The following is a 56,292-nucleotide window of genomic DNA, read 5'->3' on the forward strand; positions in this document are numbered from 1 at the left end:
GAGCGCGGCGCTCGCTGAGCGTTTCAATCTGGCCGAGGGCGACATCCCCATCTCGCTGATCCTCGACCTCGCGCGCGACGTGGCGAACGGCGTCGCGCGCCCCGCCGCGCCTCTGAGCGCATTCGTCGCCGGGCTCGTCGCCGGTCGCGCCGGGGGGACGCCCGCCGAGACCGAGGCCGCGGTCGCGGCGGTGGTCGAGATGGCGAAGGGGTGGGAGAACCGCTGACGCTCGTCGAGGTCGGCTGGGCCGGCTCCGCGACGACGTCGACGGCCCGCCCGCCCGATGCGGCCGAGAGGCGGGGTGCACCCGGCCTGCCGGGCGACCGCGAGGTGCGGGGCGTCCGTCGTCTGTAGGCCTCGGGACCGCGCGCGGAGCAGCAAGGCATCGACGGAGGCGTCAGGCTCCGGCAGCACCTCGAAGGAGTCGAGAGCGCTCCATGAACCTGGCTAGCTGGGTGCTACCGCCCGACGTATTCACCTCGCGGCCGCAGCCGCATCGCCTGTTCGCCGTACTCCGCGTCGATGTGCGCGATCCAGCCCGCGAGGCGCCCCACGACGAAGATCGTGCTGGCCGCGTCATCGGGCAGCCGGGCGCCCGACACCAGGGCGGCCAGAGCGAGATCGACGTTGGGCTGCAGACCTGTTCGGGCGGCGACGGTTTCCTTGAGCCGGCGCACGGCATCCATCGTCGCTTCTCCGTCCGGGAGGGCCGGAAGCAGGGGGAACAGGGCGTCGGCGCGGTCGTCGACGCCGGCGTAGAGAGGGTGACCGAAGCCCGGGATGCCGTTGCCGTCCTGCAGCACCTCGGCCAGCGCCCGTTCCGGCTCGAGTCCTCGGCGAACGCGTGTGAGCAGGCGGGCGGTCCGCGTCGCCGCGGAGATGTGCAGCGGAGAATCGGCTGCACCGAGGGCGGCGCTCACGGCGGCGTATCCGTCGGCCCGCGCCGACGCGGCCACCCGTGCGGCGAAGGTCGACACGGCGAGGTCGTGGTCGATGAGCAGCACGAGGGCGGCGTTGACAGCGGCGTCGACGGAGGCCGGTGCACGCCAGGCGCTCGCGAGTGAGCGGGCGATGTCGGCGTGCGGATCGCCGCCGAGGGCGATGGGCAGGCCCGTGAGCAGCGTCCAGCCGATGCGGTGCAGGGTCGCCGCGGACGTGTCGTGCCGCAGCGGATCGTCGGCGGCGAAGCCGGTCAGGGCGGCGCGGAGGCGATCCATGGCGCCGGCGTGCGGCGGAAGGGCCGCCACCATCTCGCGCGCGCTGCCGATGGCGGGGTCGGGGGCGTCGAGTCGCTGGGCATCCCACAGCCACGCGACGACGTCGGAGAACGGCCGGTCGATGAGGTCGCGGGCCCGGCGGCCGCGGAACAGGAGCTCGCCGTCTTCGATGTCGGCGATGTCGGTCTGCACGACGCCGAGCGGCGAACCGGTGGTGGGATGCGCCGACGACCGCACCGGGGCACGACGACGCCCCGCCGCGAACGTCTCGACGTCGAGCGCGTCGAACGTCGAGCCGCGGGCGTCGCGCTCTCGGTGCAGGAGTCCGCGCGAGACGTAGGCGTAGAGCGTCTCGGGCTTGACCCCGAGCCGGGCGGCGGCTTGGGCGGCCGTGAGGCGGGGGAGAGGGGATACCATCTTGATCCGATCAACGTTGACGCTGTTGCGGTCATGTTCGCACACTGAGCGCATGAGCGACCTAATCGATGTGCCCCGCGGCCTCAACGACGTCGTGGTGGCCGAGACCACCATCAGCGACGTCGACGGCGACGCCGGTTTCTACCACTACCGCGGCCACTCGGCCACTGCCCTGGCCCGCACGCGGACCTTCGAAGACGTGTGGCACCTGCTCGTCGTCGGCGACCTCCCCGACGTCGACCGCGCGGCCGCCTTCGACGAGCGCATCGCCGCCGCGCGATCCGATCCCCGGATGCCGGAGCTCATCGCCGCGGTCACGGCCCGCACCGACCAGCCGCTCGCCCGCCTCCGCGCGGTGTGGACGCTCGCGGCATCCGTCCGCCGTTCGCGCGCGCTGTACGACCTCGACGAAGCCGGCCGGCTCGACGAGGCGATCGCGTTCGCGGCGATGGTGCCGCTCTCGCTCGCGCCGGTGGGCGGTCCGGCCGTCGGCGCCGCCGCGGCCGACGGCCGAGGGAGCTTCCCGTCCGCCACGAGCGCGCCTTCCGGCCTCGTCGCCGACTACCTCCGCCGTGTTACGGGCCACGTGCCCGACGACGTCCACGTTCGCGCGCTGTCGGCCTACCTGATCGCGGCGATGGACCACGGTTTCAACGCCTCGACGTTCACGGCACGGGTCATCGCCTCGACGGGGGCCGACATGGCATCCTGTCTCTCCGGCGCTCTCGGAGCCCTGTCGGGACCGCTGCACGGAGGCGCCCCCGCCCGCGCGCTCGACAGCCTCGACGCCGCCGGTGACGACCCCGGTGCCTGGATCGCGAACGAGCTCTCGGCGGGGCGGCGGCTGATGGGATTCGGTCACGCGGTGTACCGCACCGCTGACCCGCGATCCGAGCTGCTGCGCGAGGTCGCGCAGCGGCTCGGGGGAGCGCGGGTGGCGCAGGCGCTGGCGTTCCAGCGCGAGGCCGAGCGTCAGCTCGCGCAGCGTCGACCTGAGCGGCCCCTGCACGCCAACGTCGAGTTCTACGCGGCGGTGGTGATGGAGCAGTGCGGCATCCCGTCCGCGATGTTCACACCCACCTTCGCGCTCGCCCGCACGATCGGCTGGACGGCGCACGTGCTCGAGCAGGCGCGCGATCCCAAGATCATCCGGCCCTCGGCACGTTACGTCGGGCAGCCCTTCGAGGGGTGAGCGGGACTCGCTCGCGAGATCGAGCGGGGATGCGCCGGGTCGCGAGCACCGCGGACGAACGGTCGGATGCCGCGGACGAACGGCCCGGCGCCGCGCGGCTCGAACGGCCAGCATCGAAGCATGACCGCCACCGCTCCTGTTCCCACGTCCGTCGCCGGGCTGCCGACGATGCGCTACGGCGGACTCGTCGTCGTGATGCTGCTGAGCTTCCTGCTCGTCACCGCGGAGTTCCTCCCCAACGGTGTTCTCACCGAGATGGCCGCCTCGCTCGGCGTGACCCCCGGTCAGGCGGGGCAGACGGTCACCGTCACCGCCCTGGCGGGGCTCCTCTTCGCCCCCACGGTGGGCCTGCTGCTCCCGCGCCTCGACCGCCGCACGCTGCTGGTGGGCGCGGCCGCCGCGGCAACGGTGTCGAGCCTCGTGGTGGCCATCGCCCCCAGCCTTCCCGCGATCCTCGTCGCCCACTTCCTGCTCGGGGCGGCGATCAGCGGGTTCTGGTCGATGTCGATCACGGTGGCGGCGCGCCTGTCGAGCCCCGACCGCATCGGACGCGCCATGATGTTCGGCTCGGCGGGCGTGTCTCTCGCGACCGTCGCGGGCGTGCCGATCGGCGTGGCGCTCAGCGAGGTGCTCGACTGGCGCCTGGCGTTCCTGTCCATCGCCGTGGTCACCGCCGCGGTGGGTGTCGCCGTGCGGTTCGCCCTGCCGCCCGTGCCGCCGGCTGCGACGTCGAGCCTCGGCATCCTGTTCGACACGCTTCGCCGTCCTGGAGTGGGCGGAGGCATGATCGGACACGTCCTCGTCGTGCTCGGGCACTTCGTCGCCTACACCTACGTGCGTCTGTCGCTGGAGCGCATCCCCGATGTCGACGCGGGCACGATCGTGCTGCTGCTCGCCCTGTTCGGCGTCGGTGGAGTCGTGGGCAATCTCGCGGTCGGTGTCGTGGTCGACCGCGCCTTCGCCCGCCTCGCCGTGGTCGGGCCCCTGGTGATCGCGCTGGCGATCGCGGCGGTCATGCTGCTGCCCGGAGCGATCGTGGTGGTCGCGATCGCGGTGATCGTGTGGGGCTTCTTCTTCTCGTCGTGGCTGATCATCGTGAACACCTGGGTCGGCCACCGCATGCCCGACCGCCTCGAGGCCGGCGGCAGCCTCGTGGTCACGGGATTCCAGCTCGCCATCATGATCGCGGCGGGCGTGGGCGGCATCCTCGTCGACGCGACGAGCGTCTTGACGGTGGATGCCATCGGCATCGCCCTCCTGATCATCGGCGCCGTGCTCTTCGGGCTGTCGGTGCGCGAGCGGCGCGGCTCCGCCTGACGGGCGCGGGAGCGGCGCAGATGCCGCCCGTCGGTCAGACCGCGAGTTCGCGCCGCCCGGCTCGCCATTCCGACGGCGCGACGCCCGTGTGACGGCGGAACGCCCGCCGGAAGCCCTCGTCTGAGGCATAGCCGAGCGCCCGCGAGGTCTGCGACACCGGGGTGCCGGCCTCCAGCAGTTCCTTGGCCCGCCGCATGCGCACCTCGGTCACGTACGACGCGGGCGAGCTGCCGAACACCCGGCGGAACCGGGCCGCGAAGACCGACCGCGACATCGCCCCGAGGGCGGCGAGCTGGTCGATGGTCCACTCGTGCCCGGGGTCGGCGGAGACCGCCGCGACCACGCGCGAGAGGAACGGATCGTCGCTCCGCGGCGGCCATGCCGACGCGCGTTCGGTCGACGCCCACGCCCGCAGCGCCGACAGCAGCACCGTCATCACCATGAGTTTGCAGATGGTCTCGTCACCCTCCCGATCGGAGGGCGCTCCCGGAGCGGGGATGCCGAGGTGCGCGGCCAACGAGGCGGCGGCGGGTTCCGCGTGGGCGAAGCCGCTGACGAACACGACGGGTGGGAGGGCGCGGGTGTCGGCGGTCGGCGTGACCTCCAGCGGCACGACGGTCACCTCGGCACCGGACTGCGACGTCAGCGTGAGGGCGTGGCATCCGAGGGAGACGAAGGCATCGCCCGCGAGCAGTGTGCGCTCGCCCTCGATCGCCGCGGCAGCGCCCGACGGCGCGTCCACCGTGCACGCGGGTCGCTCGGGTGCCCGACCGGTCAGCTCACCGCGCCGGACGTAGACGAGCGCCGCGGCGCCGCGGGGCAGCGGCAGTCGCTCCCTCTCGGACAGGGTGCGCTGCCAGGCGCGGCCGGGCCGCACGTCGATGCTCGACAGGGCACGTTCGAGGGTGGGCTCCGGCGTCATGCCTGCGGCAACCGGTCGGGCGGGCTCCGTATTCCGTCGCCGGTGCGGCGGGCGGATCCGCTCGTCAGGTCAGCAGCTCCACCCCGCTGAAGAACCCGATCGAGATCGACAGCAGACCCGCGGCGACTCCCGCGATGAACCCCGCCGCGGCGAGTTCGCGTGCCATGCGGGCGTTGAGGCTCACGATGCCGCACACGAACGACACGCCCGCGAGCACCCACATGCCGATCTGGATCCACGGCAGGTTGTCGATCTCCGAGATCGCGCTGGCGGTGACGACGAAGATGTACCACGCGATCACCACGACGCCCGAGATGATCGCGACGACCGACGGCACACGCATGTCGCCCTTGGGCGTGGGCGGCGGGGGCGGCTCGTCGCGCGGCGGGACGTCGGTGGCCGGTTCGAGCGAATCGGGGAGGTCGTCGTCTGCCATGGCCCGATCCTCGCAGGTCCTCCGGCGATCCGGGGTTGCCTTGACGCTGCGGCTCAGGCGCGGACGACCCGGATACCGGCCGCCGTGATCGCCTGCGCGGCCATCTCGGGCAGGGCTCCGTCGGTGATGACCTCGGCGAGCTCCGCGAGACGCAGAGCGCGGTACTTGGCGAAGCGGCCGTACTTCGAGCTGTCGGCGATGAGCACCGCGCGCTCCGCGGCGTCGACGGCGGCCCGCTTGGCCTCGACCTTCGCCTCGACCGGTGTGGTGACGCCATGGCCGAGGTCCCAGGAGCTCGACGAGATGAAGGCCAGATCGAGTGACAGCTCGGCGAGGGTGAGTCGGGTGAGACGCCCGATGGTGGAGAGATTCGTTCGGTCCACCCGACCGCCGACCGAGATGAGGTCGGCACTCGGGTGGTCGAGGAAGGCCTGCACCGTCGCGATGTCGTTCGTGACGACGGTCAGGTCGTGGATGTGCTCGAGGAACGGCCGCATCGCCTGGGCGGTGGTGCCGGCGTCGAGGTAGATGGTCATGGTGTCGCGCACGAGGCGCGACGCGGCGCGTGCGATCGCCGTCTTCTCCGCGATCTCGCTGGTCGCCTTCTCGGCGCGCGAGGGCTCGAGCACGAGACGGGTGGCGAGCTTGGCGCCGCCGGTGGTGGCCTGCACGAGGCCCTGCTCCTCGAGGACGGCGACGTCTCGGCGCACCGTCATCTGGCTGACTCCGACGAGGTCGCTCAGCTGACGAAAGCTCAGGACGCGCTCGCGGTGCAACGCCTGGACGATGCTTTCCCGGCGCTGATCGGGGATCATCGGGGCGGCTTCGCTCATCGTCGTCCTTCGGTCCCGCTCAGCTTACTGAAACGGTCGCGGTCCACGGGGTGCCCCAGTGGGCGGTGATCTCGGCCACTCGCTCGGGGGCGATGAGCCGTCGCCGGTGACCGTCCGTGAGCAGGGTGATGCGGCACGCCTCTTCGAGCTCCACCGTGCTGTCGACGGTCGACGCGGCATCCGGTCCGCTCACGACCGCGCCGTGGTTCGCCAGCAGTGCCCCGTGGAACGGGAACGGGCAGTCGGTGATGAGGTCGCCCATGGCGGGGTCTCCCGGCGGAACGAAGTCCAGCAGCGGTACCTGCCCCACGCGCATGAGGGAGTAGGGCGTCAACGGCGGCACGGCGGTGTGCGCGGCCCACGGTTCGAGACACGACACCGCGACGGTCGACGGGGAGTGCACGTGGACGACGGCGCTGTGCTGCGGGTTCCGGGCGTACATCGCGAGATGCAGCGGCACCTCCTTGGAGGGGCGGATGCCGTTGACGAGGTCGCCATCGAGGGTCAGGACGGAGATGTCCTCGGGCGTGAGGGCGCCGAGGCGCGTACCGGTGCCCGACATCAGCACGTGATCGCCCTCACGCACGCTCACGTTGCCCGAGGTGCCTGGGCTCAGTCCCGCCTCGACGAGGGTCCGGCCGGCCGCGATGAGATCGTCGACGGCGCTCATGCGAGGGCTCCCCACGCAGCGGTGAACAGGTCGGTGGCGCCGAAGTTGCCGCTCTTCAGCACGAGCGCGACGGTGTCTCCGGATGCCGTCTCCCCGGCGCTCCAGCACACCCCCGGCGCGAGCTGCGGGCCGATCTCGAGGGCCGAGATGCCGAGCGCCTGGACCACGGCTCCGCTCGTCTCGCCTCCCGCGACCACGACCCGGTGGACGTCACCGCCCGCGACGAGGCCGGCGACGACGGCGGAGAGCACGTGCTCGACGGCATCCGCCGTCGCGGACGCGTCACGGCGGATGTCCGACAGTTCGGTGACCGACGAGATGAGGGGCAACGCGGTCGCGGGCACGCTCCGCACCCAGGCGGTGAGGGCGGCGATCTCGGCGTCGGGGTCGGAGACAGCGGCATCCAGGTCCACCCCTCTCGCGATGGCGCCGCGGGCGGTCGCGTCGGCGATCTGCGCACGGGTCGCCGCCGACGCGGAACCGCACACCACGAGCCGACCGGGACCGACCGCGGGGAAGGGTACGTGAGCGTCGACGGCGGGGGCGTCGAGGTGCGCCGCGAGCGCGGCTCCTCCGGAGACCACCCGCAGGTGGCGAGACGCGTCGGCGATCACTGCGAGGTCGGCATCGGTTTCGGCATCCACGATGAGATATCCGGGAGTGGCACGGTCGATCGCCGCGCGCAGGGCCTCCTCGCCGCCGCGCACGGTGTCGAGTCCGATCTCGGTCAGCTCGGCGCTGGTCTGCGGGGCCAGGATTCCGCTGAGCCGCGAGATCGTCATGGGCGTCAGCGGGTGGTGGCGCATGGGGGAGTCCTCGAGCGGCACGCCGTCCACGAACAGAACGCCGTCGCGCACCGTGCGTCCGTTCGCGGGGAACGAGGGCACGACGATGGTGCGGTCGGTGTCCGCTCGTCCGACGATCGCGTCGAGCACCGGGCCGATGTTGCCCTCGTCGGTCGAGTCGAATGTCGAGCAGTACTTCACGTACAGGCGATCCGCCCCCGCCGCGAGAAGGCGGTCGGTGGCGGCGAGCGAGGCCGAGACCGCCTCGTCTACCGGCGCCGTCCGCGACTTCAGGGCGACAACCACCGCGTCGTGGTCGGTGGGGATGTCGTGCTCGCCGATGACGACGGCGGTGCGCAGGCCGCGCTCCCGCAACGCGGTGGCGAGGTCGGTCGCGCCGGTGAAGTCGTCAGCGATGGCGCCGAAGTGCATGGAAGACCTTTTCGTCGGGTGCGGACCGCGGAGGCGGCCCTCGTCCAGTGTATGTGAATATTTGAGAAGATAGTTTGACAATTTGTGAGTCGGCGTTACAGTTGCCGAGCACCCGATGCGCTCCCCCCGGCATCCCACGACTTTCGACGACGTAAGAGGAACAACGGTGATCCACAGCTCGGCACAGCGCCGTCAGGCCCCCATCCGCATCGCCGTGACCGGCGCGAACGGGGGGTACGGACGCACGCTGCTCGACCAGCTCCGTCGCCTTCCCGACATGACGGCCGCCCAGCTCGTCGACCCGGACGTGGAGGGTGTCCGTCGCATGCTGGCAGACCTCGGCGTCGAGGGCGACGACGTCGTCGCGGTCACGGATGCCGCCGATGCGGCCGCCGCGGTCGAGGCGGGGCGCACGGCCGTGATCGCCGACGCCGCGCACGTCGCCTGGTCGCACGTCGACGTGCTCGTCGAGGCCACCGGTCGCATCGACGCCGGGTTCGCCTACGCCGACACCGCCCTCGACCATGACGTGCACGTCGTGATGGTGAGCAAAGAGGTCGAGACGATCGCCGGCGTCGCGCTCGGTGCCAAGGCGCGCGAACGGGGCCTGCGCTACCTGCCCGGCGACGGCGACCAGCCCGCCAATCTGCTGCGTCTGGTCGACTGGGTGCTCGCGACCGGTTTCGACATCGTCGCGCTCGGCAAGTCGGGCGAGTACGACCTCGTCTTCGACCCCGAGACCGGTGTGGTGGACCAGAACGGCGTCGAGCAGCATGCGCCCGCGCTGGCGGACCTGCTCGGTCACGGTGACGATCTGCATGCCACGCTCGCCGCCCGCCGTGAGGCGGTGTCTGGCCTGAAGCGCGCCGCGGCCGCCGACTCGTGCGAGATGAACGTCGTCTCGCTGTACACCGGGGCGACCGCCGACGTCGAAACGATGCACTACCCGGTCGTGCGTCCCGACGAACTCGCCGACGTCTACGCCGAACGCTCGGACGGGGGCATCCTCGACACGACGGGCGTGATCGACGTGTTCTCGATGCTGCGACTGCCGGGCGAGGCGAGCTTCGCCGGCGGCGTCTTCGCGATCGTGCGTACCGGCGATGACGTCACGTGGGAGATCCTGCGCGGCAAAGGACACGTCGTCAGCCGCAACGGCCGGTACGCGTGCATCTACTGGCCCTACCACTTCATGGGGGTCGAGACTCCTCTGACGATCGCTGCCGCGTTCGACGGCACCTCGACCACGGCCGAGTCCCGACAGCACACGGTGCTCGCCGCCCGGGCGTCCATCGCCCTCGCCGCCGGCACGCCGTTCCGCGTCGAGGGTCACCACCACGAGATCTCGGGCGTCGCGCCGGTCATCGTCGCCCCCGACGCGGGCGACATCGCCCCCTACTACCTGCTGTCGGGTGCGCGCCTGCGCCACGACGTCGCCGCGGGCGAGCTCGTGCGCTTGGCCGACCTCGACGGCGTGCACGAGCCCGCGGCATCCGCTTACCGTTCCGGGTTCGCGCTCGGAGCCTGACCTCACCCTCGACCACCCAGGAGATCGACGACGATGCACCGTTGCCCCCACCACCCCCTGCCCGCGCGCGAGGCGACCCCGTGAGCGTGGAGATCATCGCCCTCATCGTGCTCGTCGCGGTGTTCGCCGTCTCGGCGATCCGCAACGTCCACATGGGCGCGCTCGCGCTCGTCGCGGCCTGCGTCATCGGCGTGCTGCTGGTGGGCGAGTCGCTCGACGACGTGCTCGGCGGCTTCCCCGTCGACGCTCTGCTCATCCTGCTCGGCATCACCTACCTCTTCGGCATTGCACGGGCCGTCGGCACGATCGACTGGCTCGTCGACAAATCGGTGCGCCTGATCGGCGACCGGGTCGCACTCATCCCCTGGGCGATGTTCGCCGTGGGAACGCTCGTGGCCTGCCTCGGCACCTCGCACGCTGCCTTCACGCTCGTGCCGATCGCGATGAGCCTCGCGCACAAGCACCGCATCCACTCCACGATGATGGGCATCGCGATGAGCTCGGCCATCGTGGGTGGCGCGCTCGCCCCGACGAGCATCGTGGGCATCACGGTGCTCACCGTCGCCACCTCGGCCGGAATCCCCTACAACGCGGCACTCATGTTCGGCCTCTCGGTCGGCATCAACACCGTGATCGTCGCGGTCGCCTTCTTCCTGTTCGGCGGACGCGAGCTCATGGCCCGCGGTCGCGCGGCGAAAGTGGCATCCGAAGGGCTCAGCGCCGGAGGCTCCGGCGGCGTCGCCGGCACCGGCTTCAGCACGCGCCCCCGCGGCGGTGGCACGGCGGTGCTCGAGCAGACCGTGACGCAGAAGCTCACCGGCTACCAGCTGATGACGCTGATCTCGATCCCCGTGCTCGTGATCGCCTTCTTCACACTCACGCTGAACGACGTCGACCTCAACCTCGGCGCCGTCGCCCTGACCCTGGCCGTGCTGCTCGCTTTCATCAACCCGAAGGCGGGTCGCGAGGGCCTGGCGAAGGTCGACTGGAACACGATCCTGCTCCTCGGCGGCATCATCACCTATGTCGGCGTACTGACCCGCTTGGGCGCGATCGACCAGCTGGGCGAGTTCGCGCGGTCGGTGAACGAGCCGCTCATCGCGGCGTTGGTGTTGTGCATCATCGCCGGTCTCGTGTCGGCCTTCGCCTCGACGATCGGCATCATCGGCGCGCTGGTGCCGCTCGCCGTCCCGCTCCTCCTGCCCGGCGGGGGTCTCGAGATGACCGGCTTCATCTACGCGCTGGCGATCTCCGCGTCGCTCGTCGACTGCGCACCGTTCGGCACCACCGGTGCCACCATCGTCGCGTCGGCGCACGAGAGCGAACGCCCTCGGCTGTACAGGCACCTCACGATCTGGGGATTGTCGATGGTCGTGATCGGACCCGTCATCACGATCGCACTCTTCGTGGTTCCCTTCCTGGGTGGGTGACCCCTCGCATCCCCTCGCAAACGGCCCGGATCGCCTCACGGTGGTCCGGGCCGTTCCCGTTCGGTCCGGCCTAGGCTCGAACGGATGAGAACCATCGGAGTCGATCTCGCCGCGTCAGCGCCCGGCACCGCTCTCGCCGAGGTCGTCTGGACCGGTGGTCGGGCTCGCCTGACGCGGCTCGAGACCGGGATCGTGGATGCCGACATCGTGGCATCCGTCACCTCCGGCGAGGCGTGGCTCGGCGTGGACTGCCCGCTCGGCTGGCCCGACGCGTTCGCCGATTTCGTCCAGGCGCACCACGCCGGTGTCGAGCCGTCGCTCGGACCCGTCGAGGGCGGCGCCGACTGGCGGCGGCTGCTCGTGTACCGCCACACCGACCACGTCGTGAAAGACCGCATCGGCCGCTGGCCGCTGAGCGTGTCGACCGACCGGCTCGGGGTCACGGCCCTCCGCGGCGCGGGCCTCCTGCGCCGTCTCGCCGACGCCGGGTTCGCGGTCGACCGCGCGGCGGAGGGGCGCCTGTTCGAGGTCTACCCCGGTGGCTCGCTGCGCCTGTGGGGCTTCGACACGACGGGGTATCGAGTGGATGCCGCCCGCCGCGCCGTCCTGCTCGACACGCTGCGGGAGCGGGCGCCGTGGTTCGACGTCGGACCCTTCGCGCCGCTCGCCGTCGCGAACGCCGATGCCTTCGATGCCGTGATCGCCGCTCTCGCGACCCGCGCCGGAGCGCTCGGGCTGTTCGAGCGTCCGGCATCCGAGATCCTGCCGGTCGCCCGTCGCGAAGGCTGGGTGGTGCTGCCCGACGGGCCGCTCGAGGACGTGATCGCGGGGTTCTGACGGGTGGGGGCTCGCGGGAGATCCTCATCTGACCGAAAAATGAGTATCCAGGCTTCGGTCAGACGAGGGTCGACCGACGTATCGGCGGTCGCCCGCTTCCGTTCGCCGTGCTGTGGCGGCAAGCCGGATACCGTGCCGACGAGTCGGCCTCTTGTGCGGGCGGCGGCGATGGCCTGTCATGGTCGATATGACCGAGAGCGCGCACACGATCACCTCGAAGCAGTTCCACCGTGAGGCCGGAGTGGGCGATTGGCGCGTGGTCAGCTCCGGCGCGCAAGCGGTCTTCCGCGCGTCTTCCCTGCGGCATGCGGGCAGCCTCGTCGACCCCATCTCCGCGGCGGCCGAGGAGCACGGCATCCTCCCCGACATCGACGTGCGGCCCGAGGCCGTCGTCGTGCGGGTGCCCCCGTGGGCCGCGGGCGGGATTCCTGCGGCGGCGCCCCGGTTCGCCGCCGCGGTGTCCGAGGCGGCCGGTCGCCTCGGACTGAGGGCCGACCCCGCGGCGATCCAATCGGTGAGCGTCTACATCGCGCAGCACTCGAAGGCCGATGTGCGCCCCTTCTTCCTCGCCGCTCTCGGGTACGCGCCGGTCGGCGAGACGGACGCGATCGATGCCCTGCGCATCGCGCCCGACCTCGCGTTCAACCCGCTCACCCCCGATGAGCCGAAGCGTGGACGCACTCATTTCGACGTATTCGTCCCCGCGTCGGAGGCGCAGGCGAGAGTGGATGCCGCGCTCGCCGCGGGCGGGCGACTCGTCGACGACTCGCAGGCGCCCGCCTACTGGACGCTCGCCTCCCCCGACAACCACGGCGTCGACATCGCGTCCTGGATCGATACGGACGGCTGACGGGGCCCGTGCCCGCGGGTGCTCCGAGCGGTCGGGCCAGGGCTCCGACGCGTCTGTCGGGAACGCGGTGAGGTGACACCAGGTGTCGCGTGAATCGGGCTGATTCGGGACCGGCAGGTCATCTTCGCCGGGACACTGTCCGCCGTCAGAGCGGATGCCCTGTCACGACCTGAGGGGAGACCGCTGCGGCGCGCGGGAGAGCGGTGTAGGACTCGAACACCACCCGGTCGACGGTCTCCTCGCTGACCATCCCGGCGAACTGATGCGCGAGGCGCTCGGCGGCGCGGTGCAGCACCGAATCCGGAGAGAGCAGCCCGTCCTGGCCGCGCTGCGCGTTCATGCCGCCGTTCCTTCGGGCAGCAGCTCGGCGATCAGGCCCTCGACACGGCCGCGGATCTCGTCGCGGATGGGGCGGACGGCGTCGATACCTTGACCGGCGGGGTCGTCGAGCTGCCAGTCCTCGTAGCGTTTTCCCGGGAAGATCGGGCAGGCATCGCCGCAGCCCATCGTGATCACGACGTCCGACTCGCGAACGGCGTCGACGGTCAACAGCTTCGGGGTACCGCCGGCGATGTCGATGCCTTCTTCGGCCATCACGGTCACGGCGACCGGGTTGATCTGATCCTTCGGCTCGGACCCGGCGGACAGCACCTCGACCCGGTCGCCCGCGAGGGCTTGCAGGTAGCCGGCGGCCATCTGGGAACGGCCGGCATTGTGGACGCAGACGAACAGAACAGTGGGCTTGTCGGTCATAACGGGGTCTCGCTTCCTCTTGGTGGAAAGCATAGACCATCATCTATGATTCAGGTGGCGGTGATCGCGATCACTTCGGCGAGGAGAGCACGGACGCGATGGTCGATGTCGTCGCGGATCGACCGGATCACGCTCAGCGGCTGGCCGACCGGGTCAGCGAGGTCCCAGTCCAGGTAACGGCGACCGGGATAGATCGGGCAGGCGTCCCCGCAGCCCATCGTGACCACGACGTCCGCTGCCCTCACGGCTTCGTCGGTGAGCGGCTTGGGGAATTCCCCGCCGATCGTGATGCCGATCTCGTCCAGCGCGGTCACGATCGCGGACCGGACCTCCGCTGCGGGAGCCGACCCGGCCGTCCGGACGATCACCTTGTCGCCGGCAAGCTGGCGGAGAATCCCCGCTGCCAGCTGGGAGCGGCCGGCGTTCTGGATGCAGACGAACAACACCGACGGCGTCCCCACGGATTCCTCTGTGCGATGAAGGTCGTCGAGGCGGGATGCGGTGAACGTCGCCGCGCGGGAGGCGAGCAGAGGAGCGGTGCCGCGGGCGGCGAGCAGTGCGCGGGAGTCGATGAGGTAGCGGGCGACCGTTTCCCGGCTGAAGACCCCCTGGTAGCGGGCCGCGAGATCGTCGACCACTCGCTCCCAGTCCGGTTCATCCGTCGCGAGGGCTGGCGCGCCGAGGAGGGCGGTGACGCGGTCGGCTTCGTCGGGGTTGATCGAGTACCAGACCCGCCGCCCCTCCGGTTCGCGGACCACGAGGCCCTCGGCGCGCAGCGCGGCCATGTGGTGGCTGACGGTGGGCTGCCGCAGCCCGAGCTGCTCCGCGAGCCGGCTGACCATCGCGCGACCGCCCGCGGCATCGCGGATCAGCTGGACGATGCGGGCGCGGGTGGGGTCGGCGAGCACGGCCAGCGCGGGAGCATCCACCGAATCCATAGACCACAGTCTATCCGCGGCTGCTGATCAGGTGCCGTTGCGGGTGGAGCGCCGCTCGATGAGGACCGTGTCGCGCCATTCGCCGGCGTGCGGACCCAGCTGCGAGCGGGCGATCCGCTCCCGCCGTCCGACGACGCGGAATCCGGCCTGCTCGTGCAGGCGCAGGCTCGCGGTGTTCTCCGGGAAGATGCTGGACTGGATCATCCAGTAGCCGGCGTCTTCGGCCACGGCGACGAACGCATCGAGCAGCTGTTGCCCGATGCCGCGGCCGTGGTGGTCGGGGTGGATGTAGACGGAGTGCTCGATCACGCCACGGTAGACCTCCCGCGACGACACCAGGGAGGCCGCCGCCCAGCCGACCACCGCGCCGGTGTCGTCGGCGGCGATTAGACGGGCGTCGGGGATCTTTTCGGCGTCGAAGTGCTCCCAGGATGGGGTGGTGGTCTCGAAGGTGGCTTCCCCGGCGTGGACGCCGGCGGCGAAGATCCGCTCGACCTGCGGCCAGTCCGCCGCCGTCAGTGCCCGGATCGTCGTCACGAGCAGCACGAGCCCCCACCGGAGCCGAGGTCGGTGGAGCAGACCCCCGTGGTCGGCAACGTCAGCTGGACGTCGGTGGCGGCGGGCATGTCCCCGTCCAGCCACGCGGCGATCGAGCGGACCTGCTCGTAACCGGTGGCGAGCAGGAACGTCGGGGCGCGACCGTAGGACTTCATTCCAGCCAGGAAGAACCCGGGCTCCGGGTGGCGCAGCTCGGCGAAGCCGTGCGGGGAGACGGTGCCGCAGGAGTGCACGTTCGGGTCGATCAACGGCGCCAGCCTGCGCGGCGCTTCGATGATGTCGTCCAACTCGAGGCGAACCTCGCGCAGGATGTTCAGGTCGGGGCGGAACCCGGTCGCGTTCACCACGACCTCGGCAGACAGGAAACCGTCCTCACCGCGGCTCCGCCCGAGCAGCCGAACCCCACCCTCGTGAGGCCGCAGACGGGAGATCTCGAACGAGTCGAGCAGGGTGATCTGGCCGGTGTGGACGAGCTGGTCGACGCGGGAACCGAGACGGGCGCGGTCGGCGAGTTCGTCGTCCGGTGAGGAGGAGACGCGGATCGCGGAGGGGTTGCGGATCAGCCAGGTCACGCGCGTCCCCGGCTCCGTCTTGGCGAGCTCGCTGAGGGCGATCAGGGTGTTCGCGGCCGAGTGCCCGGCGCCGACCACGACAGTGTGCTTGCCCGCGAACGACGCGCGGTCGGCGCCCAGGACGTCCGGGAGGGCGTGCAGGACGAGGCCGCCGACGTCGACGGCGCCGATCGGGTCCAGTCCGGTCGAGGCCAGGGGGTTCGGGGTGGTGTAAGTGCCGGACGCATCGATCACCGCCCGCCCGGTGAGCTCCTCGACGGTCCCGTCGGGCGTCTGAAGGCGCAGCAGGAACGGCGTCTTCTCGCGGCCGGCGCTGCGGGTGCGATCCATGCCCTCCCGCGTCACCGCGACCACGCGGGTGCCGAGCCGGACCCGCGACCCGATCTCCGGCAGCGCCGCGAGCGGCTCGAGGTAGGCGTCGACGAGCTCTCGCCCGGTGGGTGCCCGGCCCTCGTCCGCCGGCGCGGTCCAGCCGGCGGCGTCGAGCAGGCGACGGGAGGCCGGGTCGATCACGTGCCGCCACGGGGAGAACAGTCTCGTGTGACCCCACAGCCGGATCGAAGAGGCGACCCGATCGCCAGCCTCGAGGATCGTGAAGTCGATACCCCGCTCGACGAGGTTCGCCGCTGCCGCGAGCCCGATCGGGCCGGCGCCGATGATCACTACCGGCAGCGTCGCCAGCCGGTCGCTCGTTGCGGTGCGCGGGGTGAGGTCGAGCAGGGTCATGAGAGCGCCTCCGGAGAATATCGATGAACGTCGATGCTCAGTATCTCGACATGTATCGAAACCTGTCAATATCGACTACTGTCGATGCATGCTTACGACGGTCGAGATCACCGACGTCACCCCGGCGGTCGCGTGCTGCGCCTCGCTGATGAAAGAACCCCTCCGCCAGACCGACGCCGAGCAGCTGGCCAAGACCCTCAAAGCCCTCGCCGACCCTGCGCGGTTACGGCTGCTGTCGATCGTCGCCTCCTCAGAGGGGCGGGAGGCATGCGTGTGCGACCTGATCGACCCGATTGGACTGTCCCAGCCGACCGTGTCCCACCACCTCAGGGTGCTCACCGAGGCCGGGTTCCTCAGCCGCTCCAAGCGCGGAACGTGGGCGTACTACCGACTCATCCCCGAGGCGCTCGAGCAGGTCTCCCGGCTCCTGGTGTCCGCTCGATAGCGGTCGTCGTTCCAGAAGGTGTATTCCTGATCGTCCTCGGTGGGACCCGCTCGACGCCGATCGACCGCAGCCGGTCTCCGACAGCGTCCCTTGCGGACGACGTGGCGGAGCGCTAACGTGCAACCAAATGGTTGAACAACAGAGCGACGCCGACATCGACCGGGTCTTCCATGCCCTGGCCGATGCCACGCGACGCGACATCGTGCGGCGCACGCTGGTCTCCGAGCAGTCGGTGACCCAGCTGGCGGCGGCGTACGCGATGTCGTTCGCGGCGGTGTCGAAGCACATCGCCGTGCTCGCCGAGGCTCGGCTCATCACCAAGCGTGCGGAGGGGAGGGTGCGACTCGTGCGTGCCGACCCTGCCGCGCTCGCTCGGGCGCAGCACCTGCTGCGTTCGTACGAAGACCTCTGGCGCGGACGCGTCGACCGACTCGATGCGCTGCTGGCCGAGCCGGAAGCCGCGGCATCCATCCCGCCGACCGAACCCACCCACCCCTGACCCGACGAAGGAGTCGTCATGCCCGTCACATCCGTCGAGAGCGACGCCGAAACGCTCACCATGACCCTTGTCGCCGACTTCGCGGTCGGCCCGGAGCGGTTGTGGGCGGTGTTCACCGACCCGCGTCAGCTCGAGCGCTTCTGGGGCCCTCCGGGCTGGCCGGCGACGTTCGACGCGTTCGACTTCCGCGTCGGTGGGCATGCGAAGTACCACATGACCTCCCCGCAGGGAGAGCGGGCCGGCGGGGCGTGGGAGTTCACCGCGATCGACGAGCCCCGCGGATTCGAGGTCATCGACTCCTTCGCCGACGACAACGGAGACCCCATCGAGGGGATGCCGTCGATGCGCATGGTCTTCACCTTCGAGGCGACGCCCGAGGGCTCACGGCTCTCGAACGTCAGTCACTTCGCTTCGGCCGACGCCCTCGAGCAGGTCGTCGCGATGGGCGCGGTCGAGGGCTCGACCATGGCGATGAACCAGCTGGATGCCGTGCTGCAGGGCCTTCGGGAGTTCGCCCAGGGCAAGGGGACGCAGCTCGAGGTCCTGAGCGACCAGCACGTGCGCATCACACGCCTGATCGACGGCCCGCGCGAGCTGGTGTGGCGCGCGCACGTCGACCCCGACCTGATGCGGCAGTGGATGCTCGGCCCCGACGGCTGGCGCATGAGCGTCAGCGAGGTCGACGTCTCGGTGGGCGGGCGCTACCGCATCGCGTGGGAGCCCGAAGCGGGAACCGAGGGCGAGGGTTTCGGCTTCGACGGCGAGACCCTGCTCGTCGACGAGCCGCGTCGCATCGTGCAGACCGAGCACATGACCGGCACCGACTGGCCCTCCACCACGAACGACCTGTCGCTCTACGAGGAAGACGGCGCGACCCTGGTCACGCTGCTGATCGAGTATCCGGATGCCACCACCCGCGACGCCGTCCTGTCCACCGGCATGGTCGACGGCATGGAGAAGAGCTTCGAGCGGATGGAGCGCGTCGTCCTGGCGTAGCCGGTGCACAACTCTCGAGATCGGCTGTCGCTCGGCGGAAGAGGCCGTGGCGCGTGGGATCTGCAGGAGTTGTGCTGTCCGGGCGGATGGAGCGCGTCGTCCTGGCGTAGCCGAGAGGATGCCGCGGCCTCGGGGCTGCGGCATCCTCTCGCGAACGGGCTCTCGCGGAACCGCGCGCCGAAGCTTGCAGATGTACGCGAACCTCGCAGATTCCGCGGGGAAGTCTGCGAGGAAGGCGCCGTTCTGCGAGCTCCGGCTTCGCGTCAGCTCTTGATGTACCCGTTCGGGTTCAGCACGTACTTGCGCGGGGCGCCCTTGTCGAAGTCGGCGTAGCCCTGGGGCGCGTCGTCGAGGCTGATGGGCGTGGCGTTGACGGCCTTCGCGATCTGCACCTTGTCGTGCAGGATCGCCATCATCAGCTGCCGGTTGTACTTCATCACCGGGCACTGGCCGGTCGTGAACGTCAACGACTTGGCCCAGCCGAGGCCGAGTCGCAGCGAGAGCGAACCGACCTTCGCCGCGTCGTCGACGCCGCCCGGGTCGCCCGTCACATACAAGCCCGGGATGCCGAGGGCGCCACCGGCCGCAGTGACCTCGAACAGCGAGTTGAGCACCGCCGCCGGTGCCTCGTGCGACGAGTCGGAGCCGTGTCCGCGCGCCTCGAAGCCGACCGCGTCGACCGCGGCATCCACTTCGGGGGTGCCGAGGATCTGGTCGATCTGATCGCGAGGATCGCCCTTCGACACGTCGACGCTCTCGAAGCCCAGCGACCGCACCTGTGCGAGGCGCTCCGGGTTGAGGTCGCCCACGAGCACCGCTGCCGCGCCCAGCAGCTGCGCGCCGACGGCCGCGGCGATGCCGACCGGACCCGCGCCCGCGATGTACACGGTCGATCCCGGACGGACCCCGGCGGTGTAGGCGCCGTGGAACCCGGTGGGGAAGATGTCGGACAGCATGGTCAGGTCGAGGATCTTCTGGAGCGCCTGCTCGCGGTCGGGGAAGACCAGCAGGTTCCAGTCGGCGTAGGGGACGAGCACGTACTCGGCCTGCCCGCCGACCCACCCGCCCATGTCGACGTATCCGTAGGCGCTGCCGGGGCGGTCGGGGTTCACGTTCAGACAGATCCCGGTCTTGCCCTCCTTGCAGTTGCGGCAGCGGCCGCACGCGATGTTGAAGGGCACCGAGACGATGTCGCCGACCTTGACGAACTCGACATCGGGACCGACCTCGATCACCTCGCCGGTGATCTCGTGGCCCAGCACGAGACCCGCGGGGGCGGTGGTGCGACCGCGGACCATGTGCTGGTCGGAGCCGCAGATGTTCGTGGAGACGGTGCGCAGGATCGCGCCGTGGGGGACCTTCCGGCCGACGTTCGCCGGGTTCACGCCCGGGCCGTCCTTGAGCTCGAACTCGGGGTAGGGGGTGTCGATGACCTCCACCACTCCGGGTTCTTTGTACGCCACTGCCTTGTTACCGGACATCGTCGTCCTCTCCGGCCGGTCGACCCGACCTGGTCGCGTCGCGCGGGCGGACCCGCAGCGACACCCGACGCGACGTGCGACCGGATTCGGCCGTGAGCGCTGCGGGGGTGCCCTCAGCCAAGACGCCGATGACCGGAACGTCAAGGGATGGCGCGAGACGCCACTCGATGCGTCATCCGCGCGACCCGTCTACTCCGAGGGAGAGGCCCGGCGGACGGCGTCGCGAACGGCCCTCTCGACCTCGGCCGTCACCTCGACCACCGCGAACGACACCGGCCACATCGGACCGTCGTCGAGGTGCGCGGTGTCGTCGAAGCTGACCGTGCCGTAGCGCGTCTTGAACTTCGACGCCGGCTGATAGAAGACGACGACCTTGCCGTCTTTCGCGTAGGCCGGGAAGCCGTAGAAGGTCTTCGGGTGCAGGTGCGGCGCCTCCTCCAGCACGATGACGTGGAGGCGTTCGGCCATCGCCCGGTCGACGCCCTCGAGCTTGTCGATGGCCTCGAGGCAGGCCTCGTTCTCCTTCTCGAGCTTCGCCGCGCCCTTGAGCCCCTTCGTCGCCTTGAGCTCGTCGGCGCGCTGTTTCATGGCCGTACGTTCTTCGTCGCTGAATCCTGCTCCGCCTGCTGCCATGGCATCCACCTCTCGTCGGTCTGCGAGCAGGCTAGCGCCGCTGGCGGCGCGGACACAGGGCCGTGGGCGACGGCGCGCTCGGCGCGTTCGGTCGGGGATCTGCGCAAGGTCAGTGCGATGGGGTGGATGCCACGGAGGTTGTGCGGATTGCCGAGGTTGTGTCGGGGTGGGGTGGCGGCGGCCGGGGGTGGTGGCGCGAGGCGTGTTCGCTCAGGGATTTGCGCAAGGTCAGTGCGATGGGGTGGATGCCACGGAGGTTGTGCGGATCGCGGAGGTTACGCCGCGCCCCACGCCGCGCCCCGCGCCGCGCCGGACGGGCCGGCGCCGCGGAGCGCGTCCACAACGCAGGTCAGGCCTGGCGCAGCCCTTCCTCGAGCGCGACCCACGCGAGCATCGCGCACTTCACGCGCGCGGTGTACTTCGACACCCCCGACAGTGCGGCGGCGTCGGCGAACGTCTCTTCGTCGAGCGCGATCTTGCCGCGCGAGCGCATCGCCTCGCGGAAGCCGGAGATCAACGCCGAGGCGTCGGCGGTCGGCATCCCCTCGTCACCGCCGTCTTCCTGCAGCAGGGCGACGAGCATGGATGCCGACGACTGCGAGATCGAGCATCCCGCGCCCTCCCAGGTGACGGATGCCACGCGGTCGCCGTCGACGTCGACGCGGAGCGTGATCTCATCGCCGCAGATGGGGTTGCGCTGGTGCACCGTGGCGCTGTGCGCGCCCGGTTCGGCGAGGCCGAAGCCGCGACGGTTCTTCGCGTGGTCGAGGATCAGCTCCTGGTACAGCGACTCCAGCCCGCTCACGCGCGTGCTCCCGCCGTGCTCGCGCCGACGCCGAAGAAGCCGCGAACGCCCGAGACGGCGTCGAGGAACGTGTCGATCTCCTCTTCGGTCGTGTGGATCGCCGCGCTCGCGCGCACCGACGCCGTCAGGCCGAACCGGCGGTGCAGCGGCTGTGCGCAGTGGTGCCCGACACGAACGGCCACGCCGCGGGAGTCGAGGAACTGGCCCACGTCGTGCGCGTGCACGCCGTCGACCGCGAAGGCATACAGGGCGATGCGCTCGGCGGCATCCGTGTCTCCGAGCAGGCGGATGCCGTCGATCGAACGGAGCCCCTCGCGCATGCGCGTTTCGAGCAGGGCCTCGTGCGCTCGTGCGGCGTCGAGATCGTGTCCGCCGAGCCACCGCACCGCGGCGGCCAAAGCCACGGCCTGCGACACCGGCTGCGTGCCCGCCTCGAAGCGCTGCGGCGGCGGGAGGTATTCAGCCTTGTCGAGGCTGACGGTGGTGATCATCGACCCGCCGGTGGTGAAGGGCGGCAGCGCCTCGAGCACCTCGTCGCGGCCCCACAGGGCTCCGATGCCGTAGGGCCCGTAGATCTTGTGCCCCGAGAAGACGGCGAGGTCGACCCCGGATGCCGGCAGGTCGAGCGCGAGGTGCGGAGCCGACTGGCACGCGTCGAGCACCGTCAGCGCGCCGACGCCGCGGGCGAGGGTGACGAGCTTCGCGACGGGGTTCACGATGCCGAGCACGTTCGAGACGTGAGGGAACGCCACGACTTTGGTGCGCTCGCCGATGAGGTCGGCTGCGGCGTGCATGTCGAGCATGCCGTCGTCGAGGACGGGGACGTGACGGAGGCGCGCTCCGGTGCGCTGGGCGAGCTCCTGCCACGGGATGAGGTTGGCGTGGTGCTCGGCCTCGGTCACAACGATCTCGTCACCCTCGCCCAGGCGCCCCGCGTAGCCGAGGGAACCGGCGATCAGATTCAGGCCGCCGGTCGCTCCCGAGGTCCACACCAGCTGCTCGGGCTCGGCGCCCACGAACTCGGCGACGGTGATCCGTGCGTCTTCGAACAGCTCGGTCGCGTCGGCCGCGAGCGTGTGCGCACCGCGGTGCACGGCGGAGTTCGCGCGCTCGAGGAACTCGCGCTCGGCATCCAGCACGGCACGGGGCTTCTGGCTGGTCGCTCCCGAGTCGAGGTACACGAGGGGCCGGCCGTCGATCTCGGTCTCGAGGATCGGGAAGTCGGCACGCACGGCGGCGACGTCGAAGGGGAGTGTCACCCCTCCAGGCTACGGCGCGCCGGGTGGGTGCGGGGTGTCGCGCTCGAGGCTGCCGGTCGAGCGTCTCGCCCGCACGGGGGCGTCTCACCGTGAGACGGCGTACCGCCGACCCTGCGGTTGCCGGGTGCAACGTCTGGTCGCCCCGACGCCGTCTCTGTGCCGCGAAGCGCGCGATCCGCCGCCGGTGGGGCGCCGCGTCTCTCGGACCGGGTGACGTCGAGCGTGCACCGGGTGAGAACTGGAAGGCGGGAAGGCAGGAGGGAGGCGGATCTGCACAGGATGGAGGACGGTGTCGTGGGCGGGGCGTCATTGAGTCGTCCCGCGCGTCCCGAAGCGGAAGGCGCATACGTGAGCGATCGAGAACTCAGAACAGACACCGACGGGCGCGCGAAGAGCCTCTCCCGCCGGACGGCCATCGGCGCAGCAGCCCTCTCAGTGCCCGCCATCGTCATGGTGGCCGCCACGCCGGCTTTCGCCGGGTCGACCGACCGGAGGATCACCGTCACGTTGGCCCCGACCGCGGTGCGCGTGGGCGAGTCGTCTTCGGTCACCGTTCGGGTGACGGATGCCGCGGGAGTGCCGTCGGCCGGCCAAGCGGTGTCCCTCTCCGCGTCGAGCGGTGTGACGCTCGGGCGGTCGAGCGGCCTCACCGACGGATCGGGAACTTTCTGGACGACGGCCAGGGTCACCGCGTCGATGTCGGAGGGCACGTCGACCATCACCGCCGTCTCGCCCGGCGCGGGTGGCACGGTCACGGCTACGGCCACGCTGGCGTACGGTGATCCCGCACTGGAGGTCCGTTTCAGTCCCGACCCGGGCAAGGGCGGGACACCCTCGGTGGTGACGGCGACGCTGACCATCAACTCGGTTGCGGTGGAGGGCAGCACGGTTTCGATCTCGTCGTCCGAGTCGCGGCTCGTCTTCACCCCCGCCAGCGGGCCGACCGATGCCGCCGGAACGTTCACCTCGTCCTTCACGCCGTTCCCCAGTGGCACTCCGCGATCGGCGGACATCTTCGTCGGAAGCTCGACCTACGGCACGATGGTCGTGGCCCGTTACGTCTGGCTCACCCCCGTGAACTGAGCCACCCCGTCAGCCGGGCTCCCGGGCCGGATCCGGGCAGGACGCGCCCCCTGCCTCGTCAGGGCGACGCCGTCTCGGTGCCGCCGGGCGCGTGAGACGCGTGAGAATCGCGTCGGCCGCCGTATGGGAACCGTCAGCGCGGCGCATCCCGCGGAGGTCGGCGCGTAGACCGGATGCCATGACCCTCACGGCCCTGCTCCCCACCCTCCGATCCAGCATCCCGGCGCCCTTCGATCCCGCGGCGTGGCCCGCTGGATCCCTGCCCACCCTCGACGACGTCACGGTGCGGGCGATGTCGGTCGGCCGGTACGCCGACATCTGCGGCACGCCCTGCGTGTGCACGGGCCCGGCCGTCATCCCGGCGTCGGGTGGGGTGGCGTCCGCGACGCTGTCGACGACGGTGATCGTGGCGACGGTGGTGGATGCCACCCCCGACACACTGAGACTCGACGCGTGCGCCGCAGGACTCGACGTGGTGTGGCGCGAAGCGCGACTGCTCGGCCGGGTGTCGCACGCCTACGACGAGCCCTTCGCGGTCATCGACGCGCACGGCAGCGAGGCGCGCGCCACGGTCGTGCTCCCTGGAGATGTCCGAGTGGGTGATCGCATCGCCGTCCCCTGCCCCGGGTGCCACACCCTCGGGGAGGTGCGTTGATGCTGCTCCACTCGATCGTCTACGCCTGCCGCTGCGCACGCGTGCAGGCGGAGTTCGATGCCTGCGCCGATGACGACCCCGCACCTCTCGCGCCCATCTCGTGAGTCGCGCGGACGTCGCCGCCGACGCGGAGCCGCCCTCGGCCGGTGTGGAGGTGATCAGGCGAGCCCCGGTCTTTCGCGAGAGGTCTGCCGTCGACGGCGGGGCCGGTCGGCCGGGAGGTCGTCGAACGGTCATCGCGGGTGCCGGAATGGGAATAGTGGCATGTGAAGATGTGATTCTCAGTATTTGTTTGTGCTTGCATTTCATCGGTGAACATGCCGGAATTCAGGAATTCGGTATTTCTTGACTTCGTGGCAGAAAGGAAATTCGGCCGCAATTCGGGCGCACTAATATGCCCGGATGACCGACATGAGCCGTGAATATCAGACGCCCTCGCTCGAGATTCTCTTGCGCATCCACGGGTGGCGCGCCCGGAGGCAGGGCGACGGATGGGAGATCGGTCCGCGGGCCAGCCCCGTCTGCATCCGACCGGGGGCGAAGGGGGCATTCGAATTGGTCGTCGACGGTGAGGCCCTCGCCCTCCCCGATGAGCCCGCGGTCATCGATTTCCTCTCGCAGGTCGCGCTGAGCCGCGCACGCGAGGGCTCGCCGCCGCAGTGAACGGGACGACGCGCCTGCCGGTCGGGGTGATGCGGTCGCGCACGATGCGGCGTCGCGGGAGGGTCTTCGTCGGGCGAGGTCGCGTGGAGTCGAGGTGACGCGGGGGAGCAATCTCTGCACGAGAGACGCCGGGCGGGGTGCGCCTTCTCTGTCACCGGCGTCGCGTGGCAGCCGCGTCGACATTGCGCCGACTCGCAGCCGGGCTCGGCGCCCACCGGTCATGAGCAGGCGCGAGGACGCGGAATTTCTCCGCGGGACGAACACATATATGTTCTGGGTCCCGATTCGGACGTGAGTGGAGATGAAGAGTTAACGTTCGTTCAGCAACCGGGGCTGCCGTGACTAGACCCTCCGTCGGATCCGAGCATGAGATTCTTTGCGCACGTCTTTCGCGCAATCTCGCCATCGAAGTACATAATGCGCGTAACAGTTTGGGGTATTCCCAAGAAGAGGCTGCGCTGAGGGCGGGGATCGCGCCTCCGGCACTGGGTCGAATCGAGCGCGCACGCTTCTCGCACTACCCCTGGGCGAATCCCACGTTGGAAACGCTCGTTCGCCTGCACTCGTCGTTCCAGATCGATCCCCTCCGCTGGATTCGGAGCCTTTCCGACGACTAGATCTCGTCTACTCGGCCGCGCCGCGCGCGCCGCGCATGTTCGCGCACAGCGCTCGGAGCTCCCTTTCTCGAGGTGACGCCTTCTTTCCGACCGGTGGCTCGCAGAGGCAGACGAGCGACGCTGTCGCCGATCACTGGTTGACGATCTCGCGGTCCGGCGGACCGACGATCCTTCCGTACGTGAGGCGGAGCGCGGCGCAGCGTGACGGGCGCGGAGTGCGCCGTCACACGACGAGCCGATACCCCATCCCCTGCTCCGTGAGCAGGTGCACCGGGTTCGACGGGTCGGCTTCGAGCTTCTTGCGCAGTTGCGACATGTACAGGCGCAGGTATCCGGAGTCGGCGACCTGCTCGCTGGCCCAGATCTCTTTCAGCAGCGTCTGCCGGGTGATGAGCGAGCCCGGGTTGCGGGCCAGGAATTCCAGCATCCGCCACTCCGTCGGCGTCAGGTGCACGCGCGTCCCCTCCCGCAGCACGGCTTTGGCGGCGAGGTCCACCTCGACGTCGCCAAACCGCACGACCGACTCGCCGCTCGAGGGCACCGAGCGACGCGCGTGCACGCGCAGGCGAGCGAGCAACTCATCGATCTGGAACGGCTTGGTGACGTAATCGTCGGCGCCGGCGTCGAGGGCGTCGACCTTGTCGGCCGAGCCGGTGCGGCCCGAGACGACGATGATCGGCGCGGTCGTCCAGCCGCGCAGGGCCTCGATCACCTGCACACCGTCGAGGTGCGGCATCCCGAGGTCGAGCAGCACGATGTCGGGGTGGGCGTGCGCTGCGAGGGTGATGGCCGCGGCGCCGTCGGCGGCGGCGACCACGTCGTAACCGTGCGCGGCGAGGGTGATGCGCAGGGCGCGCACGAGTTGCGGATCGTCGTCGGCGATGAGGATCTTCACGGGGCGTCCTTTCCGAGGTCGGATGCCGTGCGGTCGGGGGGCGACGTTGCGGAGGTGCGTCCGTCGGCGACGGGCGGGATGTCGGATGCCGTGCGGTCGGGGGGCGATGCTGCGGAGGCGCGTCTGTCGGCGACCGGAGAGATGCCGGATGCCGTGTGGTCGGCGCGGGGCGCCGCCGGCGCGCGCTCGTCGTCGGAGGATGGGGCCGCGAGCCCCCTGTTGCGCGACGTCATCGGCCGCGATCCTCGGCGGACGGGGCTCCGCGTGTACGGGTCGCCCGTGGCGCCCACAGCGGCCACCGGCAGCGCCACGACCATCGTCAAGCCGCCGCCGGGGGTGTCTTCGGGCGTCAACGTTCCGCCCATGCCCTCCGCGAACCCGCGCGACAGGGCGAGGCCCAGCCCCAGGCCGGCGGTGTTGTCGGTGTCGCCGAGGCGCTGGAACGGCGAGAACATGTCCTCGCGTCGCTCGGCGGCGATCCCGGGGCCGTGGTCGATCACGCGGATCTCGGCGGTGCCGCCCAGGCGGCTCGTCGCGATCCGCACACGCTGCCCCGCGGGTGTGTACCGCTCGGCGTTCGTCAGCACGTTGACCAGCACGCGCTGCAGCAGCACCGCGTCGGCGTGGAGCGCCGGCAGATCGGGATCGAGCGCGAGCTCGACGGCATCCGGACCCAGATCGAGTTCGTCAAGCGCGCTGAGCACGACGCCGGCGGCATCCACCTCGGTCAGCGACACCGCGAGCACTCCGGCCTGCACCCGGCTGACGTCGAGCAGGTCGGTGACGAGCACCGAGAGGGTCGCGAGGCTCTCGTCGGCGGTCTCGAGGAGCTCGCGGCGGTCGTCCGCCGAGAGGTTGTCGCCCGCGGCCCGGAGTCCCCCGAGCGAGGCGACGGCGGCGGCGAGCGGGCGGCGCAGATCGTGGCTGACGGCCGAGAGCAGGGCGCTTCGCACCTGATCGGTCTCAGCGAGGGCCCCCGCCTCGGCGGCGGTCTCGGCCAGGTCGGTGCGTTCGAGGGCGGCGGCGAGCTGCGCGACGACCACGTCGAGCAGGCGGCGCTCGCTCGCGTCGAGGTCGCGGCCGTGCAACTCGAGCACCGCCCGGTCGGCACCCACCGGCACGGTGGTGCACCGGTCGTCGCGCACCGGCTCGCCGTCGGTGGCGATGACATGACCGTCGGCGGCGATCAGCCGCACGCCCGCCAGAGCGAACGCTTCGCGCGCGCGGCTGATCAGGGCGGGAACCGCGCTCTCGCCGCGCAGCACGCTGCCGGCGACCGTCGCGAGCAGCTCCGCCTCGGCCGAGGCGCGGCGGGCGGCGCGGGCGCGGCGGGCGGCCTGGTCGACCACGACGCTCACCAGCATGGCGATGATCACGTAGAGCACGAGGGCGATCGCGTTCGCGGGGTTGCTGATCGTCACGGTGTACAGCGGTTCGATGAAGAGGAAGTTCAGGGTGACACCCGACAGCACGGCCGCGAACACTGCTGGCCAGATCCCGCCGATCAGCGCCACGATCACGACCAGCAGCTGATAGACCAGCACGTCCGCGGCGACGGAATCGTCGGATCCGGTCGACAGCAGCAGGAGAGAGATGAGCGGGCCACCCAGGATCGCCGTGACGAAACCGAGGATGCGACGCTTCGCGCTGAGCGCCGGGCCGGTCAGACGGGGGAGGGCGAACCGCCCGCCGGCGCGCGCGTGGTTGACGATGTGCACGTCGATGTCGCCGGAGGCGCGGATGACGGTGGCGCCGATGCCGGGACCGGTGAGGGCCGCGGCGACACGGCCGCGGCGGCTCACGCCGATCACGAGCTGCGAGGCGTTGACCGATCGGGCGAACTCGACCAGAGCGGTGGCGGGGTCTTCGCCGACCACCTGGTGGTACGTGCCGCCGAGCGTCTCGACGAGGGCTCTTTGCTCTTCCAGCGATCCGGGGGAGCCGCGACGCAGGCCGTCCTGCGTCGACACGTGCACGGCGAGCAGCTCGCCGCCGGATGACCGCGCGGCGATGCGGGCGCCGCGGCGCAGCAGCGTCTCACCCTCGGGGCCGCCGGTGAGCGCCACGACCACGCGCTCGCGCGCCTGCCACGAGCCCTCGATGCCGTGCTCCGACCGATACCGCTGCAGGGCCGAGTCGACCTCGTCGGCCAGCCAGAGCAGCGCGAGTTCGCGGAGCGCCGTGAGGTTGCCGAGGCGGAAATAGTTCGACAGTGCCGCATCGATGCGCTCGGCGGGGTAGACCGAACCTGCCGCGAGTCGGTCGCGCAGCGACTGCGGCGCCAGGTCGACGACCTCGATCTGGTCGGCGGCGCGCACCACGGCATCCGGGACCGTCTCGCGCTGCACGACACCGGTGATCTTCTCGACGACATCGTTGAGGGACTCGATGTGCTGCACGTTCACGGTCGTGATGACGTCGATACCCGCGGCGAGCAGCTCGTCGACGTCGAGCCAGCGCTTGTCGTTTCGCGAACCGGGGGCATTGGTGTGCGCGAGTTCGTCGACGAGGGCGATGTCCGGATGCCGTTCGAGCACGGCGTCCAGGTCCATCTCGTCGAGCGCGACCCCGCGGTGGGCGACGCCGCGGCGGGGCACGGCCTCGAGGCCCTCGGCCTGGGCTGCGGTCGCGGCACGCCCGTGCGTCTCGACGATCGCCACGACGACGTCGCGGCCCTCGTCGCGGAGACGCCGCCCTTCTTCGAGCATCTCGTACGTCTTGCCGACGCCGGGTGCCATGCCCAGCAGCACCCGCAGGCGCCCGCGCTTCACGCGACGCTCCGCTCTGCCCGCGAGCCCGCCCGCGCCCGCGTCGCCCCGTCGAGTGTCCAAGACACGCCGCGGCGCCGGCGTGCGGACGGCGTGTTTTGGACACTCGACGGGCTTGTGCCGCGCGGGGATCGCGCCGCGGTGCTCGGGCGCGGCGTTCCGCGGCGCGACGGGCGCGCCGCGGTGCTCGGGCGCGCTCCTCTGTCGAGTGTCCAAGACACGCCGCTGCGGCACCGGGCGTGCGGCGTGTTCTGGACACTCGACGGGCTTGTGCCGCGCGGGGATCGCGCCGCGACGCTTCGGCGCGGCGTTCCGCGGCGCACCGACCGTGCCGCGATGGACGGGCGCCTCGCAGTGGTCGACCGCGCCGCCCTGGTCGGGCGCTCCGCGGTGCTCGGGCGTGCCCCCCTGTTGAGTGTCCAGAACACGCCGCTGCGGCATCGGGCGTGCGGCGTGTTGTGGACACTCGACGGGGTGAGGGGCCGTTCGAACGCCGAGCCCGCGTGCTCCCTCGACGGGAGCGTGGACGCGCGCGCGCGAACCCGCCGCCGCGCGGGGAGCGCGACGGCGGCGGGGGACGCGACGGGAGCCATGTCAGCGATTCTCGTCTCTCAGCGCGCGTCGAGGGCGCGGTTGAGCTCGAGCACGTTCACGCGCGGGTCGCCGAGGTACCCCAGATCGCGCGGCTGGGTGTGCTCCGCCACGAGCGCCGACACGTCGGAGACCGGGATGCCACGAGCCTCGGCGACCCGCGCGACCTGGCGTTCGGCGGTGGCGACGGAGATGTCGGGGTCGAGGCCCGAGCCCGAGGCGGTGACGGCATCGGCCGGGATCGCGCCGGACCCGTTCAGGGCGTCGAAGGCGGCTTTGCGCTCCTCGATCGCAGCGATGAGGTCGTCGTTCTCGGGTCCCCAGTTCGATCCGCTCGAGGCGGCGGAGTCGTAGCCGTCGCCGGCGGCCGAGGGACGCGATTGGAAGTACTGCGGCAGGGCGTTGCCGTCGGCATCCGCGAAGGACTGTCCCAGCAGCTGCGAGCCGACGACCTGGTCATCGGCTGAGCGGACCAGCGATCCGTTGGCCTGGAAGGGCAGGGCGACCTGCCCGACCGCGGTGATCAACAGCATGTAGCCGACACCGAGCAGGGCGGTGAAGAGGAGCATCGCGCGGGCGGCGACGCCGGCGGTACGCAGGGTGGTGCGCATGACGGGGCCTTTCAGAAGCCGGGGAAGAGGCCCACGACGAGGTCGATGAGCTTGATGCCGATGAAGGGGACGATGACGCCGCCGAGCCCGTAGACGAGCAGGTTGCGGCTGAGGATGCTCGACGCGCTGGCTGCGCGGTACTTCACTCCGCGCAGCGCCAGCGGGATCAGCACGATGATCACGATCGCGTTGAAGATGATCGCGCTGAGCACCGCCGACGCGGGCGACGACAGCTGCATGATGTTCAGCACCGCCAAGCCCGGGAACACCCCCATGAACATGGCGGGGATGATCGCGAAGTACTTCGCGATGTCGTTGGCGAGCGAGAACGTCGTGAGCGCGCCGCGCGTGATCAGCAGCTGCTTGCCGATGCGCACGATGTCGATGAGCTTCGTCGGGTCGGAGTCGAGGTCGACCATGTTGCCGGCCTCCTTCGCGGCCGAGGTGCCCGTGTTCATCGCCACTCCCACGTCGGCCTGCGCCAGCGCCGGGGCGTCGTTCGTGCCGTCGCCGGTCATGGCGACGAGGTTGCCGCCCTCCTGCTCGCGCTGGATGAGCGCGAGCTTGTCTTCGGGTGTGGCCTCGGCGAGGAAATCGTCGACGCCCGCCTCCGCGGCGATCGCCTTCGCGGTCAGGGGGTTGTCGCCCGTGATCATCACGGTGCGGATACCCATCGCCCGCAGCTCTCCGAAGCGCTCACGGAGGCCGTCTTTGACGATGTCCTTGAGATGGATGACGCCGAGCACACGGCCGGTTCCGTCGTCAGTGGTCGCTGAGCCCGTCGAAGCGCCCGCGGGAGTGCCGGTCCCTTCGACAGGCTCAGGGACCTGAGTGTGGGCAGAGGTGGCTGAGCTTGTCGAAGTCACCGGGACCTGCGGGGTGCCGGTCCCTTCGGCAGGCCCAGGGACCCGCGCCGCGGGGGTCCACGTCGCGACGACCAGCGGCGTGCCGCCCGACTGCGCGATGGCATCCGTCTCGCTCTGCAGCTGCGCGCGCAGCGCCTCGGGAACGGGGGATCCGGATGCCGCGAGCCACGCCACCACGGCGGACGCCGCGCCCTTTCGCACCTGGGTGCCGTCGACGAGGTCGAGGCCGCTCATGCGGGTCTGCGCGGTGAAGGGCACCGATTCCGCGCCGCGGGGCATCTCGGCGACGATGCCCTGCGATGCCGCGAGCTCGACCACCGAGACGCCCTCGGGCGTGGGGTCGGCCTGCGACGACAGCGAGGCGAACTCGGCCAGTTCCGGAGCGCCGACGCCCTTCATGGGCACGAAGGCCGACGCGCGGCGGTTGCCGTAGGTGATCGTGCCGGTCTTGTCGAGCAGCAGGGTGGTCACGTCTCCCGCGGCCTCGACCGCGCGGCCCGACATGGCGAGGACGTTCCGCTGCACGAGGCGGTCCATTCCGGCGATGCCGATGGCGCTGAGCAGGGCGCCGATGGTCGTGGGGATGAGGCACACGAGCAGGGCGACCAGCACCGGGATCGACACCGGCGACGCCGCGTACGAGGCGATGGGGTTCAGCACCAGCACGACGATCACGAACACGATCGACAGGCTCGCCAGCAGGATGTTCAGCGCGATCTCGTTCGGCGTGCGCTGGCGCGAGGCGCCCTCGACGAGCGCGATCATGCGGTCGACGAAGGTCTCGCCCGGCTTCGAGGTGACCTTCACCACGATGCGGTCGCTCAGCACGCGGGTTCCGCCGGTGACGGCGCTGCGGTCGCCACCGGACTCACGCACGACCGGCGCCGACTCGCCCGTGATGGCCGATTCGTCGACGGTGGCGATGCCGTTGACGATGTCGCCGTCTCCGGGGATGAGCTCGCCCGTCCCGACCAGGACGATGTCGCCGACGCGCAGGTCGCCCGAGGGGACGTCCTCGGTCGGGGCGTTCACGGCAGCGGGGTCCTCGGGGGAGTACGAGACGACCCGGCGGGCCGAGGTGGTCGTACGGGTCTTGCGCAGGGTCGCCGCCTGCGCCTTGCCGCGGCCCTCGGCGACGGCCTCCGCGATGTTCGCGAAGAACACCGTGAGCCACAGCCAGACCGCGATGGCCCAGGTGAAGCCGAAGGGGAGGCCCGTGTCGGAGCCGTCGAGGAACGGCTCGGCGATCGCGATGAGCGTAGTCAGGGCTGCGCCCACCCACACCAGGAACATCACGGGGTTGCGCCACTGGGCGCCGGGATTGAGCTTCTTCGCGGCGCCCGGGAGGGCGGCGACGATCTGCGCGGCGCTGAACGCGCGGCGCGGGGTAGGGGCATCGGACCCTTCGACGGGCTCAGGGGCCGACTGGTGGGGAGCGTGCGTGAGCGTGGACATCAGCGGGTAAGTCCTTCAGCGAGGGGTCCGAGGGTGAGGACGGGGAAGTAGGTGAGCGCCGTGACGATCACGGCGACACCGGCGAGCAGGCCCGCGAACTGCGGGCGGTGCGTCGGCAGGGTTCCGGCGGTGGAGGGCACGGCATCCTGTGCCGCGAGGGCACCGGCCAGCGCCAGCACGAACACGATCGGCAGGAACCGGCCGAGCAGCATCGCCACGCCGAGCGCGGTGTTGAACCACGGGGTGTTGGCCGTCAGCCCCGCGAAGGCGGAGCCGTTGTTGTTGGCCGCCGAGGTGAAGGCGTAGAGCACCTCGCTCAGACCGTGCACCCCGGGGTTCCAGATCGAGGTGCCCTCGACGTCTTGCCGGATGCCGGGGATCGCGAAGCTCAGAGCGGTTCCGGCCAGCACCAGCGTGGGCGTCACGAGGATGTAGACGCTCGCGAGCTTGATCTCGCGCGGCCCGATCTTCTTGCCGAGGTACTCGGGGGTGCGACCGATGAGCAGGCCGCCGACGAACACCGCGATCACCGCGAGGATCAGCATGCCGTACAGTCCCGAGCCGACGCCGCCGGGGGCGACCTCGCCCAGCATCATGTTGATCATCGGCATCATGCCGCCGAGCGCCGTGTAGCTGTCGTGCATCGAGTTGACGGCGCCGGTGGAGGTCAGCGTGCTGGTCGAGCCGAACAGCGTCGAGCCGAAGATGCCGAAACGCACCTCCTTGCCCTCCATCGCCCCGCCCGCGAGCATCGGGGCGGTTCCATTGCCGGCGAGCTCCGCCCAGGTGAGAAGAACAGTGGATGCCGCGAAGATCGCGGCCATGACGCCCAGGATCGTGTAGCCCTGGCGGTTGTCGCCGACGATGCGCCCGAAGGCGCGGGGGAGCGAGAACGGGATGACGAGCATCAGGAAGATCGAGAAGAGGCTGGTCCACGGGGTGGGGTTCTCGAACGGGTGGGCGGAGTTGGTGTTGAAGAACCCGCCGCCGTTGGTGCCGAGGAGCTTGATCGCCTCCTGCGAGGCCACCGGCCCACCCGGGATCGACTGGGCGGCTCCCGCGAGGGTCGTGGCATCCGTGAACCCGGTGAGGTTCTGGATGACGCCTCCCGCCAGCAGCACGATCGCCGCGACGATCGCGAACGGCAGGAGCAGTCGGTAGGTGCCGCGCACGAGGTCGACCCAGAAGTTGCCGATCACGCCGCTACGGCGATGGGCGAACCCGCGGACGAGGGCCATGGCGATGGCGATGCCGACCGCGGCGCTGACGAAGTTCTGCACCGTGAGGGCGGCGAACTGCACGGTGTAACCGAGGGTGGTCTCACCCGAGTACGACTGCCAGTTGGTGTTCGTGACGAACGAGACGGCGGTGTTGAACGACAGCGCCTCGCCGGGGGCTGCGAGGCCGAGCGAGAACGGCAGCACCGCCTGCAGGCGCATGATCGCGTAGACGAACACGACGCCGACGAACGAGAACAGCAGCACCGAGCGCAGATACGCCTGCCAGGTCTGGGCGCTCCGCGCGTCGACGCCGATCAGGCGGTAGGTGACGCGCTCGACGGCGAGGTCGCGCTCGCCGGTGTAGATGCGGGCGATGTAGTCGCCGAGCGGGCGGTAGGCCAGGCCCAGCGCGACGATGAGGGTGAGGCTGGTCAGCACGATGGACCAGATCATTCCGGCATCCACGTCAGAACTTCTCGGGGCGGACGAGGGCGACCACGAGGTAGACGACGGCGGCGACCGCGAGGACCGCGGCGAGGATCGAGAAGAAGATCATGAGCGCTCGCCCCCGTTCCGGCGTGCCGCGGGGGCGGACGGGCCGGTGGTGCGGGCGGACGAGGGGCGGGCTTCGGGACCCAGCTTCTCGACCCCCTTCGCGACGAGGGCGACCAGCGCGAAGAGCGCGACGGTCGCGGCGAGGAAGACGGCATCGAGCACGACGACTCCAGGATCGGAACAGAACCGCGGCAGGACCGCGGGCGCCGCGGGGCGGCACGTGTGTCGATACAACTCCGCCCGGGCACGGCATCCGGGTGTCCTAACGGTTCCCCTACGGGTCGCTGGCGGACGCATACGGAGTTCTCACGCCGAGCCCGGGCGCCGGGGCACCTCCGCGCCGCCGACCCGTTGCCTGTCACGGGCGGCGGGGTGTCGAGGACACGACGCAGGAGAGGCGACGCCCCGGCACCGGGACGCGGGGCGACGGGGCTGGCCACGGGCGGGGTTCTCCTGCGTTGTGTCCGGGTGACGGGCGCGCGGACCCGTCCGAGGCGCAAGATGGAGGCATGCGTGCGACCGACGGCCCCGACGTGCGGGTCACCGCCGCGTTGGTGATTCCCGCGTCGGAGCTGTCGTGGCGGTTCTCGCGGTCGTCCGGCCCGGGCGGGCAGGGCGTGAACACCGCGGATTCGCGCGTCGAGCTGATGTGGGATGCCGCGGGCTCGGCTGTGCTGTCGCGCGTGCAGCGCGAGCGGCTCATCGACCGACTCGGCACCCGTCTCGTCGACGGCGTCCTGACCATCGCCGCATCCGAGCAGCGGGCCCAGCTGCGCAACCGCGACGCTGCGCGTGCCCGCCTCGCCGCGCTCGTGGCCGAGGCCGTGCGACCACCGGCGCCGCCCCGCCGCGCGACCAAGCCGACCCGCGGCTCGAAGGAGCGCCGCCTGCAGGCCAAGCAGCGCCGCACCGACGTCAAGCGCATGCGGCAGCGCCCGACCGACTGACGACCGGCGGGCGGGCGTCGCGTTCTCGATCGAGTGTCCAGAACACCCCGATGATTCTCGAATCTGTCCGCGTGTTGTGGACACTCACGGGGTCTCACGCCACCCGCGGACCCGGGCGCCGCCGAGCCCCGGCTGCGCCCGAACGCCGAACGCCCCCACCACGAGGGCGGGGGCGTCGGAGGTGACTCAGGATGCCGGACTCAGGATGCCGAGCCGGGTGGCGTCTTCTTCGGGCGCGGGGCCGGGGCGTTCGCCACGGGCTGCCCACCGCGCTGCTGGCCGGGGAGGGGGCGTGAGCGGCGACCGTAGATGAGCTCGGACGAGTCGAGCAGCCACGGCACCAGGTTGATCGAGACGCCGTGGATGAGCATGAGCTGGTGCGCGAGACGGCGCGAGCGCCGGTTGTGCAGGATCGACTCCCACCAGTGCCCCACGATGTACTGCGGCAGGTAGACCGTGACGATCGCCGAGCCGTTCTTCTCGCGGTACTTCTTGATGAACGCCGACACGGGCGAGGTGTAGGCACGGTAAGGCGAGTCGATGATCACGAGGGGGATGGGTACCTCGTGCTCGGCCCAGTCCTTCTGCAGCTTGGCCGACTCCTCCTCGGTGATAGCGACGTGCACGGCGAGGGTCTTGTCGTGGTTGGCGGCGAGGGCGTAGTCGATGGCCTTCGACGTGGGCTTCTGCAGACGGTTGACGAGCACGATCGCCACGTCGCCCGACGAGCCGAAGTGCACGGTGTCATCCATCTGGATCTCGTGCTCGACGTCGCGGTAGTAGCGGTTCACGCCGACCATGAGCACGGCGAGGATCGGGATGGCGATGAACACCAGCCACGCGCCGTGCGTGAATTTCGTGACCGTCACGATCAGCAGCACCAGCACGGTCATCGCGGCGCCGACGGAGTTGATCCACAGGCCCGAGATCGCGGAGCGGCGCTCGATCGCCGCGGACTGCTGCTTCGCCGCCTCCGCGGGGAGCAGCTTGAACTCGCGCAACGCGCGCCGCCAGTGCCGCACCATGCCGATCTGGCCGAGCGAGAACGACACGAACACACCGATGATGTAGAGCTGGATCAGCGTCGTGAGGTTGGCCTGGTACACGATCAGCACGCCCATGGCGACGATGCCGAGGATGATCATGCCGTTCGAGTACACCAGGCGGTCGCCGCGGGTGTTGAGCGCCTTGGGGGCGTAGCCGTCGCGAGCGAGCACGGCGCCCAGCAGCGGGAAGCCGTTGAACGCGGTGTTGGCGGCCAGCAGCAGGACGCACGCGGTGGCGGCCTGGATGACGAAGAAGAGGACGCTGCCCGACCCGAACGTGGCGGCCGCGACCTGGGCCATGAGGCTCGGCTGCGGGTTGTTTGCGCAGTCGAAGCCGATGAGGTTGCAGGGGTTCTCGGCGTAGTGCACACCGGCGATGAGCGCGAGGGCGGTCAGGCCTGCGAACAGCAGGATCGCGATGCCGCCCATGAGGCTCAGCGTCGTCTGGGCGTTGCGGATCTTGGGCTTGCGGAACGCGGGGACGCCGTTCGACACGGCCTCCACACCCGTGAGGGCGGAACATCCGCTGGAGAACGCCCGCAGCACGAGAAGGATCAGCGCTGCCTGCGTGAGCGATTCGGCCTGCACGTCGTACTGCTGGCTGGAGGCGACGGGGGCATCGCCGGCGAGCGTCCGGGCCAGGCCCACGACGATCATCACCGCGACCGAGCCGATGAAGAGGTAGGTCGGGATCGCGAAGACGCTCGACGCCTCGCGGACGCCCCGGAGGTTCACGATCACGATCAGGATGACGAACCCGACGGCGATCTCGACGCGGAACGGGTTCAGCTCGGGAAGCGCCGAGATGATGTTGTCGACCCCGGATGCCACCGACACGGCCACCGTGAGCACGTAGTCGACGAGCAGGGCCGCGGCCACGATGACGCCGGGCACCTCGCCCAGGTTCTTGCTGGCGACCTCGTAGTCGCCGCCGCCCGAGGGGTAGGCCTTGATGAGCTGCCGATAGCTCAGGACGACGACGGTCAGCAGCACGATGACGGCCACCGCGACCCACGGGCTGAGGGTCAACAGCGCCGTTCCGCCGATGAGCAGGATCATCAGCAGCTCCTGTGGCGCGTAGGCCACGGAAGACAGCGCGTCGGAGGCGAAGATGGGCAGAGCCATCTTCTTGGGAAGGAGCTGTTCGTCGAGTTTCTCCGAGGTGAGGGGCTCGCCGATCAGGATGCGTTTCGCGATCGGAGTCTCTTCGACGTCCCCGCGACTTTCGTCAGTCACGGCGCGCGACATTACGCCCACCGGGGGTTCTGCGCAATGTGACGCGCTCGTCGTTCATTTCCTCGTCGCTCGGCGGGGGTGCCTTGGACCCGCACTGTCACCGTCGCGGACGACGGCGCGAGGTCCCTGAGCTCGTCGAAGGGACCGTGCCCTGCGCTCGATCGGGGGGTGCTTCGACGAGCTCAGCACCCGGCGTCATCGCCCGCGTGAGCGGCGATGAACGCGGCGACCCCGTCGGCGCCGCCGTGGTCGTGCGCCGAGATCGTGACGACCGCGTCGCCCGTGAACACGATCAGTTGACCGTGCGCCCCGTGCAGGCGCCAGGCTCTGCCGGGGCCCTCCCATCCCGCGAGGCCGTAACGGCGGTACCCCTCGGCGGTGCCGCCCGTGTCGACCCACCCCGCGTGCATGGCATCCACGACTCCGGCCGAGACCAGGCGCCGGCCGTCGAGCATGCCGCGGTCGCGGATGAGGAGCCCGAGGCGCGCCATCTCCTCGGTGCGGAGGGCGAGGCCCTCACCGCCGAGCACGCGCCCGTTCGGGCATCTCCGCCAGGAGACGTCGGCGAGGCCGAGAGGGGCGAACAGGCGCGGGCGCAGGTACCCCTCGATGTCGCCGGTGCGCTGAGACAGGGCGTGCATGGCCGTGTACGTGCTGGCGTTGGAGTACTGGAACGTACGGCCGCGGGAGGGGCGCGAGACGAACTCGGCGGCCAGGTCGGGCCAGTCGGTCATCATCGTCTCCGACCACGGCAGGTCGATCCCGCTCGACATCGACAGCAGGTGACGCAGGGTCACGTCGTCGGCCGCGGTGCCGGGGAGGAGGCGCGCGACCGGCTCGTCGAGCGACACGAGCCCCTCATCGACGGCGATGCCCGCGGCCAGCACCGCCACCGCCTTGGCGACCGAGTGGATCTCTTCGCGCACATCGGGCGCCCACCGGTGGGTGGCGACGTCGTCGCCGACACGGACGTGCAGGCCGTGCGCGGCGAAGCCGACTTCGGCGATGTGGTTCACGAGGACGTCGCGGAGGTCGTCGGCGCGGGTCACCTGCACAGGCTACGTTTCGGCGCGGGGATCCTTCCCTAAGCTCGCGGGGTGGACAACATCCTGGGATCCGGCCTGCTCGCCGTCGTGGCGGGGGCGGTCGTCGCAGTGCTGGCGTTCATCCCCTTCGTCGCGATCAGCTATCGCCGCCGCGGAGGGTTGACGCTCTGGCGCACGGCTCTCTGGGCAAGCGCGGCGGTGTACTTCTGGGCGATCTGGACCTACACGCTCGTGCCGGTTCCGGAGTCCGACGACTACCGGTGCCGCGGGGTGAACCTGCGGCCGTTCGAATTCGTCGACGACATCCGCTCCGCCGTCGCCGTCTCGGGCCGCTACCTCACCGATCCCGTGGTGTTGCAGGTGGCGCTGAACGTGCTGCTGTTCCTGCCCCTGGGCTTCTTCCTGCGCGTACTCGGCGGGCGCGGCATCCTCATCGCGGGGCTGTCGGGGTTCGTGATCTCGGGGATCATCGAGACCACCCAGCTCACCGGCGTGTGGGGCATCTTCCCCTGCGCCTACCGCGTGTTCGACGTCGACGACCTCATCGTGAACACCTTGGGGGCTCTGCTGGGCTCGATTCTCGCGTTCGCCGTCCCGGCCCAGCACCGCGGGGCGCGGAGGGCTCCGGATGCCGAGAAGCCCCGCCCGGTCACCCGTCGCCGTCGCGTCCTGGGCATCGTGTGCGACGTCGTGGGTGTCTGGCTCGTGAGCTTCGCGGTGTCCGTCGTGGTGCAGGCGGTGATCACCCTCGCTCTGGGGGAGGCGGCCACCTTCTCGACCGACGAGGTCGCCTCCCTCGCCGGAACGGTGGTCTCGACAGGACTCTGGCTCGTGGTGGTGCTGGCGACGGGCCGCTCGGTCGGCGACATCGCCACGCGCGTGCGCTTCACCGACGGCGTGCTGCCCGCGTGGGCGGCTCGCCCGCTGCGGTTCGTCACGGGCGCGGGCGCGTTCGTGCTGCTCAGTGCGCTGCCTGCGCCGTGGTCGGCCACGGCGCCGGTGCTGGCGCTGGCCACGGTCGCGCTGGTGTTCGTCTGGCGCGATGGACGCGGGCTCACCGGCTGGCTGGGCCGCCGCAGGCTCGTCGACGACCGGGCCGGGGTGGTGAGCCCGACGGTCGACCGGGGAACGGTCGCGCGATGAGCAGGTCTGCCCTACGGTGACCGCATGAGAGAGCCGTTGTCTCCGGCCGATGCGCGCATCCTGGCGCTCGAGTCCGACGTCGTGCGCGGGCACGCCCTGAAGCTGCTCGTGCTCGAGCCGGGCGAGGCCCTCGACCTCGACGCGGTGCGGACGAGCGTCGCCGATCGCCTCCCGGCCTTTCCGCGCGGACGTCAGGTGGTCGTCGACGCGGGTGACGGCCCCGCGTGGGTCGACGCCCCGACCGTCGACGTGACCGCGCACGTGCGCCGGCACGCGGCGAGCGACCCGGCCGAGCTGCGGGCGGTCGTGGGGCGACTCATGTCGGAGCCCCTCGACCGCTCCCGGCCCCTGTGGAGCGTCGACCTGGTCGGCCCCCTCGCCGACGGACGCGAGGCGGTCGCGGTGCGCCTTCATCACGCGCTCGCCGACGGTCTGACGGCGGTGCGCTTCCTCGAGTCGGTGCTCTTCGAGCCGCACGACGCCCCGGCCCACGAGGTCGGCCTCCGCGACCCCGACGCCCGCCCGACGCGCTGGAGCGAATGGGAACGGATGCCGATGACCCTCGCCCGCGAGCTGGGGCACCCCGGCTCGCGCTCGCCGTTCGATCGCCCCCTCACCGCGCGTCGCGCACTCGCCTTCGTCGACGTCCCTCTCGCCGAGGCGCGGGCGGTCGGCGCGTCGCGCCCGGCCCACGCCACCGTGAACGACGTCCTCCTCGCCGTGATCGCCGGGGCACTGCGCCGGCGCCTCCTCCACCACGGTCACGCGCCCCGCATGAATGCCCAGGTTCCGGTGAGCCTGCACGAGAAGGGGGAAGATGCCGCGGCATCCGGCAATCGCGACTCCTTCGTCGATGTGGGGCTGCATCTCGACGAGCCGGACGACCTGCGTCGACTCGACCTGCTGAGCGCGCAGATGCGCGCACGCAAGCACGCGCACGACGCCCGATCGCTCGACGACCTGTTCCGTGCGCTCGCCGCGGCCGGGCCCGTCGGCGCCTTGGCGCGGGGGCTCGCCGACGATCCACGCGAGTTCGCCCTCGCCATCTCGAACGTGCCCGGCCCGCAGGTGCCGGTGGCCGTCGCGGGACGCCGGGTGGGACACGTGTACACGTCGTCGGAGCCCGGCCCGCGGCACGCACTGCGGGTCGCGGCGATCTCCAACGATCGGTGGTTGGGCGTGGGTTTCTGCGTCGATGCCGACGCCGTTCCCGACGTCGAGCTCCTCGCCGACGCGGCGCACGACGCGTGGGAGGCGCTGCGCTCGAGCCTGTGACCACGCGGCGTGCCCGGCATCCCGTGCGCGGGTCGGTGCACCAAGGCGGGGCTTCTGGCCGACACGCCGGTACCGGGTGCCGTGTGTCGGCGTGTCGATGGTGGCGTCCGCCGTAGTGCGCGGGGCGGCTCGGCGTCGACGCCGGGCTGCCGTGTCTCGACGCCGGAGCACCACCGGCGTCGCAGGTTCTCGGGCGCCTAGGCTGGTCGCGAGGGAGTCGCATGTCGTCGAGAGCAGGGCGCGCGCAGCGCGTGGGTCGTGGTGTCGCCGCTGCCGCCGTGGCGACCTTCCTCGCGACCGTCTCGCACGCCTCGGTCGGTTCGCAGTTGCCGCCGGCGTCGAATGTCGCGTTCGCGCTGAGCCTCGCCGCACCCGTGTGCGTGCTGCTGGCCGGACGCGCGATGTCGTGGTGGCGACTGTCGGCAGCGGTGGTGCTGAGCCAGGCGTTGTTCCACGGCATCCTGATACTCGACCTGCGCGGTGACGGCATAGCCGTCGGCGGCGCGCATCACGGGGGAGCGACCGCGCTCTTCGACGCCGCCGCCACCGCCCATCTGCCCGCGGTGCACGCGGCGCACTCGCCGTGGATGTGGGCGGCGCACGCCCTCGCCGCGGTGGTCACGATCCTCGCGCTCGGTCGCGGTGAGCGGGCCGTGCATGCGATCGTCCGCTTCGTGGTCGCGGCCCTGTCGATGATGCGCCCCCTGCGCGGACTCGGCCCGCGGACGGATGCCGTTCCCGCGGCGCCCGCGCCGCTGCTGCTGACGACGCCGATGACGGTGTTGTCGCCGATGAGGCACCGGGGTCCGCCGCGCGCGGCGTGACACCTCACCCTCATCAACCGCGCAAGACGCCCGTTCGGCGTGCGCACCGTCAGAAAGCAGCACCATGTCTCGCAAGACCACTCTTCGTCGTGCCCTCGTCGGCCTCACCGCCGGCGCGGCCCTCGCGATCGCCGCGCCCCTCGCGGCATCCGCCCATGTCACCGTCAACCCGGACACCGCCACCCCGGGCAGCTACGCCACCGTCAACTTCCGGGTTCCCACCGAGAGCGAGACCGCGTCCACCGTCAAACTCGAGGTGTCCCTCCCCACCGACACCCCGTTGAGCGCCGTTCTCGTGCAGCCCGTTTCCGGCTGGACGGCCACCGTCGAGAAGGGCGCACTGCCCGCACCGGTCGAGGTCGAGGGCAACACCATCTCGGATGCCGCGCTGAAGATCGTGTGGCAGGCCGATCCCGGCGTGGGTATCGGTCAGGACCAGTTCCAGATCTTCTCCGCCGTGCTCGGGCCCGTGCCCGACACCGGCAGCATCGTCCTCCCCGCAACGCAGACCTACTCCGACGGCGAGGTCGTGGACTGGGCGGCGACGCCCGACGAGGTGGCGGCCGACGACACGCTCGAGCCCGCGCCGGTGCTCTACATCAACGACACCCCGCCCAGCGGCGAGCACAGCCACAGCGGGCACGGTGCCGCGTCGGCAGCCCCGGCGGCCGACGCGATGACGGCGACCTCGGTGCCGTCCGACGACTCGTCCGGCGTCGCCCTCGGCCTGAGCATCGCCGCCCTCGTCGTCGCCGTCGCCGGGGCCGTGCTCGGCGCCCTCGCCTTCGCGCGTCGCCCGAAGCGGAGCTGATCGTGGCATCCCGGAACGTGCTGCGGCGGGTTCTGGCCGGGGCGGTGGTGGTCGCGGCCGCGATGACCGCCGCCCTCGGCGGGGCCACCGCCGCCTCGGCGCACGACTCCCTCGTGTCGTCCTCGCCCGCTGAGGGTGACACGCTGTCGTCCCTGTCGGAGGTGCGCTTGGACTTCAGCGCCAACCTGCTCGGCACCGACGGCGGCAACATCGTCATCGTCGTCGGCCCGGACGGGCGCCATTACGAAAGCGAGTGCGCGGCGCTGGCGGGACCGACCCTCACGCTGCCCGTCGCCCTCGGAGCCCCCGGCGACTACTCCGTGGAGTGGCGGGCGGTTTCGTCCGACGGGCACCCCGTCTCGGGCGTCATCCCGTTCGCGTACACGGGCCAGAACGTCTCGACGGGCTCCGAGACCTCCCCCTGCGCGAGTGCCGCCGGAGTGACCGAGGCGGCGGCCGAACCGGAGAGCGCCGGCGGGATGTCGGGCCTCACCCTTGGCCTGCTCCTCGGAGGCGGAGTGGTCGTGCTCGTCGGCGTGCTGATCGTCGTCATTCTGCGCCCCCGCACGCGGAAGGACTGACGGTCCGAGCCCGGATGCCGCGGCCCGGCGCGCCTCTGACAGGTCGCCGGGTCGTGGCATCCGTTCGTCCGCCGACGTCGCGGTGGCGGCATGAGAACAGGAGAGAGCACCAGAACAGGCCCACCGACTCAGGTCGACCTGTTCTCGCCGCATCCCCTGTCCTGGTGACGGGGCGCGTTCCCTCGACGCCGTCCGCCGGTCACGCACTCTCCGTGCGACCGGCGAGCGACGGTGTCCCCGACACTCGGAATCCGCGACCCTTAAAGGTTCTGGCCCGGCACCGCGAACGTGTCGCAGGCGTTCACGCCGCTGTCGTACCCGACGTCGAACCAGCGGGTGCGCTGCTCGCTGGAGCCGTGCGTGAAGCTCTCAGGGTTGACGACACCGCCCGACTCGGCCTGGATGTGGTCGTCGCCCACGGCGGACGCCGCCGAGAGGGCATCGGCGATCTGCTGCGGCGTCGGCGGTTGCAGGTAGGGCGTGCCGTTCTCGTCGACCTGATCACCGGCGGCGGCGACCCACGCCCCGGCGTAGCAGTCGGCCTGCAGCTCGGTGCGGACGCCGTTGCTGTCGGGACCGGTGCCGTTGTTCGGGTACTGCTCGAACACGCCGGTGAGGTTCTGCACGTGGTGGCCGTACTCGTGCGCGAGCACATACAGCTGCGCCAGGGGGCCCGCGGTCGTGTCGTACTGCGCGCGCAGGATGGAGAAGAACGTCGGGTCGACGAAGACCGTCTCATCGGGCGGGCAGTAGAACGGACCCGTCGAGTTCGAGGCCGTGCCGCACGAGCTCCCCGTCGCCTGGTCGACGATGACGAGCTGCGGCGCGCGATAGCCCTCGAGGCGCTCGGCCCAGAACTGGTCGATGTTAAGAGAGGCCGCGGCCAGGCGGCAGGCGTCGTCGCTGTTGGCATCCCGGCCCGTCTCGCAGGCGGCGATCTCCTCGCCGCCGCTTTCCGGGCCCGCGGCCTGCTGCCCGCCGAGCAACCCGGTCAGGTCGGTGCCGGTGAGGGCGGAGAACAGCAGTACCACGATCGCGCCGATACCGACGGTCCCGCCGCCGATCGCCGCCACGGTTCCGCCCCGGCGTTTGGCGGAATTGCCGCCGACGCGCGCATTGTCGTTGAACGTCACGGACGTCACGTTACGCGCGCGTCGACCGGGCGGAATGGGGCTGGACTTCGCACAGAAGCGGTGTCTGCGCAGGCGGAAGCCGCCGGCGCAACCCCCTGATCTCGGAAATGGACGGGGGTACCGTCAGCCGCGAGAAGCATCGCAGCCCCGGCGTCCGCTTCTCGACGACAACCATCGGAGTCCGTCATGCCACTGACACGCCGTACCTTCCTCGCCGGATCGGGCGCGCTCGCGCTGCCTTTCCTTCTCGCGAGTTGCGGATTCGTCCAGACCGCCCCCGCCGAGAGACGCCAGGGCACACTCACCTTCACCACCTGGGGGACGGATGCCGAGCTCGCCGGCTTCCGCTCCGCCATTGCCGCGTTCGAGGCGGCGAACGAGGGTTCGACCGTCGAGCTCAACGCGGTGCCGTACGAGCAGATGTTCACGAACATCGATGCGCAGCTGCAGGCGGGCAACCCGCCCGACATCTTCCGCGTGCCGTATTACACGTTCGGCGCCTACGCCGGGCGCGGGCAGCTGCTCGACCTGAAGCCCCTGCTCTCGGCCGATCGCCAGGGGCAGTTCACCCCGCAGGCGTGGGCGGCCGTGCAGAACGGCGACGGTACCTTCGGACTGCCGCACCACACCGACACCTCGGCGATCCTCGTCAACCTCGACATGTTCCGCCAGGCGGGCATCGACCCGTCGGAGATCCCCACCTCGGCCGATCAGGCGTGGACGTGGGACCAGCTCGACGCCCTCGGTGAGCGGCTCCGCGCGGGCCTTCCCGCCGACCGCTGGCCGTGGGCCTACAACTGGCAGGGCAACGGTGTCACGCGCTGGCTGAGCCTGCTGTTCCAGTCCGACGGCGCCTTCATAGAAAGCGACCAGAAGACGCCGGCGATCGACTCCGACGCCGCCCGCGAGGCGGTGGAGTTCTCGAGCTCGTTCTTCACCAAGAACTACGTGCCGGCGAACAACACGATCGCCTCCTCCAGCTATGCGGCGGAGTCGTGGTTCTCGCAGTCGGTGGCGATGGTGTGGTCGGGCGCGTTCCAGATCCCGGATGCCGAGCAGACCGCCGACTTCGAATGGACGGCGACGTTCGCACCGCGAAATGCCCGCGCCGGCAGCGACTTCGGAGGCAACGCGCTCGTCGCCACGGCGAACACGCAGCAGCCCGAGCTGGCCGCCGCGTTCCTGGAGTTCGTCACGAACGCCGATCCCATGCGCGACTTCTGCCGCGCGGCATCCCTCCTCCCCACCCGCACCGACCTGCTCACCGACGACCTCACCTTCGACGTACGGCCCGACCTCGGCCCCGTCTTCGCGGGCCAGGCCTCGCTCGTGCAGCCGCAGGACGTCGCGCAGGTCGCGAGCCCGTCGATGTCGGCGATCATCCCGGTGCTGAAGGAGCAACTCGACCTCGCCTTCACCGGGGCACAGGATGCCGCAACCACGGTGACGAACCTGCAGTCGGGGATCGGCGCGGCCACCGGTGGCTGACACCGCGGTAGCCCGGCCCGACACGGCGCCGCGGTCGGGTCGTTCGGGGTCGGGGGAGCGGATGCGCACCCGCCGCCCCGGTGCGCGCCGAGAGGCGCTCGCGGCCTACGGGTTCATCGCGCCGAACTACCTGCTGCTGCTGGTGTTCGTGCTCGTGCCGCTGGCGGGGGCGTTCGTGGTCAGCCTGCAGCGCACCGACGGCTTCGGCGCGGGAGCCTTCACCGGGCTCGACAACTATGCGCGACTCGCGGGCGACCCGCTGTTCTGGCGGGCACTGGGCAACACCGTGCTGTTCACCGTGCTGGTGACGCCGCTGTCGATGCTCCTGGGGCTGGTGGCCGCGACGCTCCTGAACTCGGCGCTGCCGGCGCGTCCGCTCTGGCGTTCGCTGCTGATCCTGCCGATGGCGGTGTCGGGCGTCGCCACCGCCCTCATCGGAGTGCTCGTGTTCGATCAGAACTCCGGCATCCTGAACCGCCTGCTGTCGGCCGTCGGGCTCTCACCCGTCACCTGGCAGTCGGATCCGCTTCCGGCGTTCGCGACGATCGTGCTGGCGACGGTGTGGTGGCGCACCGGCTTCAACATGCTCATCTACCTCGCGGGGCTGCAGGGCATCGGCCCCGACCTGTACGAGGCCGCCACGCTCGACGGAGCGAGCCGTCTGCAGCGCTTCCGCCATGTGACGGTGCCGCTGCTGGGCCCGACATCGTTCTTCCTCGTCGTGCTCAACGTCATCTTCTCGTTCCAGGTGTTCGACATCGTGTTCGTGCTCACCGGGGGCGGACCGGGAGGAGCGACCAGCGTGCTCGTGACCTACGCCTACGAGACGGGCTTCGTGACGCGTGACCAGGGCTATGCCGCGGCGATCGGCATGGTGCTGTTCCTCTTCGCGCTCGTCTTCGCCGCCGCGCAGTACCGCGCCAGCAACACGAAGGACGTGGTCGAATGAGCGTCGACGAGCGGGTGGCATCCACATCTCCCGTGTCACCGCCGACCGTGACTGCCGGTCGGAAGGCCGCCGATCGCACGCGACGCCGGGGAACGGCGCTGCGCACGATCATCGTCGCGGTTGTCGGGCTCGCGGCGGTGTCGCCGCTGTATTGGATGCTCGCGGTAGCCTTCTCGTCCCGCGCCGAGCTGCTGGGCGGCCGGGAGCTGCGCCTGTGGCCGCGCGAGGTGACCTTCGAGAACTTCGAGCGCGTATTCGCGTCGTTCCCGGTGGCGACCTGGTTCGGCAACTCCGTCGCCATCGCGGTCGTGGTAACCCTCATCTCGGTCACGACGAGCCTGCTCGCCGGATACGCGTTCGCGCAGCTGCGCTTCCGCGGATCGACGGCGCTGTTCTTCCTGGCGCTCGCGACCCTCGTGCTGCCGGTGCAGGTGATCATGGTGTCGCTGTTCCGCATCGTCACCGCCACGGGCCTGTACGGCACCTACTGGGCGGTCATCCTTCCCGTCTCGGCATCCGCGTTCGGACTCTTCCTCGCGCGGCAGTTCATGCTCGGCATCCCGCGCGAACTGATCGAGGCGGCGCGGCTCGACGGAGCGGGCCACGTGCAGACGTTCCTGCGCGTCGTGCTGCCGTTGTCGAAGCCGCTCATCGCGGTGCTGGTGTTCATGAGCCTGCTGTCATCGTGGAACGACTTCGCCTGGCCCCTCATCGCGCTGCGGGAGAACCGGCTGTTCACCCTGCCGATCGGCCTGCTGTACCTGCAGGGCCAGTTCGGCAGCGACTACGGCGCAACCATGGCGTACGCCCTGCTGAACGTGGTGCCGATCGCGATCGTGTTCCTGGTTTTCCAGCGGTATTTCGTGGCGGGCTTCGCGCGCAGCGGCATCAAGTAACCCCCGTTGAGTGTCCAGAACACGCCGCATCCCCGTCCGGGACGCGGCGTGTTCTGGACGCTCGACGGATGATGCAAGCGTGCGGCGGGCGAGAGGCCGCCGGCGGTATAGGCGGTCGAGACCGCGTCAGCCGATGCGCATTCTCGGACTCGGACCCTTTTAGGGTCCGTGATCACGGCTGAGCTGGCATCATGTGCTGATCCCAGGATGAGACTCACTCGGTCGAATCGAAGTCCTCGACTTGGGTGAGGACGACGAGGGTGTCGGCTTCGGGGGAGCACGTGTCGACGCCGAACAATGCAGCCGGCGGGTCCTGCAAACTGTTGAGAACGGCCCTCTCGATGAGGTATCCCTTGCTGGAGAGGTGTTGGCCCAGTTTCACTCGTCCGTGATGGTCTCCGACGGATGCGCCGCGATCATGAATCTCGAATCCTCCGGGCCAGACAACGGGGTAGACGAGGTCAGTTGATAGCGCGATGCTGGCGCACCCATCGACATCGATGAGGGTCCCCCCAAGCGTCTCACTCACTCGGTCCACCGGCACTCTGCCCGTGATGATCGAGTCGATGCTTCCCGCCGGAGGCGAGCATGCGCTGAGTGCCCCGATGAACAGAACGCACGTAAGCGAGTGCCACCTGGACGCTCGCATCACCCGGTCCATAGGCTCATGTCGAAGGCGCGGAGCGCATTCGGGGCGGAACTCCAGCATGAGCTCCCGTTGTAGTGGCCGGAATGGATGCCGGTGGCCACCGAGTTGTACTGGATGTACCAGGGCCCTCCTGAGTCTCCTGGCTGAGTGACGTGGCTGACGGTGCATGTAAGCGGCCCGACCGTGTAGTTAGCGTTTCCGTCCGGGACGTAGATCGTGGCCTGCGACCCGACGGACCATACGGAACCGCACTTATGACCCGTCGTCTTCCCGTATCCGCAAACCGCTCCGCCGTACACCGAATTTACTGCTGAGGTAAATCTCCGGTTTCCGCCCTCGCCGAGGTACGTGAAGCCGTCCAACATGTATCGACTGTGGTTCCACCGGAAATCCCCGCCAGTTGATGCATTGCTGGTCGTGCTGAGAGAATACGGGAACACGGGATAGAACATATTAGAGGTGCCGCCGTATGAACCCGTGCCGGGGCAATGCCCAGCAGTCAGAATCCCGAGTTCGGGGCCCTGGTTGCGTTTCACGGGAAAAGCGCCGGTGCAGCTACCCGCCAGAACTCGTCCCCCGCCCTCTGCCTCGGGCTGAGACACGTCCTGGAGGTCGGCCTCAACCTCCACCGCAAAAGAGGATGGCGGTGGGACCTCATCCACGAAGTCCCTGATCTACTCAGCGATCTGATCGATGTCCTGTTCATCGCCGACGCCTTTTCTCGTGCTGTCCTGTTCAAGCTCTGCGCGGCCGATACTGACGATGAATCGCCGGTCTGCGGGCTTCGGACTGACCAGAACGGACACCGCGCCTGATATCGGCGTGTCGGCGCTCCGGGACAGGTCGGCAGCGTAGGAACTGAGTTCTCGCATAGTGAAGCCTGCGTCGGCGATCAGGGCGATGCTCACACCGTCGGGTATTTCCCGCCTTATCTCGCTGGGAACTGCTCCCCGGAAGACGAGGTACCCGGACTTAGAGTCATCCGCCATGCCCGCGTAGGCGAACTCATCAGGGAATCTGTCCTCCGCGATTGTCGCGATACGCGCCACATCGGCATCCAGCGTGGTGGGCTCACCAACGTGCACTGCTTGCGTAACGCGCTCCGGTTGGATCGCCTGCGCGGGTGACGTGAACGTCTCAGCGACGTGAACGCCGACTATTGAAAGAAAGACCACACTGAGTGAAATTCCCGCCCGCATCGGACTGGGTGATCCGCCTACTCCGCTCATCATGCTCCTCAATATGCCGTACGTCTCGACGCTCTGCCACGACGAGGAGCATGCTCACGCCACAGCCGGGCCACGTCCCGCGAAACGCTTCACTGTGCTCCATGGCGGCGACCGAGAGAAACTCCTCGTGGCGCATCCGACGGTGGGACCGCGCCGATAGGGACCACCAGGATGAGCAAGGTGAGCGGGTGACAAGGGTGCGCGCCTGCGGGAAGCACGAGAATCACCTGCGGCCGACATGCGGATGGCATCCGCATCTCTGGTCGTCTCGTCTCGCCTGGCCCCTCATCGCGCTGCGGGAGAACCGGCTGTTCACCCTGCCGATCGGCCTGCTCTACCTGCAGGGCCAGTTCGGCAGTGACTACGGCGCGACCATGGCGTACGCCCTGCTGAACGTGGTGCCGATCGCGATCGTGTTCCTGGTCTTCCAGCGGTACTTCGTGGCGGGCTTCGCGCGCAGCGGCATCAAGTAACCCCCCGTTGAGTGTCCACGACGCGCCGCTCGCGGGCTCGCGACGCGGAGTGTCGTGGACCCTCAACGGGGGTGCAAGCGTGCGCGGGGCCGAGGGGGCAAGTTGGGGAGTCAGCGCCTCACTGCGTCGTCTTGTGAGCTCCTCGATCGACGGCGCAGGGCGTCGGCTTCAAGCTCACCCGCTTCTGGCGCGATGGGCGACCCGACGGGGATCACGTACCGTGTCCGCAGCTCACTCCAGGACGAACGCGCGCCCGTTGATGAACAGCGTGTCGGGCTCGGTGGCATTCATCTGGAAGACGGCGCTGCTCTCGAAATCGGCCTGCTCCCAGGCGACCAGTCCCACCGGTGCGACGGCCGAGGTGACGAGCAGCCCTCTGGCGAGGACGGAGAGAATCTGACGACGGGTCATCGGGAATCCTTCTCGGGGCCGTCGACGTCGACGGCCTTACGCGGGTTCGGGGAACCCTGGTCGGTGGGCGAGGGTGACCTCTGGTTCCACGCTAACTTGGTCGCGTTCTCGGTAACAAGAGGGTTTCCTGTGAGAACGACAAGGAGTCCGGGCGGGAGCCGCAGCCGCACGCGAAGTGGGCCCCGGCCGAAGCCGGGGCCCACAATCCTCACCCACCGGTGAGGCTCATCATGTCTCAGCCGCAGGTGCGCGCGCCGTATCCGGCCTTCACCTCGGTCGCTGCGCCACCCGCGTCGGTCGCGGTGACCGTCACGGTGCCGGCCGCCAGCGACGACGCGCGCACCGTGAAGCTCTGCGTCGTCGTCTTGCCCGCGGCGAGGGATGCCACCGTCTTCGACCCGTGGTCCGACGTCATGTTCAGCGAAACCGGGGCATCGTCACGGTTGGTGACCGACACCGCCAGCACCACCTTGCCCGCCACGCACCGGCTGGTCACGGCGGCCGTGACCTCGGGACCCGGCGAGGGAACAGTCTGCGGCTTCACGCTCTCGAGCGTTGGGGTGACCTTCTGCATGAGGCCGTCGGCGCCGAACGTCACCTTGTCGATGGTGGTCTCGCGGTTGTTCCCGTTGCCGTTCGGCATCGCGAAGCGGTGGTACGCGATGTACCAGTCGTCGGTTCCGGGAACGTTGATGATCGAGCTGTGGCCCGGCCCCTTGATGCCGAGAGACAGGTCCTTCTCGAGGATCACGCCGCGGTACGTCCAGGGCCCGTTCATGCTCGTCGCGGTGGCGTACCCGACGCGGTAGTTCTCCGATCCGGTGTCATCGATTGCGTAGGTCAGGTGGTACAGGCCCTTCCGGTAGTTGAAGAACACGCCCTCGCGGAAGTCGGTCAGGCCGTTGATCCGCTGGTAGGTGCCCGGCTTGATCGACTTCATGTCGTCGGCCAGCTCTGCCAGAACGGGGGAGCCGTTGCCCCAGCCGAGGTACCACTTGCCCGTCACCGGGTCGTGGAAGGCGGCGGGGTCGATGGCCTGGCCCGACGTGACGGCCTCGTTGTTGAGGATCATCGCGTTGGGCTCCGCCGTGAAGGGCCCCTCGGGGTTGTCGGCCACGGCGACACCGATCGTCTTGCGGTCGAGGGCGGCGTTGTGGCCGCTGAAGTAGAAGTAGTACTTCCCGTCGCGCTCGATGATGGTGGGCGCCCACGCGTTGCCCGTGGCCCACGGCACGTTGCCGTTGGTACCGTCGAGCGTGAGGAAGGGCGTCGCCGACCGCGTCCAGTCCGTCAGGTTCTTCGACTTCCAGACGTAGAACTCTTTGCCGCCCCAGCCGGGGAAGCCGTCGGACGTCGCGTAGATGTAGTACGTGTCACCGAACACCGCGATGTTCGGGTCGGCGTACAGGCCGGGCAAGACGGGGCTGTTGACCACGCGCGCCTCGATCTTCCACTCCGCCTTCGCACCCGAGGGCGTCGTGACCGTGTAGGTCACCGGCTTCGTCAGATCGACCGTGGTCCCTGAGGCCGGCGACACCGTGGAGCCGGGGACCGTGGTGAAGGTCGGGGCGAGCTTCGACACGTCGGTTCCCTTGACCACCGGAAGGATGACGGTGCGCGCCTTGCCGTCGGTGATCGGAGCCATCTTCAGCTTCTCGGGCTGCGTGAGCGACACGTCGAGCAGCTGGTCCTCGACGCCCGCGTTCTGCAGGATCTCCGTGTTCGACAGCGCCCGGTTGTACACCCGGACGTTGTCGTACCAGCCCTGGAAGTACCCGTCCGCGCTGTACAGCGACTTGCCGAGATAGCCCATGAGGTTGGAGCCGAGCTCGCTCACCGAGGCGTTCAGGGCGAGGTTCTCATCGACCTTCACCCCGTCGATGTACATGCGCAGCGTCTTGCCGTCGTAGACGAGGTCGTACTTGTGCCACTGGCCGCTCGAGATGCTGCCGGTGACGTCGGACTCGTTCTGCCACGTCGCCTTCGTGATCGCGGTGCGCGCCTCACCGCCCCGCACCCGCAGGAAGGAGTACTTGTCCTGGCTCTGCCCGAAGGCGAAGGTGAAGAAGTTCCCGCTCGTGCGCTCGGACTTGATGTCCATCGAGACCGTCATCGTGTCGCGGCCGTCGAAGAACCCGGTCGGGAACGAGGCGAAGCCGTTCGCCGCACCGGTCAGCTTCAGAGCCGAGCCCTTCTCGGCATCCGTAGCGATGGATGCCGTGCCGGAGGCGGTGAGGTCGGCGTCGCCCACCGAGTCGGCGAGGGAGCCGTTCTCGAACGTGTACTCCGCGATCGGGCCCTGCTGGGGCTCTTCCGGTGTGACCGGGGTGTCGCCGTACTTCTCGAGCAGACGCGCCTCTTCCGCCTTCGAGAGGCGCAGGACGGACCCGTGACGGAAGCTCTGGTCGAACGAGAATTGGTTCGCTCCGGGACCGGCGCTCAGCTGGGTGTATTTGTTGCCGGCGAGTGTGTCGGCGGTGTGAGCGTAGTAGTTGAACTCGTCGCCCATGACCGACCATCGACCATCGGGCAGCTGGTAGACGGTGAGACCCTCCATGCGGCCGCGCAGACCCGCCGCGGCAGCTCGCCCGGGAGCGATCTTCTGCGTCCAGGGACCGTCGAGCGACGGGGCGGTGTCGACGACCGTGTCCCAGTCGGAGGTCGAGAACCGGTAGTAGGTGTCGCCCTCCTTCGCGATGGTCGAGTCGATGATGTTCCGACCGCCCTGACCGTCGCCCTTCGGGTTCAGCGTCGTCCAGATCTCGGGCTTGGTGAACGTCGTGAAGTCACGGGTCTTGGTGAGGTACATGCGCAGCGCCCAGTCGGGCGTGTTGTTGTCGGTCTGGTCGCGCGCGGCCCAGTACACGTAGTACTCGCCGGTCGCCTCGTTGTAGATCGCCTCGGGCGCCCACACGCAGCCGGCCTTGTCGAAGCCGGCGAAGACGATGCGCTGGTCGCTCCAGTTCACCAGGTCGGTGGATTCCCAGACGACGAGGTTCTGGCTCGCGTTCAGCTGGTCCCAGCCCGAACCGCCGGCTCCGCCGCCTTCGGCGTGCAGGTCGGTGCCGATGATCCAGTACTTGTCGCCCTCGGGGGAGCGCACGAGGTGCGGGTCGCGCACGCCGAGGTCGCCGCCCAGGTTCGCGAGGATCGACTTGTTGTCGTTCAGCTTCTCCCAGTGCAGACCGTCGGTGCTGTGCCCCATGAAGATCTTCTCGTAGCCGCCCTCGGTGGCGAAGTGGGTCCACAGGTATCCGGCCGTGTAGTCCTTGTCGAGACCCGCCGGAGCGGCCTTGACGGTGACCTCGATCTGACGGGTGACGGAGGTACCGGATGCCGCGGCGGTCAGCGTCACCTTCGTGTCGGTCGCGCCGCGCGTGACGACGCCGGCAGCTTTGCCGCCGGTCGCCGACGTCGAGATCACACCCGACGGCGAGGCCGACCACGTGATGGCCGTGCCGTTGACCGACCCGGTGGCCGGGAGGGTGATGTTGCCGCGCACGTCGGTGGCGTTAGGAATGCTGATCTTGTCGAGGTCGGCCTTCGCGAGCTCGGCGTTGCCCGGCATCGCTGCCACGGTGACGGCGAAGGTGCGGGTCTCGGTGGCCGAGCCACGGGTGAGGGTCGCCGTCAGCGTCGCGGTGGCGGGCTGCTGTCCGGCCGCCGGGCGCGTGACCTTGCCGGTCGCGCTCACCGCGGCGGTGTTGCTGGAGGCCCAGCTGATGGCGGCGCCGTTGACGCCCGTCGTGGGCAGACGCAGGTCGGCGGTCACGGCGCTCAGGTCGCCGAGCGAAAGGGCCGCGGCGTCGCGCTGCAGACGGGCGGCGTCGGTGGGCACGAGGGCTGCGACGTCTGCTGCCGACAGGGCGGCGTTGTAGACCCGGAAGTCGCGCACGCTGCCGGCGAGGCGGCGGTCGGCGTTGTAGACCGAGCGGCCGATGTAGTTCGCCGCGGTGGATCCGCCGCCGATGGCGCTCGGCTTGGTGGTGACGCCCGTGGCCTGGCCGACCTGCGCGCCGTCGAGGTAGATGCGCGCCGTGTCGGTGGCGTCGTCGAGGGTGTAGGTGAGGGTCTTCCACACGTCGCGCTGCAGGTTGGCGTTGCTGTTCACCGTCTGCTCGGTGCTCCAGTTGCCCGTCGCGATCGACGTCTTGTACGAGTTGCCGGTCGAGTAGAGGTAGCCGTTGCCGACACCCCCGCCGTCCGTGTTGCCGAGGCCGTAGATGAAGTACGGCGTGCCCTGATCGCCGCGCACCAGGACGTCGGTGCTGATGGTGATCGAGTCGAGGCCGGCCAGCAGGTTGTCGGGCAGGTCGACGTAGTCGTCGGTGCCGTCCAACCGCACGCCCTCGCCGCCCGTCAGGGCCGCGCCTCCGACGTAGGTGGCGTTCCGACCCTTGCCGGACGCATCGACGGCGGTGGTGCCGCTCGCATCCGTGAGGGGGTAGTGGGCGACCAGCCGGTCGTCGGCGGCGGCAGCGGGCTGCGCGGCGACGAGGGCGCCGGTCAGCGCGAGGGCGAGTGTCGCGACGCTCGCGAGCGCGCGGCGGGGCAGGGGGTGCTCCATTGCGATCCTTTCGAACAGCCGTCGTTGGCTGCCGTCGTGCAGGGATGCTGAATGTTATCGCTCACAGCCACGGGGAACAAGACCCCACGGTAGCCGGTGCCGTGCGGGTCGGCCGCAGCCGACGCGCACGGATCGCATGGACGGCGGAGGATTGCCCCGCGCCAGTGGTACCGCTAACCTGAGCACCACGATCGGCATCCGCCGTCGCCTCACGGGAGCGCGCGAGCGCTCTCGAGGTCGTCCTTCCCGGGGGCGGCCGACGCGCCGCCGCCTCGGCGCACCACCCCACCGCTTCGCCTCGGCCCCCACCGTCGAAGCTGCGCGCACAGCGCCGAGAGAAAGGTCTCGAAGATGAGATCACCGGTCACCCGCCCACCCCGAGCCGTGCGTTCGCGTCGTGTGTCGAAGGCGCTGACCGCGTCTGTCACCGGCGTGCTCGTCGCCTCGACGATGAGCATGGTCGCGCCCGCAGCGCACGCCGCCGACGTGCCGGCGCCCACGGCGCACTACGACATGTCGCACTCGGGCACGTCGCTCCTCGATGTCTCGGGCAATAGCCGCAACGCCTCGCTCACCGGGTTCACCGACGCGTCGTTCGCCGACGCGGCCGGCGACGCCGTGCTGCGATTCAAGGCCGACGGCTACGCCGCGCTTCCCAAGGGCCTGGTCACCGGCACCGACAACGACTTCACCGTCGAGTACACGGTCGCCGCGCAGTCCGCGGCGAACCACTTCGGGTGGGTCATCGGCGACGGCGTCGGGCCGTGGAACACCACGCAGCTCGGCAACCACATCTTCCTCAGCCCGCGTTCGGCGCAGGGCGGTTACACCGACCAGGTGCTCGCCGCCATCCGCGTCAAGAGCGGCAGCAGCAACGGCGAGACGCGTATGCCCGCCGGCGGCGGACTCAACCCGGGGTTCACGACCCTCACGATGGTCGGCAGCGGCAACACGTTGACGCTGTACCGCGACGGCAGCGTCATCTCGACCCTCACACACGCCAACTCGCTCAGCTCGATCATTCCCTCGGGCAACGTGCTCGGCTACCTCGGCCGGTCGCTCTACCAGGGCGACTCGC

Annotated in this window: 54 protein-coding genes (2 of these 54 running past the window's edge); 25 read left to right on the forward strand and 29 right to left on the reverse strand. The window is 70.2% G+C overall.

Annotation, left to right across the window (positions count from 1 at the left end):
- Positions 1-226 carry the final stretch of a DUF6457 domain-containing protein gene (locus ACXKZF_RS00515; RefSeq protein WP_488985040.1) on the forward strand. 605 nt of this gene lie to the left of the window's left edge, so only the last 226 of its 831 coding nucleotides appear in the window; its start codon lies beyond the left edge, outside the window; its stop codon occupies positions 224-226.
- 232 nt (positions 227-458) lie between these two features.
- Here ACXKZF_RS00515 and ACXKZF_RS00520 read toward each other — a convergent pair whose 3' ends face one another.
- A complete protein-coding gene (locus ACXKZF_RS00520) occupies positions 459-1,634 on the reverse strand; it encodes a citrate synthase (RefSeq protein WP_488985041.1) in 1,176 nt (391 codons plus the stop codon).
- A 52-nt stretch (positions 1,635-1,686) separates the two neighbouring features.
- On the opposite strand from ACXKZF_RS00520, the gene ACXKZF_RS00525 reads away from it, so the two are divergent.
- Entirely contained in the window at positions 1,687-2,826 is a 1,140-nt protein-coding gene (locus ACXKZF_RS00525) for a citrate/2-methylcitrate synthase (protein WP_488985042.1), read from the forward strand.
- Positions 2,827-2,946: 120 nt separating this feature from the next.
- Entirely contained in the window at positions 2,947-4,143 is a 1,197-nt protein-coding gene (locus tag ACXKZF_RS00530; protein WP_488985043.1) for an MFS transporter, read from the forward strand.
- Positions 4,144-4,177: 34 nt separating this feature from the next.
- On the opposite strand, the gene ACXKZF_RS00535 is transcribed toward ACXKZF_RS00530, so the two are convergent.
- From ACXKZF_RS00535 to otnK, 5 genes are all read right to left on the reverse strand, one after another.
- Positions 4,178-5,065 carry a helix-turn-helix domain-containing protein gene (locus ACXKZF_RS00535; protein ID WP_488985044.1) on the reverse strand — a complete coding sequence of 296 codons (888 nt, stop codon included), beginning with the start codon at positions 5,063-5,065 and terminating at the stop codon, positions 4,178-4,180.
- Positions 5,066-5,129: 64 nt separating this feature from the next.
- Positions 5,130-5,501, reverse strand: coding sequence for a hypothetical protein (locus ACXKZF_RS00540; protein WP_055953054.1), 372 nt, complete (start codon positions 5,499-5,501; stop codon positions 5,130-5,132).
- 53 nt (positions 5,502-5,554) lie between these two features.
- Positions 5,555-6,334 (reverse strand): DeoR/GlpR family DNA-binding transcription regulator, encoded by a 780-nt coding sequence (locus ACXKZF_RS00545; protein WP_488985045.1) that lies wholly within the window; start codon positions 6,332-6,334, stop codon positions 5,555-5,557.
- 19 nt (positions 6,335-6,353) lie between these two features.
- Positions 6,354-7,004 (reverse strand): class II aldolase/adducin family protein, encoded by a 651-nt coding sequence (locus ACXKZF_RS00550; protein ID WP_488985046.1) that lies wholly within the window; start codon positions 7,002-7,004, stop codon positions 6,354-6,356.
- The gene (gene otnK, locus ACXKZF_RS00555) at positions 7,001-8,221 is read right to left on the reverse strand and encodes a 3-oxo-tetronate kinase (protein WP_488985047.1); all 1,221 of its coding nucleotides are present in this window, start codon (positions 8,219-8,221) and stop codon (positions 7,001-7,003) included. Before otnK ends, ACXKZF_RS00550 begins: the two co-directional genes overlap by 4 nt.
- A 166-nt stretch (positions 8,222-8,387) precedes the next feature.
- On the opposite strand from otnK, the gene ACXKZF_RS00560 reads away from it, so the two are divergent.
- The 4 genes from ACXKZF_RS00560 (at position 8,388) to ACXKZF_RS00575 (ending at position 12,866) form a co-directional block, all read left to right on the forward strand.
- Positions 8,388-9,749, forward strand: coding sequence for a homoserine dehydrogenase (locus ACXKZF_RS00560; RefSeq protein WP_488985048.1), 1,362 nt, complete (start codon positions 8,388-8,390; stop codon positions 9,747-9,749).
- 80 nt (positions 9,750-9,829) lie between these two features.
- Entirely contained in the window at positions 9,830-11,179 is a 1,350-nt protein-coding gene (locus ACXKZF_RS00565) for an SLC13 family permease (RefSeq protein WP_055953067.1), read from the forward strand.
- 84 nt (positions 11,180-11,263) lie between these two features.
- Positions 11,264-12,016, forward strand: a complete 753-nt coding sequence (locus tag ACXKZF_RS00570; protein ID WP_488985049.1) for a DUF429 domain-containing protein — start codon at positions 11,264-11,266, stop codon at positions 12,014-12,016.
- Between the two features lie 178 nt (positions 12,017-12,194).
- Complete coding sequence (locus tag ACXKZF_RS00575; RefSeq protein ID WP_488985050.1) at positions 12,195-12,866, forward strand: VOC family protein; 672 nt, start codon at positions 12,195-12,197, stop codon at positions 12,864-12,866.
- 145 nt (positions 12,867-13,011) lie between these two features.
- Here the strand turns inward: ACXKZF_RS00575 and ACXKZF_RS00580 are convergent, their stop codons facing one another.
- Genes ACXKZF_RS00580 through ACXKZF_RS00600 form a run of 5 tightly spaced genes read right to left on the reverse strand, consistent with a single transcriptional unit; the run spans position 13,012 to position 16,413 of the window.
- Positions 13,012-13,206: a three-helix bundle dimerization domain-containing protein gene (locus ACXKZF_RS00580; RefSeq protein ID WP_488985051.1), complete on the reverse strand. Its 195-nt coding sequence runs from the start codon at positions 13,204-13,206 to the stop codon at positions 13,012-13,014.
- Positions 13,203-13,619, reverse strand: coding sequence for an arsenate reductase ArsC (locus tag ACXKZF_RS00585; protein ID WP_488986019.1), 417 nt, complete (start codon positions 13,617-13,619; stop codon positions 13,203-13,205). Before ACXKZF_RS00585 ends, ACXKZF_RS00580 begins: the two co-directional genes overlap by 4 nt.
- A gap of 50 nt (positions 13,620-13,669) precedes the next feature.
- Positions 13,670-14,557 carry a metalloregulator ArsR/SmtB family transcription factor gene (locus ACXKZF_RS00590; RefSeq protein WP_488985052.1) on the reverse strand — a complete coding sequence of 296 codons (888 nt, stop codon included), beginning with the start codon at positions 14,555-14,557 and terminating at the stop codon, positions 13,670-13,672.
- A 27-nt stretch (positions 14,558-14,584) separates the two neighbouring features.
- Positions 14,585-15,094, reverse strand: a complete 510-nt coding sequence (locus tag ACXKZF_RS00595) for a GNAT family N-acetyltransferase (protein WP_488986020.1) — start codon at positions 15,092-15,094, stop codon at positions 14,585-14,587.
- On the reverse strand, positions 15,091-16,413 hold the full coding sequence (locus tag ACXKZF_RS00600) for an NAD(P)-binding domain-containing protein (protein ID WP_488985053.1): 1,323 nt from the start codon (positions 16,411-16,413) through the stop codon (positions 15,091-15,093). Before ACXKZF_RS00600 ends, ACXKZF_RS00595 begins: the two co-directional genes overlap by 4 nt.
- Before the next feature lie 88 nt (positions 16,414-16,501).
- Here ACXKZF_RS00600 and ACXKZF_RS00605 point away from each other — a divergent pair, with 88 nt between their 5' ends.
- From ACXKZF_RS00605 to ACXKZF_RS00615, 3 genes are all read left to right on the forward strand, one after another.
- Positions 16,502-16,858, forward strand: coding sequence for an ArsR/SmtB family transcription factor (locus tag ACXKZF_RS00605; protein WP_488985054.1), 357 nt, complete (start codon positions 16,502-16,504; stop codon positions 16,856-16,858).
- Positions 16,859-16,985: 127 nt separating this feature from the next.
- The gene (locus ACXKZF_RS00610; protein WP_488985055.1) at positions 16,986-17,357 is read left to right on the forward strand and encodes an ArsR/SmtB family transcription factor; all 372 of its coding nucleotides are present in this window, start codon (positions 16,986-16,988) and stop codon (positions 17,355-17,357) included.
- Positions 17,358-17,375: 18 nt separating this feature from the next.
- The gene (locus ACXKZF_RS00615) at positions 17,376-18,353 is read left to right on the forward strand and encodes an SRPBCC family protein (RefSeq protein WP_488985056.1); all 978 of its coding nucleotides are present in this window, start codon (positions 17,376-17,378) and stop codon (positions 18,351-18,353) included.
- A 263-nt stretch (positions 18,354-18,616) separates the two neighbouring features.
- On the opposite strand, the gene fdhA is transcribed toward ACXKZF_RS00615, so the two are convergent.
- From fdhA to ACXKZF_RS00635, 4 genes are all read right to left on the reverse strand, one after another.
- Positions 18,617-19,834, reverse strand: coding sequence for a formaldehyde dehydrogenase, glutathione-independent (gene fdhA, locus ACXKZF_RS00620; RefSeq protein WP_488985057.1), 1,218 nt, complete (start codon positions 19,832-19,834; stop codon positions 18,617-18,619).
- A 189-nt stretch (positions 19,835-20,023) separates the two neighbouring features.
- Positions 20,024-20,422 carry a hypothetical protein gene (locus ACXKZF_RS00625; RefSeq protein ID WP_488985058.1) on the reverse strand — a complete coding sequence of 133 codons (399 nt, stop codon included), beginning with the start codon at positions 20,420-20,422 and terminating at the stop codon, positions 20,024-20,026.
- 394 nt (positions 20,423-20,816) lie between these two features.
- Complete coding sequence (gene sufU / locus ACXKZF_RS00630) at positions 20,817-21,272, reverse strand: Fe-S cluster assembly sulfur transfer protein SufU (RefSeq protein ID WP_055953097.1); 456 nt, start codon at positions 21,270-21,272, stop codon at positions 20,817-20,819.
- On the reverse strand, positions 21,269-22,531 hold the full coding sequence (locus tag ACXKZF_RS00635; RefSeq protein WP_488985059.1) for an aminotransferase class V-fold PLP-dependent enzyme: 1,263 nt from the start codon (positions 22,529-22,531) through the stop codon (positions 21,269-21,271). The genes sufU and ACXKZF_RS00635 overlap by 4 nt, the downstream gene beginning before the upstream one ends.
- 348 nt (positions 22,532-22,879) lie before the next feature.
- On the opposite strand from ACXKZF_RS00635, the gene ACXKZF_RS00640 reads away from it, so the two are divergent.
- The 4 genes from ACXKZF_RS00640 (at position 22,880) to ACXKZF_RS00655 (ending at position 25,549) form a co-directional block, all read left to right on the forward strand.
- Positions 22,880-23,614: an Ig-like domain-containing protein gene (locus tag ACXKZF_RS00640; RefSeq protein WP_488985060.1), complete on the forward strand. Its 735-nt coding sequence runs from the start codon at positions 22,880-22,882 to the stop codon at positions 23,612-23,614.
- 178 nt (positions 23,615-23,792) lie between these two features.
- Complete coding sequence (locus ACXKZF_RS00645) at positions 23,793-24,269, forward strand: hypothetical protein (protein WP_488985061.1); 477 nt, start codon at positions 23,793-23,795, stop codon at positions 24,267-24,269.
- Between the two features lie 402 nt (positions 24,270-24,671).
- On the forward strand, positions 24,672-24,932 hold the full coding sequence (locus ACXKZF_RS00650; RefSeq protein WP_488985062.1) for a hypothetical protein: 261 nt from the start codon (positions 24,672-24,674) through the stop codon (positions 24,930-24,932).
- A 338-nt stretch (positions 24,933-25,270) separates the two neighbouring features.
- Positions 25,271-25,549 carry a helix-turn-helix domain-containing protein gene (locus tag ACXKZF_RS00655; RefSeq protein ID WP_082484825.1) on the forward strand — a complete coding sequence of 93 codons (279 nt, stop codon included), beginning with the start codon at positions 25,271-25,273 and terminating at the stop codon, positions 25,547-25,549.
- A 223-nt stretch (positions 25,550-25,772) separates the two neighbouring features.
- Here ACXKZF_RS00655 and ACXKZF_RS00660 read toward each other — a convergent pair whose 3' ends face one another.
- The 7 genes from ACXKZF_RS00660 to ACXKZF_RS00690 all read right to left on the reverse strand — a co-directional run bounded on the left by ACXKZF_RS00660 (position 25,773) and on the right by ACXKZF_RS00690 (position 34,672).
- Positions 25,773-26,444 (reverse strand): response regulator, encoded by a 672-nt coding sequence (locus ACXKZF_RS00660; protein ID WP_488985063.1) that lies wholly within the window; start codon positions 26,442-26,444, stop codon positions 25,773-25,775.
- Positions 26,441-29,215, reverse strand: coding sequence for a DUF4118 domain-containing protein (locus tag ACXKZF_RS00665; protein ID WP_488985064.1), 2,775 nt, complete (start codon positions 29,213-29,215; stop codon positions 26,441-26,443). The genes ACXKZF_RS00660 and ACXKZF_RS00665 overlap by 4 nt, the downstream gene beginning before the upstream one ends.
- Positions 29,216-29,823: 608 nt before the next feature.
- Positions 29,824-30,414 (reverse strand): K(+)-transporting ATPase subunit C, encoded by a 591-nt coding sequence (gene kdpC, locus ACXKZF_RS00670; protein WP_488985065.1) that lies wholly within the window; start codon positions 30,412-30,414, stop codon positions 29,824-29,826.
- A gap of 11 nt (positions 30,415-30,425) precedes the next feature.
- Entirely contained in the window at positions 30,426-32,735 is a 2,310-nt protein-coding gene (gene kdpB / locus ACXKZF_RS00675; protein ID WP_488985066.1) for a potassium-transporting ATPase subunit KdpB, read from the reverse strand.
- Complete coding sequence (kdpA, locus tag ACXKZF_RS00680) at positions 32,735-34,408, reverse strand: potassium-transporting ATPase subunit KdpA (protein ID WP_488985067.1); 1,674 nt, start codon at positions 34,406-34,408, stop codon at positions 32,735-32,737. Before kdpA ends, kdpB begins: the two co-directional genes overlap by 1 nt.
- Before the next feature lie 13 nt (positions 34,409-34,421).
- A complete protein-coding gene (kdpF, locus tag ACXKZF_RS00685; protein ID WP_074696280.1) occupies positions 34,422-34,511 on the reverse strand; it encodes a K(+)-transporting ATPase subunit F in 90 nt (29 codons plus the stop codon).
- Positions 34,508-34,672, reverse strand: coding sequence for a hypothetical protein (locus ACXKZF_RS00690; protein ID WP_156459120.1), 165 nt, complete (start codon positions 34,670-34,672; stop codon positions 34,508-34,510). Before ACXKZF_RS00690 ends, kdpF begins: the two co-directional genes overlap by 4 nt.
- A gap of 347 nt (positions 34,673-35,019) precedes the next feature.
- On the opposite strand from ACXKZF_RS00690, the gene arfB reads away from it, so the two are divergent.
- Positions 35,020-35,457 (forward strand): alternative ribosome rescue aminoacyl-tRNA hydrolase ArfB, encoded by a 438-nt coding sequence (arfB, locus tag ACXKZF_RS00695; protein WP_243223828.1) that lies wholly within the window; start codon positions 35,020-35,022, stop codon positions 35,455-35,457.
- 200 nt (positions 35,458-35,657) lie between these two features.
- Here arfB and ACXKZF_RS00700 read toward each other — a convergent pair whose 3' ends face one another.
- Together ACXKZF_RS00700 and ACXKZF_RS00705 are read right to left on the reverse strand one after the other, a co-directional pair.
- A complete protein-coding gene (locus ACXKZF_RS00700) occupies positions 35,658-37,751 on the reverse strand; it encodes an APC family permease (RefSeq protein ID WP_488985068.1) in 2,094 nt (697 codons plus the stop codon).
- 170 nt (positions 37,752-37,921) lie between these two features.
- Positions 37,922-38,788: a serine hydrolase domain-containing protein gene (locus ACXKZF_RS00705; RefSeq protein WP_488985069.1), complete on the reverse strand. Its 867-nt coding sequence runs from the start codon at positions 38,786-38,788 to the stop codon at positions 37,922-37,924.
- A gap of 48 nt (positions 38,789-38,836) precedes the next feature.
- Between ACXKZF_RS00705 and ACXKZF_RS00710 the strand changes: the two genes are divergently transcribed.
- The 5 genes from ACXKZF_RS00710 to ACXKZF_RS00730 all read left to right on the forward strand — a co-directional run bounded on the left by ACXKZF_RS00710 (position 38,837) and on the right by ACXKZF_RS00730 (position 43,419).
- The gene (locus ACXKZF_RS00710; RefSeq protein WP_488985070.1) at positions 38,837-39,928 is read left to right on the forward strand and encodes a VanZ family protein; all 1,092 of its coding nucleotides are present in this window, start codon (positions 38,837-38,839) and stop codon (positions 39,926-39,928) included.
- Positions 39,929-39,952: 24 nt separating this feature from the next.
- Positions 39,953-41,203, forward strand: a complete 1,251-nt coding sequence (locus ACXKZF_RS00715) for a wax ester/triacylglycerol synthase domain-containing protein (RefSeq protein ID WP_488985071.1) — start codon at positions 39,953-39,955, stop codon at positions 41,201-41,203.
- A gap of 221 nt (positions 41,204-41,424) precedes the next feature.
- Positions 41,425-42,027, forward strand: coding sequence for a hypothetical protein (locus ACXKZF_RS00720; protein WP_488985072.1), 603 nt, complete (start codon positions 41,425-41,427; stop codon positions 42,025-42,027).
- A 64-nt stretch (positions 42,028-42,091) separates the two neighbouring features.
- The gene (locus tag ACXKZF_RS00725; protein WP_488985073.1) at positions 42,092-42,838 is read left to right on the forward strand and encodes a YcnI family copper-binding membrane protein; all 747 of its coding nucleotides are present in this window, start codon (positions 42,092-42,094) and stop codon (positions 42,836-42,838) included.
- Between the two features lie 2 nt (positions 42,839-42,840).
- Complete coding sequence (locus ACXKZF_RS00730) at positions 42,841-43,419, forward strand: copper resistance CopC family protein (RefSeq protein WP_488985074.1); 579 nt, start codon at positions 42,841-42,843, stop codon at positions 43,417-43,419.
- A 260-nt stretch (positions 43,420-43,679) separates the two neighbouring features.
- Here the strand turns inward: ACXKZF_RS00730 and ypfJ are convergent, their stop codons facing one another.
- Positions 43,680-44,552 carry a KPN_02809 family neutral zinc metallopeptidase gene (gene ypfJ / locus ACXKZF_RS00735; RefSeq protein WP_488985075.1) on the reverse strand — a complete coding sequence of 291 codons (873 nt, stop codon included), beginning with the start codon at positions 44,550-44,552 and terminating at the stop codon, positions 43,680-43,682.
- A gap of 186 nt (positions 44,553-44,738) precedes the next feature.
- Between ypfJ and ACXKZF_RS00740 the strand changes: the two genes are divergently transcribed.
- The 3 genes from ACXKZF_RS00740 (at position 44,739) to ACXKZF_RS00750 (ending at position 47,885) form a co-directional block, all read left to right on the forward strand.
- A complete protein-coding gene (locus ACXKZF_RS00740) occupies positions 44,739-46,040 on the forward strand; it encodes an ABC transporter substrate-binding protein (protein WP_488985076.1) in 1,302 nt (433 codons plus the stop codon).
- A gap of 61 nt (positions 46,041-46,101) precedes the next feature.
- Positions 46,102-46,989, forward strand: coding sequence for a carbohydrate ABC transporter permease (locus tag ACXKZF_RS00745; protein WP_488985077.1), 888 nt, complete (start codon positions 46,102-46,104; stop codon positions 46,987-46,989).
- Entirely contained in the window at positions 46,986-47,885 is a 900-nt protein-coding gene (locus ACXKZF_RS00750) for a carbohydrate ABC transporter permease (protein WP_082484829.1), read from the forward strand. Before ACXKZF_RS00745 ends, ACXKZF_RS00750 begins: the two co-directional genes overlap by 4 nt.
- 214 nt (positions 47,886-48,099) lie before the next feature.
- Here the strand turns inward: ACXKZF_RS00750 and ACXKZF_RS00755 are convergent, their stop codons facing one another.
- Positions 48,100-48,267 carry a hypothetical protein gene (locus ACXKZF_RS00755; protein WP_488985078.1) on the reverse strand — a complete coding sequence of 56 codons (168 nt, stop codon included), beginning with the start codon at positions 48,265-48,267 and terminating at the stop codon, positions 48,100-48,102.
- Positions 48,268-49,208: 941 nt separating this feature from the next.
- Positions 49,209-49,583 (reverse strand): hypothetical protein, encoded by a 375-nt coding sequence (locus ACXKZF_RS00760; RefSeq protein ID WP_488985079.1) that lies wholly within the window; start codon positions 49,581-49,583, stop codon positions 49,209-49,211.
- Positions 49,584-49,951: 368 nt separating this feature from the next.
- On the opposite strand from ACXKZF_RS00760, the gene ACXKZF_RS00765 reads away from it, so the two are divergent.
- Entirely contained in the window at positions 49,952-50,236 is a 285-nt protein-coding gene (locus ACXKZF_RS00765; protein WP_488985080.1) for a hypothetical protein, read from the forward strand.
- A gap of 231 nt (positions 50,237-50,467) precedes the next feature.
- On the opposite strand, the gene ACXKZF_RS00770 is transcribed toward ACXKZF_RS00765, so the two are convergent.
- On the reverse strand, positions 50,468-50,647 hold the full coding sequence (locus ACXKZF_RS00770; RefSeq protein ID WP_488985081.1) for a hypothetical protein: 180 nt from the start codon (positions 50,645-50,647) through the stop codon (positions 50,468-50,470).
- 235 nt (positions 50,648-50,882) lie between these two features.
- On the reverse strand, positions 50,883-55,214 hold the full coding sequence (locus ACXKZF_RS00775; protein WP_488985082.1) for a family 43 glycosylhydrolase: 4,332 nt from the start codon (positions 55,212-55,214) through the stop codon (positions 50,883-50,885).
- A gap of 351 nt (positions 55,215-55,565) precedes the next feature.
- Between ACXKZF_RS00775 and ACXKZF_RS00780 the strand changes: the two genes are divergently transcribed.
- Positions 55,566-56,292 carry the 5' end (the start) of an immunoglobulin-like domain-containing protein gene (locus tag ACXKZF_RS00780; RefSeq protein ID WP_488985083.1) on the forward strand. It continues 2,255 nt past the right edge of the window, so 727 of the gene's 2,982 nt are visible here — the first part of the coding sequence; it begins with the start codon at positions 55,566-55,568; its stop codon lies off the right edge, out of view.

This window comes from Microbacterium sp. ABR10 (assembly GCF_057812175.1).

Excerpts from the sequence above, each read along its gene's own strand:
- ACXKZF_RS00520 (WP_488985041.1), bottom strand. The coding sequence starts at position 1,634 with ATGGTATCCCCTCTCCCCCGCCTCACGGCCGCCCAAGCCGCCGCCCGG.
- ACXKZF_RS00525 (WP_488985042.1), top strand. The coding sequence starts at position 1,687 with ATGAGCGACCTAATCGATGTGCCCCGCGGCCTCAACGACGTCGTGGTG.
- ACXKZF_RS00530 (WP_488985043.1), top strand. The coding sequence starts at position 2,947 with ATGACCGCCACCGCTCCTGTTCCCACGTCCGTCGCCGGGCTGCCGACG.
- ACXKZF_RS00535 (WP_488985044.1), bottom strand. The coding sequence starts at position 5,065 with ATGACGCCGGAGCCCACCCTCGAACGTGCCCTGTCGAGCATCGACGTG.
- ACXKZF_RS00540 (WP_055953054.1), bottom strand. The coding sequence starts at position 5,501 with ATGGCAGACGACGACCTCCCCGATTCGCTCGAACCGGCCACCGACGTC.
- ACXKZF_RS00545 (WP_488985045.1), bottom strand. The coding sequence starts at position 6,334 with ATGAGCGAAGCCGCCCCGATGATCCCCGATCAGCGCCGGGAAAGCATC.
- ACXKZF_RS00550 (WP_488985046.1), bottom strand. The coding sequence starts at position 7,004 with ATGAGCGCCGTCGACGATCTCATCGCGGCCGGCCGGACCCTCGTCGAG.
- otnK (WP_488985047.1), bottom strand. The coding sequence starts at position 8,221 with ATGCACTTCGGCGCCATCGCTGACGACTTCACCGGCGCGACCGACCTC.
- ACXKZF_RS00570 (WP_488985049.1), top strand. The coding sequence starts at position 11,264 with ATGAGAACCATCGGAGTCGATCTCGCCGCGTCAGCGCCCGGCACCGCT.
- ACXKZF_RS00575 (WP_488985050.1), top strand. The coding sequence starts at position 12,195 with ATGGTCGATATGACCGAGAGCGCGCACACGATCACCTCGAAGCAGTTC.
- ACXKZF_RS00580 (WP_488985051.1), bottom strand. The coding sequence starts at position 13,206 with ATGAACGCGCAGCGCGGCCAGGACGGGCTGCTCTCTCCGGATTCGGTG.
- ACXKZF_RS00585 (WP_488986019.1), bottom strand. The coding sequence starts at position 13,619 with ATGACCGACAAGCCCACTGTTCTGTTCGTCTGCGTCCACAATGCCGGC.
- ACXKZF_RS00590 (WP_488985052.1), bottom strand. The coding sequence starts at position 14,557 with ATGGATTCGGTGGATGCTCCCGCGCTGGCCGTGCTCGCCGACCCCACC.
- ACXKZF_RS00600 (WP_488985053.1), bottom strand. The coding sequence starts at position 16,413 with ATGACCCTGCTCGACCTCACCCCGCGCACCGCAACGAGCGACCGGCTG.
- ACXKZF_RS00605 (WP_488985054.1), top strand. The coding sequence starts at position 16,502 with ATGCTTACGACGGTCGAGATCACCGACGTCACCCCGGCGGTCGCGTGC.
- ACXKZF_RS00610 (WP_488985055.1), top strand. The coding sequence starts at position 16,986 with ATGGTTGAACAACAGAGCGACGCCGACATCGACCGGGTCTTCCATGCC.
- ACXKZF_RS00615 (WP_488985056.1), top strand. The coding sequence starts at position 17,376 with ATGCCCGTCACATCCGTCGAGAGCGACGCCGAAACGCTCACCATGACC.
- fdhA (WP_488985057.1), bottom strand. The coding sequence starts at position 19,834 with ATGTCCGGTAACAAGGCAGTGGCGTACAAAGAACCCGGAGTGGTGGAG.
- ACXKZF_RS00625 (WP_488985058.1), bottom strand. The coding sequence starts at position 20,422 with ATGAAACAGCGCGCCGACGAGCTCAAGGCGACGAAGGGGCTCAAGGGC.
- ACXKZF_RS00645 (WP_488985061.1), top strand. The coding sequence starts at position 23,793 with ATGACCCTCACGGCCCTGCTCCCCACCCTCCGATCCAGCATCCCGGCG.
- ACXKZF_RS00650 (WP_488985062.1), top strand. The coding sequence starts at position 24,672 with ATGACCGACATGAGCCGTGAATATCAGACGCCCTCGCTCGAGATTCTC.
- kdpC (WP_488985065.1), bottom strand. The coding sequence starts at position 30,414 with ATGCGCACCACCCTGCGTACCGCCGGCGTCGCCGCCCGCGCGATGCTC.
- kdpB (WP_488985066.1), bottom strand. The coding sequence starts at position 32,735 with ATGTCCACGCTCACGCACGCTCCCCACCAGTCGGCCCCTGAGCCCGTC.
- kdpA (WP_488985067.1), bottom strand. The coding sequence starts at position 34,408 with ATGATCTGGTCCATCGTGCTGACCAGCCTCACCCTCATCGTCGCGCTG.
- kdpF (WP_074696280.1), bottom strand. The coding sequence starts at position 34,511 with ATGATCTTCTTCTCGATCCTCGCCGCGGTCCTCGCGGTCGCCGCCGTC.
- arfB (WP_243223828.1), top strand. The coding sequence starts at position 35,020 with ATGCGTGCGACCGACGGCCCCGACGTGCGGGTCACCGCCGCGTTGGTG.
- ACXKZF_RS00700 (WP_488985068.1), bottom strand. The coding sequence starts at position 37,751 with ATGTCGCGCGCCGTGACTGACGAAAGTCGCGGGGACGTCGAAGAGACT.
- ACXKZF_RS00715 (WP_488985071.1), top strand. The coding sequence starts at position 39,953 with ATGAGAGAGCCGTTGTCTCCGGCCGATGCGCGCATCCTGGCGCTCGAG.
- ACXKZF_RS00720 (WP_488985072.1), top strand. The coding sequence starts at position 41,425 with ATGTCGTCGAGAGCAGGGCGCGCGCAGCGCGTGGGTCGTGGTGTCGCC.
- ACXKZF_RS00725 (WP_488985073.1), top strand. The coding sequence starts at position 42,092 with ATGTCTCGCAAGACCACTCTTCGTCGTGCCCTCGTCGGCCTCACCGCC.
- ACXKZF_RS00740 (WP_488985076.1), top strand. The coding sequence starts at position 44,739 with ATGCCACTGACACGCCGTACCTTCCTCGCCGGATCGGGCGCGCTCGCG.
- ACXKZF_RS00745 (WP_488985077.1), top strand. The coding sequence starts at position 46,102 with ATGCGCACCCGCCGCCCCGGTGCGCGCCGAGAGGCGCTCGCGGCCTAC.
- ACXKZF_RS00750 (WP_082484829.1), top strand. The coding sequence starts at position 46,986 with ATGAGCGTCGACGAGCGGGTGGCATCCACATCTCCCGTGTCACCGCCG.
- ACXKZF_RS00770 (WP_488985081.1), bottom strand. The coding sequence starts at position 50,647 with ATGACCCGTCGTCAGATTCTCTCCGTCCTCGCCAGAGGGCTGCTCGTC.
- ACXKZF_RS00775 (WP_488985082.1), bottom strand. The coding sequence starts at position 55,214 with ATGGAGCACCCCCTGCCCCGCCGCGCGCTCGCGAGCGTCGCGACACTC.